The organism is Amycolatopsis sp. H20-H5, from assembly GCF_035828755.1.
Classification (GTDB): domain Bacteria; phylum Actinomycetota; class Actinomycetes; order Mycobacteriales; family Pseudonocardiaceae; genus Amycolatopsis.
In genome coordinates this window covers 746-46674 of record NZ_JAYMZS010000072.1, presented here as the reverse complement: position 1 = coordinate 46674, position 45929 = coordinate 746, and the positions used below count along the sequence as shown (strand labels likewise).

Here is a 45929-nt window from a genome sequence, read left to right as displayed (position 1 = left end):
GGCCCAGGCCGCCCACCAGGCTCACGAAACACCCACCGCGCTGTCGTATGCCACGTCGGAAAGAACCCCAAAACGGACACAAGAGCCACAAACGCAACGAACCAAACAGGTTAAACAACAAGCTGAGAGGGCGTCCGGAAACTGATGTCATGTCGTCCGGTTTGGCACCGAGGGCCGCGTGACTGACGGGGACCTTCACACGGTCTGTTCTGGTGAAGGGGACTTTTGCAAGGTTGAGTCGAGGGAAGTCCCCTTCAGTCGCGACCCCAGGTTTGCCGTGTGCCCTGATGGGAGCCTTCACGGCGTTTAACGCTGTCATGGTGGCCTTCAGGGCACGCGCGAAACGGTCATGGCGGTATGAAACGGGCGAATGGGTAGACTTTTCGTCCTTTGTGGAGGGTAAGCGGCTTCGAAGGACAGGCACCCGAGGCTTCCAGCGGCGGCTACTACGTCAGTTCTCAGCCGCGTTCTTAGCGATTACGCACTTGCCTGCGGAAGGAACCCGCGCCTATGCGCTGGGCAGGTGGCGGGTGATGATGCCGGTGAGGACGAGATCGATCCCGGCGAGGAACTGCTCGCGGTCGTCGTGTTCGCGCATCTGGTCGGCGACGGCCCGGGTGAACGGGTAGTCGCCGGGGTCGAGCTCTTTCCAGGCCTTCGCCGCGGCGTCGAGGAATTCGGCGCGGTTCGCGTCGGGTCCGAGGACGCCGGTGTTCGCGGTGTTCTGGCCCGCGGCGCCAAGGATGTAGTGCATCAACGCCGAGGTTGTGGTGAACCAGCTGTCCTCGGGGACGTCGAGCGCGCCGACCTGTCGGCCGATGCCTTCGAGGATCCGCAGCGTCACCGACTGCCAGGGGCTGCAGGACAGCTGTGTGGCGAGTTGGGTGGCGAGCCAGGGGTGTTCGCCGATCGCGTCGAACAGGCCGAGCGCGACGGCGCGGATCCCGTCCTGCGGTGAGCCCGGGGACTTGGCGGGCTCGACGGCCAGCGCGGCGGCGATGACGTCGTCGGTCGCGGCCGCGAGCAGCTCGTCCTTGTTCGCCACGTGCCAGTAGATCGCCCCGGGTCCGGTGGCGAGGCGCTCGGTCAGCGCCCGGAACGTCAGCCCGGCCTCGCCTGCCGCGTCGAGCAGCTCGACGGCGGCCTCGACGATCCGCTCCTTCGAGAGCGCCTCTGCGCGTCGCCGCGATCGGCGCGCCCGCGTTGCCATGCCGCCATCCTGGCACAGTGGAACAGTGCTCCAATCTGCGGACGACGACGTTCCAGGGATGGCCGTCCGGACCTCACCAGACACGGCCTAGCCGGGGATGGAGCGTTCGATGGTCGCCTCGATGCCGTCCAGGATGACGGTCATGCCGCTCGCGAACGTCTCCCTGGCTTCCCGCTCCAGGTACGGCACGGTTTCGTCCATGACCTCGAACGCGCGGTCACTGTCAAGCTTCACCACGTTCGGGAACCGCTCGGCGAAGTCCGGGGAGACCTCCTTGAGCAGGGCCGATCGGGCGTACCACCACTCGTCGTCGGTCACACCGGTCTCATCCGGGGCCTGGCGTGACTCCGCGACGACCTGCACAGCGCCGCGGACGAAACCGACGAGAGTGCCGACCAGCCGCCGCAGGATCTTCGACTCAAGACCCGTCTCGAAGAGGATCCGCAGGAGGTTGTCGAGCATGTCGTACTCGTGGGGCCCGAGCACCGGGCGCGCCTGGGACACCTGCAGCACCCACGGATGCCGCAGGTAGAACTCCCACTGGTCCTGCGCCCAGGCCCGTACGGCCGCCCGCCAGCCGCGCGCCAGGTCGTAGTCGCCGGGAAGCTCGGCCAGCGCGTGGTCGTGCATGAGGTCGATGAGCTCGCTCTTGCTGGGGACGTAGGTGTAGAGCGCCATGGCCGTCCGGCCGAGTCGTTCGCCGACCGCCCGCATTGACAGCCCTGGCATCCCGTCCTCGTCGGCCACCGCGATCGCGGCGTCGACGATCAGGTCGACGGTGAGCCCCGGCTTCGGGCCCGGACCCGTCCTGACCTCGCCGGATCCCGCCGCGCGCCACAGCAGAGCCATCGAACGAGCGGCGTCACCCTGCCCGGCGTAGACGACCACTTGCAACTCCTTACGGCATAAAGTAACTTGGCCGAATCAACTCTTTACGCCATAAGGTTATCAGGGGAAGGGCCACACGATGGAGGAACTGCCGATCCGGTACCTGCGGGTGACCGGCGTCCGGCGACTCGGCCCGCACCTGACGCGGGTCACGTTCGGCGGGGCGGACCTGGCCGGGTTCACCTGGACCGAACCCTGCCAGCAGGTGAAGCTCTACTTCCCCAAACCCGGCCAGGCAGCGCCGAAGCTGCCACCGCCGGACGCCGGCTTCCTGCGGTGGTACCAGGCGTTCAACGCCGTCCCGGAGCCCGAACAGCCCTGGACTCGCAGCTACACGCTGCGCGGCCAGAGCGCCGGGGCGAACACGATCGACATCGATTTCGTCGTCCACGACGGCGACGGCCACAGCGGTCCGGCGACACGCTGGGCGCGGCGAGCTCAGCCGGGCGACACGCTCGCGATGTTCGGCCCCTCGGCGATGTTCGCGCGGCCGACCCCGCTCGTCGCGTCGATCGCCGAGGCCGGTTGGGTGCTGCTGGCCGGGGAGGAGACCGCGCTTCCCGCGATCGGAGCGCTGCTCGAGTCCCTGCCGGAAGGCAGGCGGGCCCTGGCCTACCTCGAGGTGGCCGGGCCGTCCGACGAACAGCGATTCGACTCGCGCGGCGACGTCGAGGTCCACTGGCTGCACCGGGGAGAGGTGCCCGCGGGACACAGCGACATCCTGCTGGAAGCCGTGCGGGCGGCGGAGTTCCCGGCCGGGCAGGCGTTCGCCTGGATCGCCGGGGAGTCGAGCTCGGTACGGGCCCTGCGGCGCTACCTGATCCACAATCGCGGCCTGGACAAGAAGGCGATCGAGTTCACCGGGCACTGGCGGCTGGCGCTCACGCAGGACGACGCCCCGACGGCCGAGGATCTCGCCGAGGCCCAGGAACGGCTGGCCGCAGCGCAGGGCTGAGGTCAAGATCCGGAAGGTGTCCCGACTCGGCCCACTGTCTTGGTTTTGATGAGCGGCGCGTCCCGCGACAGCTCCCGGAACCCGACGCTGTAGTACAGCCCGCGCGCCCGGGGATGCCCCGGCGCACCCAGGCACGCGACCGTCATCTGAGTGGCCCCGGCCGCCCGCGCCAGCCGCATCCCGTGCAGCAGCATCGCCCTCCCCAACCCCTGACGCCGATAGCCCGGATGCGTCCCGACCGGCTCGAACTCGGCGGTCTTGTTCGCTTCGTCAAGCCACATGACCGTCGACGAAACCATCTTCGCGTCCGGCGCCTCCACCAGCAGGTGCAGGTCGCCGCGATACGTCGCCGTCTGCCGGACGCCCTGGTAGCTCTCGGCCGTGTAAGTCGAGGGAGCCCAGGCGTCCTGGTGGGCCTGGACCGCGGCCTCCGGCCCGGCCTCGTCGGCGGTGCGGAACCGGAATCCGGCAGGCAGCACCGGTTGTTCCACGTCAATGAGGTCCCGCTCGTTGAGCTGGGTCCAGGACCCGGTGTCGCCGAGCGAGGACGGGTCGGTCTCGTAGCCGCGCGCCGCCCATCGCTTCAAGGCGAACTCGTCGGCGGCACCCGGCAGCACCGTACGCTCGAGGCCCGCCGCCATACCGTCGTACCAGCCGATCACCTCGTCGACCAGCTCAGCGTGGCCGGGATGGACCTGATACGCCAGGTAGGCGCCGGTGACGTCGTTCACCGACCCGTCGCTCCGCCTCACCTGGTGCGGAAGCTGGGCCCAGCCCCACGCCACGAGATCCCCGCCGGAGAACCACAGCCGACGCGGCCAGCTCGCGCCGTCGCGGGCGTGCATCCTACCCCAGTTCCAGGCCAGCTCGCCGAACGACGCGTCACTGTTCACCAGGTCCGGGCGGGTGGCGGTGACACGCTGCGCCAGGCCCTGCATGAGCCGCACGTCCGCCGCGGTCACCAACTCGACGTTCGTCATAGTGCGCCACTGTGTCAGGGGGTCCGCAAAGCCGTCGAACCGTTTTCCGGGGCGGTCACCAGCACAACGCGCGAACCGCATCGTCTCCGACCATGCCCGATCGACGGGGTTGTGCCGCACTCCCCCACCGGGCTAGACACGTTCCATGACAGCACAGCCAACAGGTGAACGCGCCCTTCCGCCGATCACCGATCGACGGACCTGGCAGGCGAAGATCGACGAACTCCGGAGCAAGGAAAAGGCCCACACCAGGGCCGGGGACACACTGGCCGCCGAACGCCGCCGGCTGCCGATGATCGAAGTCGATCCGCGGACTCCGCTGATCGGAGCCGACGGCCCGGTGCCGCTGATCGACATCTTCGACGGCCGGTCCCAGTTGATCGCCTACTTCCAGATGTGGCACACCGGTAAGCCCGCGGCCGAGCAGTGCGAAGGCTGCACCTTCTCCACGACCCACATCACCGAATTGTCCTACCTGCACTCGCGGGACGTCAGCTACGCGACCTTCTGTGAAGGGCCATATGAGGAAAGCTCGCGCTATCGCGACTTCATGGGCTGGACGATTCCCTGGTACTCGGTGCCGCAGAACGCCGTGGACCGGCTGATCGCGAACCGGCACTTCGGCATCCTGGTCAGCTATCTCCGAGACGGTGACCAGATCTACGAGACCTACTGGACCACCGGGCGCGGCAACGAACCGATGGCACCGTCGTACGGACTGCTGGATCTGACCGTCCACGGCAGGAAGGAGTACTGGGAGGACTCGCCGGAAGGCTGGCCGCAGCACTGGGGTTCCCGAGGTGGCCAGTTCCAGCTGAACGGGCGCCCGGCCGCCCAGTGGTCTCGGCTCGAGGCCGGACGCGACGACGACCTCGGCACCTCGACCGGGTAAGCAGCCAAGAACCCGGCAGGAGCAGCGCGTACGGGACTCGAACCCGTGCCTCCGGAGTGAGAATCCGGTGTCCGTACCTGCTGGACGAACGCGCCTTGGGCTGGAACATCCCCCACGCACGGCCGCGGCGTCCCGCTTGCCGGGGGATGTTCCAGCAGTACCCCGACCAGGAATCGAACCTGGACTCCGGCGTTCGGAACACCGAGCTCTTTCCGTTGAGCTACCGGGGTGAAGTGAAGAATCGTTCTGCGGGCAGCCAGAACAGAGAAAGCCGCCCTGGCCGGTTTCCCGGCGGGCGGCTCCCTGCTGTGACGGTCTACCTCGTCACGGTGGGGAGCCCGAGCTGTGCCGCCACTGATTTTCCACGTGCACAACGCTTTCCAGGCCGATGAACGAGCGCGCGGCGGCGAACGCGGCGCTGTGTCGGCACTGCCTCTCGCTCATCCGCCTGCTCATCATGACTGGCCTTTCGGTCGGTGTGTGCGCTCATCATCCGCGACGAAGTCCGGCTTCGTCAATCCTGTTTCGCCGCCGGGCGGCGGACCGTTACGAGGAAACGTATTCCGGTCGCCTGGTTGAGGCCGAAGAAAAAGGGGGAAGCGCCGGACCGAGGCGCTTCCCCCCTGACTTATCCGATGACCGCCGGGCTACCGCGCGTTGCGCTCCTTGTTCGCCCGTGCGGACCGGGTGCAGACCTCACCGACGTCGACGGTCTGCCCGCGGTCGGCGTACACGTCGGCGACGCCCACGAGCTGGCCGCGCGGGGACGTGCAGGTCAGCTGGTACGCCTCCTTGGGGCCGTAGGTCGGCGGGATCGGCGACGCGAACGAGACGCCTCCGGTCCAGTCGTCCTGCTTCGCCGGGTCGGCCTGGGCGTAGTTGACCATGACCGCCTTGTAATCACCGGCGGGCGGGTCGAACAGCGTCGCGTGCTCCGAGGTGGTGCCCCCGTTGGCCGACGAGGTAACGAGGTTGCCCGCCGCGTCGTAGACGTAGAGGTCCCAGTCGGTGTCCGGGCTCGCCCAGGCCACGTCGACACTGAACTTCCCGTTGTCCACCTTCGGCAGCCCGTCGACGTGGAAGGTGAAGCTCTCCGACGTCTGGTCCACCGGGTAGTTGGTGTTCACCGCGGGGAAGCCCGCCGGGTTCGCGACGGCCACGCCCGGCTGCGCGGGCCCCTGCGGGTCGCGGCCGTACCGGCCCGCGACGTAGGGCCGGGTGGACGGGTTGACCGACCAGGCGAAACGGCCACCGGTGGTGGTCAGCTTCGAATCGAGCTGGTCGGTCACGTAGATCGGCGGTTTGGTCGAGCCGTCCGGCTGCAGGACGGGCGAGGTCGGGGTCTGGAACGTCTTGTGCAGCTTGAGTTCGTAGCCCTTCGGCGCAGAGCCGATCAGCGTCGAATGGGCTGCCGGGTCCGCCGCGTTCGCCAGCATGTCGAGGAAGCCCTGCCGGTTGCCGCCCTTGCCCGCGCCCGCCGCGGGGGCCAGCCCGGCGTACTCGGCCACCACCCCGGTCTGGAACGGCGGGTGGAACTCGACGTTGCCGATCTCGAAGGTGAAGCCCCAGCCGCCGGTCGCCCAGTACGACCAGTCCTCGGTGCTCCCGGTCGTGTCGTAGAGCGCCCAGGAAGGCTCGCTGACGTACCCGTTGCGGGACGCCATCTTGTCGCCGAGTGCCTTGTAGGCGGGCTCGTCGAGCGGCGGCCGCACGGCGGCGACGCCGGGCACGCGCAGCACCAGGTTGGAGAAGGTGTGCAGGGTGATCAGGTTCGTCACCTGACGGGCGGACACGATCGAGCGCACGTTCTGCGTCTCGGGCTCGGAGAACGGGCCCGCGCCGCGGAAGGTGTCATTGCGCCAGACCGTCGAAGCGCCGCCGCCGCCCCAGAAGCCGGCGTAGTTGCGGTTCGGGTCGGTGCCGCGCTCACGGCCGCCGGGGTTCGCCTTGCAGACGCCGGTGGCGAACGCCGCGGGCGAGTCGGCGACGTTGCAGTTCTTGCGCTTCATCTCGTAGTCGAACCGGCTGAAGTCGCCCTTCGGCTCGGCCTCGCGGGAGATCTCGAAACCGTCCGGGTTGACGATCGGCACGACGATGTTGCGGGTCTTGCCGACCAAGCCGCGGATGGCCGGGTCCTTGCGGTAGCCGTTGGTGAGCTCGTAGGCCCATTCCATCGCGTGCTCACCGGCGGGCCACTCGCGCGCGTGGTGCACACCCATGGTGAAGTCGACCGGCTTGCCGTCCTTGACGTTGGCGACGTCGGTCGCGATCTCGATCCCGACCACATCCCGGCCCTCCCAGGTGGGATAGGGCAGGGTGAACGCCGAGACCAGCCCGGGGTTCTTGCGGGCGAGCTCCTTGATCTCGTACTCGTAGTCATAGAGGTGCCGGTAGCTGGTGCGTCCGGACGGCAGCACCGAGGACGCGGTGGTGGCCGCGTACGCCTTGTCCGTCTTGGCGTTCTCGACGGACTTCGCCGACAGGTCGGCGGTCACGACGGAGGACTTGAACCCGCTGTCCGCCAGGGTCTTGCGGTCGGTGTCGTTCGCCACGACGACGTCGAGGCTGGTGGCGTCACCCTTCTCGGTCACGTCGAGACCGAGACCCAGCAGGCGGTCCTTGTCCTGCTTGGCCGGGGTCTGGACCCGGACCATCTGCGCCTTCTGCGCGGCGGCGGGGGTGCCCGTCGGCGTCCCCTGCGGGCTCAGCGCGAGGAAGTCGACGCCGAGCACGGCCGTGCGCGCGGGCCCGGCGTACCGGCACGCCTGCAGGACCAGCTTCTGGCCCTTCTTGACGAAGCTCTCCGCCATTTCGTGGGTCCGCAACGCCGCCGAGGCGGCGACCACGGCGCCCGTGTCCTTGTCGAACACGGCGATGTCCCAGTCGCCTTCCTGCCGCGTGTCCGAAGACGGCGCGAGCCTGGCCTGCACCAAGCCGTCCACAGTGGAGGTCAGTTCGCGGCGGTCCGTCCCGGCCGTGTTCTTCGGCAGGAGCGCGGCGAAACAGGACCGCGGGACGGACTGGTCGGTCCGCACCACGTTCTCCGCCGCGCCCGCGGTGGTCGCGCCGGGCAGCGTGATCAGCAGCCCCGCCAGTGCGACGGCCGACGCCGTCCAGCAGAGACCTCGTCGAGCCGGTGAATTCCCTGCACGTCTGTCTTTCGGCACATGCTCTCCCTTGCACCCAGACCGGTACCCGGAGCACCGGCAGCAAGACGATAACCGTCCGGCCCGCTCACCGGTATCGGCGAAAGTCGCATCTCTGCGGGGCGAATGGCGCTACGACGGACAATCACCAACCAGGTACCCCGTCCGGCGGATTGCGCCGATCGTCCGGTTCGCGCCAAAACACGCCGAGGTCACGCCGAACGGGCTCACAGCAGGGTGTCTCTCCACTGTGACCGGTCACAGTGGAGAGACACCCGCTTCGAGCACAGTCCGCTTTCAGGACATGATCGCCATCCCGCCGAAAATCACGACCAGCACGGCGCCGATGCCGAAGCCGACCAGCAGCGCGCCGCCCACCTTGGGCCGCAGCCGCACGGCCGCGTAGGCGAGGCCGAGGCACAACATCAGCCAGGCGCCGATGAAGGCGATGTTCGTCATCATGCCTGTGCTGAGGGCGAAGGCGCCCTTGGCGCCCCCGGCGACGACGAGGGCGAACCCGGCCGCCAGCGCCGGGTTCAGCCAGCGATCCTTCGTCTTGGCGGCCGCGGCGTGGTGCGGGTGGCTCTGCGTCATGATGACCTCCTGGTCGGGACCACTCCAGTTTCACACCGATCTGACGCGGCGACCCTTACCGCTGTGTTACGCGCTACCGGAACCGGCCCGGCACCTGTCAGCTCTCCTCATTCCTGGCTCGGCGCGTTCCTGGCTCGGAGCGCTGACACGACGGCCTGCCCGAGAGCGAGACCACCGTCGTTGGGCGGGACCACGCGATGGGTCAGCACCTCGAAGCCCTCTGCCCGCAACCGCTCCCGGCACAACCGGAGCAGCAGCACGTTCTGGAACACCCCGCCGGTCAGCCCGGCGAGCCGGATCCCGCTCACCGCGGTCGCGACCTCGGCGACGGCTTCGGCGACGGCTTCGTGGAAGGCCGCCGCCAGTACCGCGCGCGACATGCCCGCGCGCATCCCCGCGACGATCCCCGCGAGCACCGGAGCGGGGTCGAGCACGCCGCCGTCGACGGCGAACCGGAACCGCGGCCACCCGGACGCACTCGCGGCGGCGACTTCGAGCTCGATCGCGGCCTGGCCCTCGTAGCCGATCCGGTGCCGGATGCCGAGCAGCGACGCGACGGCGTCGAAGAGCCGCCCCATGCTGGTGCACGGCACACAGCCCGCGCCGGTGTCCATTTGCGACCGCAGCAGGCGAAGCTCGGCCGGGGTCGCGGCGGCCACCGGGGGCAGGTCGGCCGTCCACCCGATCCCCGCCGAACTCAGGTGGGACAACGCCATCCGCCACGGGTTGCGCACGGCCACGTCGCCACCGGCCAGTGCCACCGGCGCCAGGTGTCCCGCGCGGGTGAAAGGGGCGCTGGCGGCGTCGAGCAGCAGGATCTCCCCGCCCCAGATCGCGCCGTCCGTGCCGTAGCCGGTCCCGTCGAACGCGACGCCGACGATCGGCTCGTCCAGGCGACCGTGCTCGGCGAGCAGGGACACGACGTGCGCGTGGTGGTGCTGCACGAGGTCCAGCGGAAGCTCGCCCGCGTTCCGCTCGGCCCAGCGGCGGGTCTGGTAGGCGGGGTGGAGGTCGGCCGCGAGCCGTTCCGGGCCGGTCGACTGCATCCCGGTCAGCTGCGCGACCGAGCGTTCGAAGGCGGTCAAGGTCTCCAGCGTGCCCATGTCGCCGATGTGCGCCGAGCAGAACGCGCGCCGGTCTTCGGTGAGGCAGAAAGTGTTCTTCAGCTCCCCACCCACCGCGAGCACCGAGGGCACGCTCCGGCCGAGCTCCACGGGCAGCGGGGCGTACCCGCGCGAACGGCGGATCGGCAGCTCGCGGCCGTCCACCACCCGGACCACCGAATCGTCGCAGGGCACGTGGATCGGCCGGTCGTGGTTCAGCACCGCGCCTGCCAGCGCCGGGAGCCGGGCGGCCGCGTCCTCGTCGGTGAAGCAGATCGGCTCGTCCGAGCGGTTGGCGCTGGTCAGCACGAGGACTTCCGGCGCTTCCGGGCCGTCGAACAGCAAGTGGTGCAGGGGCGAATAGGGCAGCATGACACCGAGCCAGGGACTGCCGGGCGCCACCCCGTCGACTACCGGGGCACCGTCGAGCCGGGCCAGCAGCACCACGGGGCGCGCGGGCGAGATCAGCACGGACTCCTCGGCCGCGTCGATCCCGGCCAGCCGCCTGGCCACCTCCAGATCCCGGGCCATCACGGCGAACGGCTTGTCACCTCGGCGTTTCCGCTCCCGCAGGGCCGCGGCGGCGTCCTCGCTGTCCGCCGCACAGGCCAGGTGGTAGCCACCGATGCCCTTGATCGCGACGACCCGCCCGTCGGCCAGCGCGCGTTGGGCGGCCGCCAGCGCCGCGTCGGTGCCGGTCACCCGCGCACCACCGGGCGTCGCCTCGAACCACAGCACCGGGCCGCAGTCCGGGCAGGCCACCGGCTGCGCGTGGAACCGGCGGTCGGCCGGGTCCCCGTACTCGGCCGCGCACCGCGGGCACAGCGGAAAGCCCGCCATCGTCGTCGCCGGGCGGTCGTAGGGCAGCCCGCGGATGATCGTGAACCGCGGACCGCAGTTCGTGCAGGTGATGAACGGGTGCCGGTACCGCCGGTCCGCCGGTTCGAACAGCTCGCGGACGCAGTCGGCGCACACGGCGATGTCCGGCGGGATCGGGGTGCGCGCTCCCCCACCGCCGCGGCTCTCGGCGATGCGGAAGCCCTCGTCCGGCGCGGGCGGGATCTCCTCGGTGCGCACGTCGGCGATCCGCGCCAGCGGCGGGGCCTCGGCCACCAGCCGCCGCGCGAACTCGTCCAACGCCTCCGGCGGTCCCTGGACTTCGAGGAACACCGACGAGGAATCGTTTCCCACCAGCCCGGTCAGGCCGAGTTCGGTGGCGATCCGGTAAACGAACGGTCGGAAACCGACGCCCTGGACGACACCGGTGACGATCGACCGGCGACGGTGCGCGACGAGGACCCGTGACATTCGGTCCCGCCCCCGGCTCAGTGCCTCGGTGAGCTGGCGACGAGCTGACCGTGCACAGCCATGGGGGCCTCCCGCGTAGTCGGACTCGATCACCCTGTGCCAGCTCACAGGATAGGCACTTTCGGCGCACGCCGCCTCACCGCCGTTCTCAGCCCGCCTTCCTGATCACCTCGTACAGGCTGGTCCGGTTGTCCAGGCCGTGCCCGGCGGCGATCGCGCGGTCGTAGTGCGTTTTCACCGGGAAGAGCGGACACGCGGTTCAGTTCCGCCCTCGACGCCCTCCGCGCCGAGCGCGCGTATTTAGCCCGATCAGACTAGTCTCTTTTATGCACTTAAGTACCTTTTATCCCGCTTTGCGAGCGATGGTTTGGTTAATAACAAACCTTCGTCGGTGGTGCGTCACTCGCCGAAGCGGAATCGTCACGCGGTGCCCCACCCGTGGTAGGTGCCCCTCACGCAAGTCTTCTCTCCCAAGATGACCGGAGGATTTTGATGACTTCCCGGAAGAAGCTCGCCGGTTTCACCGCGTTCGCGACCGCCGCACTGGCCTGCGCGCTCTGCGTCCCCTCGGCCAACGCCGTCGCGATGTCGGCCGAGGCCTCGTTCACCCTCGCCCAGAATACCGCCATGACGCAGGCCGATCAGGTCACCGACGCCCTCGGCGCCGCGTCCGGCGGCTACTATCTCGACAACGGCAAAGCCGTCGTCAACGTCCTCGACGACGCGGGCGCGCGGAAGGTCGAAGCCGCCGGTCTCACCGCGAAGAGAGTCACGCACAGCTTCGCCGCACTGACCGGCGTCAAGGACGCGATGGACGGCGTGCGCAACGTCCCGCAGACCACCTGGGGCATCGACACCTCCACGAACCAGGTCGTGGTGACCGTCTACTCGGCGGCCTCCAAGGCGACCGCGGACAAGGTCGTCGCCGCGGCCAAACAGCACGGTGACAGCGCCCGCGTCGAGTACAAGACCGGCAAGCTGGAGCTCTACATCGCCGACGGCGACGCCATCCAGAACAGCCAGGGCCGCTGCTCGCTCGGCTTCAACGTCAAGCGCGGCAGTACCCCGTACCTGCTCACGGCCGGGCACTGCACCAACCTCGGCGGCACGTGGCGCGGCGGCGACGTCAGCGGCGCACGGGTCGTGCAGAGCGACTGCCCGGGAGCCGACTCCGGCCTGCTCACCCGCCCGAACGGCACCGGCCCCGGCCGGATCAACACCGGCCAGGCGATCACCAGCGCGGCGGCCCCCAGGGTCGGCGAGCGCATGTCGAAGCAGGGCTCGACCACCGGCGGTGGCACCGGCCAGGTGACCTCGGTCGACCAGTCGGTCAACTTCGACGTCGGCGTGCTCAACCACGAGTTCGGCACCACGGCCCACACCGACCACGGTGACTCCGGCGGCCCGGCGTACGACGGCTCCAAGGGCCTCGGCACGCTGTCCGGCGGCGACACCCGCACCAGCTACTTCTACCCGCTCACCCGTGAGCTCTCGGCGTACGGCCTGACCCTGGCCTGACGCCTTTCCCTGATCGCGGCGTCGTCTTCCCCCAGGGACGGCGCCGCGATCGCGTCAGCCCGGCGCGGTTCAGCGCTCGGCGGCCAGCAGAGCGCGCTTGTCGGGCTTGCCGCTGGGCAGGGTCGGCACCGTGGTCACGACGGTGAGCGTCGCCGGGACCGACGCCGCGCCGAGCTCCCGCTCCACCAGCGTGCGCAGCGCCGCGGCATCCGGCTCGCGACCCTCGGCGCCGACGACGAACGCGTGCGCCGCCTCCCCGGTGCGCTCGTCCGGCGCGCCGACGACGTAGGCCTGGTCGACGTCGGGATGCGAGGCCAGCACCTGCTCGATCGCCCCGGCGTAGTGGATGATCGCGTTGACGATGATGACGTCGCGGGTGCGGCCGGTGAGGTGGACGTAACCACGCTCGTCCACCCGCCCGAGGTCCCTGGTGCGGACCCAGCCGTCGCTCAGCACGGCCGCGGTCTCCGCCTCGTCGCGCCAGTAGCGCGTCACCGAATGCGGTGTGCGCACCCAGATCTCCCCGCCGGTGCCGTCCGGCACGACGTTCCCGGTGTCGTCGCGCAGTTCGAGGCCGATCTGCTCACCGGGCCGCCCGACCGTGCCGAGGGCGTCCGGCCACCGCGCGACCTCACCCGCGGTCAGCACCGTCAGCATGCCGGTTTCGGTCTGCCCGTAGGCGTGGTGCATCGCGGGGCCGACGCGCTCGAACGCCTCCGCCAGGCGGTGCGGCGCGAGCGGTGAGCCGGCGACCAGGAGCATCCGCAGGCCGCTCAGGTCGTGGTCTTCGGTGCGGAGCAGGTCGAGCACCTGATGCAGCCGCGGCACCGTCATCAGCGCGGCGGTGATCCGCAGGCGCGTGAGCACCGCGGGAAAGTCCGGCAACGCCTCCGGGATCACCGCGGTGCCCCCGGAAAGCAGGCACAGCCCCAGATGTTCCAGCATCACCGCGCTGCTGAGCGTGCCGAACAACAGGAAACGCCGGTGTGCGCGCGAAAGCTCTCTCAGCTGCCCACCCCAGGGCGCCGAAGGCCAGGACCATTGCGCGGTCACGGCCGCGTAGTCGAACGCGGCCCCCTTGGGCGCACCGGTGCTGCCGCTGGTGAACACCACCGCCGCCAAGTCGCCCGGGTGACCGGCGGCGACCGGGTTTTCGTGGTCCCGCAGCAGCTCCGGTCCGACGCGCAGCACCTTCGCCCGGGTGGCGGCGGCGATCAGCTCGGGCGCCGCGGTGTCGTCGACCACCAGCGCGTCGACCTCGCCGACGACGTAGGGCAGCTGGGCCCTGGTGAGACCTGGCCGGACCCCGACGAACCGGCAGCCGAGCGTCTGGGCGGCGATCTGGACGGCGAACCCCTCCGGGGTCACCGCGGTGGCCACCGCGACCCCGTCACCCGGGCCGAGCCCGGCCGCCCGGAGGCCCGCGGCGAAACGCCCGATCAGCTCCAGGACCTCGGCTCTGGTCACCACCCGTGAACCGTGCTCGAAGGCCGCGACGCCGGGATCACGGCGGAAAGCGTCGAGCAGTACCTGAGGGAACACCCCGTGCGTCGCGTCGTCCACCTGATCCCCATTTCCCACTGACGGTCACCCAATGACTACCAGCCGGATCTCGGGAGAATCTCAGAGCGCGCCCCTGAAGGCCACCTTCACGGCGTAAAACGCCGTGAAGGTGGCCTTCAGGGGCATTCGGACAAGACTCAGCGGACGGCTTTTGCCGCCTTCGCCGCGGCGAAGTAGGCGCTGGCGTTCGGCAGGTACGAGAACACCGCACCGGCGACGGCGGCGATCTCGCCGATGTAGGCCAGCCAGGTCCCGCCCGCTCCGAACAGCAGCGAGAGCAGGGCGAGCGCGGCGAGGACGGTCAGCACGATCCGCGCCCAGTTGCGACCGGCCTTGAGCTTGAAGGCGAACAGCAGGTACAGCCCGGCGAAGATCACCGCGAAGACCAGCGCCAGCACGGAGAGAATGGTGGCCAGCTGGTCGATCTGCGCGTCGGTGAGCGCGCCGCCCTGGTTGTTGGTCGCGCGCATCTGGTCGGCGAGATCGCTCTGGGTGCCCAGCGCGAGGATGCCACCCACCAGCCCGATGACGGCGGCGACGACGTATCCCCAGAAGGAGACCGTGATCTCGGTCGGCGGCACGGGACCGGTCTGTGCGTACTGGCCTTCGTTGAGCGGCGGAGGCGGCGGGTAGTAGGGCTGCCCCGGGTCCGGTGTGTTGGTCATGTGAAGAAATTTAGCCCCCGGCGCGGGCAAACGCATAACGGAAAAAACGACCTTCCGGAATCCGCACGTCCCGGCGGCGTCAGCTGAAGTCGGCCACGTGGTCGATGGCCCACTGGGTGAAAGGTGCGGGCCGGGCACGGCGCCGATCAGCTCAGCCTGGTGCCGCTGGGACAACGACCCAGGCCTGCTGTCCAGCGTCGTCTTCCCGCGGCGCATCGCGGTGCTCCCGCGGCCACCGGGATCGAGAGCGCGCCGGTGGTGCGCCGGGTGAAGAACGCCGCGAGCCTGCCCTACACCGGCGAGTCCAGGACCCGCACCGCGTAGGGCGCCACGGCGCCGCCGCGCAGGGTCTCGGCGTCCATTGTGGACGCCTGAAGCCCGGTGGCGCCGAGCCGCGCGGCGACGGTCGCGCCGGGCTCGTCGACCCGGTCCGCGCGGCCGGTGACGAAGGCCCACTCGTGCTCGTCGGAACCGTAGTAGAGCACCGTCGGGAACACCTCGTGGAACCGGCGCCACGACGCGGCGAGCGTCTCGTTGCGCCACAGGGTCGGGCAGCCCGCCTGACAGGTCACCACGCCGCCCTCGGCGAGCAGCCCGGCGCAGCGGGACAGGAAATCCTTGCCGTACAACCGGTTGTGCTGCGCCTCGGGGTCGTCGTTCTCGTCGGGCAGGTCGATCACGATCACGTCGTAGGTGTCCCCGGCCCGTGCGGCGCCGGCCAGGAACTCCCAGCCGTCGCGGTAGTGCATCCGCACCGGGCCCTCGCCCGTTTCCGCTCGCGCGAGCTCGGCGGCGGTGTAGCCGTAGGGCAGGTGCTCGGCGCAGGCCCGCACGGTCTTCTCGTCGATGTCCACGTGGTCGACGAGCTCGGCCCCCGCCGCCAGCGCGAGCTCGCAGACGACGCCCTCGCTCGACCCGATCACCAGCACCCGCCGGACCCGCTCGGCGAGCAGCATCGCGGGCACCATCAGCGCCTCGTGGTAGACCAGCTGGCTCGCCTCGGTGCTCTGCCGCTCGTCGTCGCAGAACAGCGAGACGCCCTGGGCGGTCCGGCCGATCAGGACGTGCTGGAACTCGGTGCGGGTCTCGAACAGGACCTCGTCGACCACCCAGACCCTGGCCAGGCCGGGGCCCATGGGCTCGGTGATCCGCACGGGGCCGGGCATCAGTGTTCTCCTCGCAGGACGGTGGACAGCTGGATCGAGCCCGCGCCGAGCGCTTCGGCGAGCAGGTGGACGGCGTGTTCCGGGTCGGCGCGGTCGCCGCAGGTGAACACGTCGACGAACACCGCGCCCAGCTCGGGGTAGGTGTGCAGGGAAGCGTGGGACTCGGCGAGCAGCGCCACGACCGTGACACCCTGCGGCGCGAACCGGTGGGCCGCGACCTCACAGACGGTCGCGCCCGCCTCGGTGACGGCGGCCGCCAGGATCTCGCGCAGCCGCTCGGAATCGTCGAGCAGCGCGGGTGCGATCCCGGCGAGCTCCGCCAGGACGTGCCGCCCGGCGAAGCGGCCGATCAGCCCCGCGGTCCGGGGTTCAGCCCGCATCGCCGAACCTCCCGACGCAGTAGGTCGCGAGCGGCTCGATGCCGTTGAAGGCGACCGAGGCGTAGCTCGCGGTGTACGCGCCCGTCCCCGGCAGGTCGAATCGGTCGCCTGCCCGCAGCGACAGCGGCATCTCGTAGCGGGTCCGTTGGTAGAGCACGTCGTCACCATCGCAGGTCGGTCCGGCGAGGATCACCGGCCCCCCGGGTCCCCCACGGCCCGCCACCGGTTCGAAGCGGTACGCGATCGCCTCGTTCTCGGTCTCCGCCAGTCCGTTGTAGCGGCCCACGTCGAGATACACCCACCGGCACGGATCCACCGCGGACTTGCGGGACACGAGCACGACCTCGGTCCGGATGAGCCCGGCGTCCGCGACGATCGCGCGGCCGGGTTCGAGCGTCAGCTCGGGATGGCCGCCGGGGAACCGCGCGTCCAGCGCGGCGGTGATCCGGGCCGCGTAGTGGCCGAGCGAGGGCACGGCTGTGCGGTACTCAGTGGCGAAGCCGCCGCCGAGGTTGAGCCGGTCCAGGACGACGCCGCCCGCCTCCGCTTCGGCGAACAGCTTCGCCGCGGTCTCGACACCGATCTCCCAGGCCGTCGCGTCGGGCTGCTGGGAGCCGACGTGGAACGCCACGCCCGGCCGGAGTCCGTGCGCCGCCGCGCGGTGCACCAGCTCGAGCGCGAGCGCCGGTTCGCAGCCGAACTTGCGGCCGAACGGCGTCGCCGAGTCCGGTGCGTTGAGCAGGACCCTGATGGAGACGGCCGAGCCGGGCGCGTACCGGGCGAGGTTGTCGACGTCGCTCTCGGCGTCGGAGGTGAACTCGCGGACGCCACGGGCATAGGCGAACTCGATGTCGGCGGCCTTCTTGATCGTGTTGCCGTAGGCCAGCATCCCGGGATCGGCCCCGCGCCCGAGGCAGAGCGCGATCTCCGCCCGCCCCGCGACGTCGAAACCGATTCCCGCTGCGACCAGGGCATCCAGTACCGCCGGAGCGGGGTTGGCCTTCACCGCGTACCGGATCCGCGCGCCGGGGAACGCGGCGGTCAGCTCCGTCGCGGCCCGCGCGACCAGGTCGGTGTCGACGACGAGGCAGGGGGTCGGCGGATCGTGTTCGTCGAGGAACCGGCGGATCCCGGCCAAGCTGTCAGGCACCGGCCCAGCGTGTCAGGCGGGCGCCGGGCCGGGCAATGTCGACCCCACTCACGCCGACCCCCTCACGTCGTCGGCCTACCGAGGACGCACGCGGTCAGCGGAACCGGCCGCATGGCTGATCGGCGTCGGCCGCACGGCTGATCCGGCGGGCCGGTCGGCGGCCGAAACTGGGAGTACGGAACGAACACCGATCATCAGGAGGACACCATGTCGATCATCGAAACCCTCGGCGCGGCACTCGGCCTGTTCCTGCTCGTGCTGATGGCCGCCGGACAGGTGCTCGTCGAGCTGAACGACCGGCTCCCGGTCCGCCGCGAACGCCGCCCGCGGCCCCGGCACGCCGCGCGGAAGGTCCTTTCGCCCAGCTTGAGCTCGTGAGCGCTCAGTCCGGGGAACGCAGTCTCGTGGCCCGGAAGACACTGTCGGTCACCGTCAGTTCCTCCCCCGCCGGGCCGGTGACGATCCGCTCGCGCACCGCACAGGTCTCGACGAGCCAGTGCCAGGGATCCGGCGGCAGCGACGACGTGACCTCCTCCGGGGCGAACAGCATCTCGGCCGGACGAAGATGGCCGGACGGGCTGACCGGGTCGCTCGGATGGTGCCCGACGACGACCAGCGACCCACCGGGCACGACCGCCGCGGCGATCCGGTGGATCACCGCGCTCCACTCATCTTTGAGCAACGGCAGGAACTGTGCCGACACCAGTTCGTAGGACTCCGGCGGTTCCCAGCCCGACAGATCGCCGTGCACCCAGTCGACGCCGTCGGCGATCCCCTGGTCGAGTCCGTGCCGCGCGGCACGTTCCAGCGCCACCGGCGAGACGTCCACCGCGGTGACCCGCCAGCCCGCCCGCGCCAGCCACACGGCGTCGCCGCCCTCCCCGCAGCCCAGGTCCAGCGCGCGTCCCGGCGGCAACCCCGCCGTCTCGGTGACCAGGCAGGCGTTGACCTTCCCGCTCCACGACGCGGTGCGCTCCCGGTAACGGGAATCCCACAGTTCCTGTTGCGAGGCGTCCTCGCGATAGTGCCCGTGCATGGCCTGAGTCTGGCCGCTACCGGACTCCGGCGGCAAACCTTCGTGCCGTTTCGGCACGACGCTCACACCAGCGCGTGCCTGCCGCGGTTCTGTTCGCCCGCGCTCTGGTCGAGCAGCCTGCCCGCCACCCGGCCGATCGCGGCGTCGAGTTCTGGCCCGGCGCCCCAGTCCTCCAGCCGTTCGGTCAGCCAGCTCTTCCAGGCCGCGACGACCTTCTCGAACTCCGTCCGGCCGAGGCCGGTGAGCGTCCACTTCCCGGCCGAGTACCGGAGGTGACCGGTCAGCTCCAGCCGGGCGAACGCCGGTTCGAGCACCGGCGCGGGCACGCCGAAGTGCTCGCCGATGGCCGTCAGCGTCGCCGGTTCACCGCGGCGCTCGCGCAGGTACACCTGCACCAGGCACCAGACACCGCCGTGGTCGAGCTCCGAGCCGGACCGGCCGACGATCGCCGGCGCGACCTTCTTGCGCTCACGGAAGAACAGCGTCGCGATGGCCCGCTCGAGCTCCCGGTCCTGGTCCCTCGCCTCGGGCATGCCGAAGCCGTCGCCGATGTCCGGCGCGCCCGCTTTCGACGTATCCCGCAGCGGGACCTCCTTGAGGAACAACGCCAGCAGCAGCGCGACCAGCCCGACCGGCGCGGCCGCGAGGAACACCGTCTGCAGCGACTCGCTGTACGCGTTGATGACGCCCCGCGAGATCGACTCCGGGAGCTGGTGCAGCAGAGCGGGCACCTGCGTCACCCTGGGATCGACGCCGGGGGGCAGCGGATTCGCGGCCAGCGCGGTGGCCAGGTTCGACGAGAGCTGGCTGGCGTAGATGGTCCCGAAGATGGCCGCGCCGAACGCGCTGCCGATCGACCGGAAGAAGGTGACGCCCGAGGTCGCGACGCCGAGATCGGCGTAGTCGGCGGTGTTCTGCACGGCGATGACGAGCACCTGCATGCCCAGCCCGATGCCGAGCCCCAGCACCGCCATGTACAGCGAGGCCTCCCAGAACCCGGTGTTCGCGTCCAGTTTGGACAGCAGGTACAGCCCGAGCGTCATCCCGATCGCGCCGAGGACCGGGAAGATCTTGTACCGGCCGGTCTTGCTGACCAGGTTGCCCGACACGATCGAGGCGACCAGCAGCGCGAGCACCATGGGCAGCAGCCGGATCCCGGACGTCGTCGCCGTGGTGCCCTGCACGTACTGCATGTACGTCGGCAGGTACGACAACGCGCCGAGCATCGCGAAGCCGACGACGAAGCTCATCAGCCCGCCGACGGTGAAGACCGGGTTGCGGAACAGTCGCATCGGCAGCATCGGTTCCTTCGCCCGCAGCTCCACCAGTACGAACAACCCGATCAGCACGACCGAGCCTGCCGCCATACCGATGATCGTCGGCGAGCCCCACGCGTACTGCGTGCCGCCCCAGCTGGTGACCAGGATCAGGCCGGTGGAAGCGAGACCGATCAGCAGGATGCCGAGATAGTCGACCACTGGTTTGAGCGCGGCGCGGGCGTTCGGCATCGAGGCCGCCGCCACGATGAGCACGACCACGACCAGCGGGATGTTGACGTAGAACGCCCAGCGCCAGGACAGGTGGTCGACGAACAGGCCGCCGAGCATCGGCCCGGCGACGGTGACCACCCCGAAGACCGACCCGAGGATGCCCTGGTACTTGCCCCGTTCGCGCAGCGGGACGACGTCGGCGATCAGCGCGGACGCGGTCACCATCAGGCCGCCTGCGCCGAGGCCCTGGACCGCACGCCACGCGATCAGCCACAGCATGCTGTCGGCGAACCCGCAGAAGAAGGAGCCGACGCCGAAGATGATCACCGACAGCTGGAACATCAGCTTCCGGCCGAACAGGTCGCCGAACTTGCCGATGACCACGGTCATGATCGTCTCGGCGAGCAGGTAGGACGTGACCACCCACGAAAGATGCCCGGCACCGCCCAGGTCGCCGACGATGGTCGGCAGCGCGGTGCCGACGATGGTCTGGTCGAGCGCGGCCAGCAGCATGCCGAGCAGCACCGCGCCGAACACGGCGTTGATCTTCTTCCGGCTGAGCTGGACCGGTGCCGCGTCCGCGTCACCCCGCTCGATCGTGGCGGTAGCCGTCATCGCGTCCTCTTCCTCGTCCGGCCACCTGCCCTGGCCTGGTGCCCACTGCGGAAAGCAGACCTCCCCCACCCGCATCCGGCATCCGGAAATCGGGTACTACTTTCCGTGACCGCACTCCAAAGCCCCTGAAGGCCACCTTCACGGCGTAAAACGCGGTGAAGGTGGCCTTCAGGGGCAGTCGGTGATGACGCGGGTGCCCGCGCCGAGTAGGCCGCCAGGACGTTCGTCGCCACGTCGTGGGTCAGGTACGCCGTCCGGCCCGCCACCGCGATGTCGCCCACGTACGGGTCACGGTCGCGCTTGGCGCCGTCGTGCAGGACGAGCTTGCCCTCCAGGGTGGGCGAAGCGGCGTTGCGCGGGTCGACGTCGGCGGCGCGGAACCTGTCCGTGACCAGCTCGTTGGTGTACGACGCGTCGTACCAGTACTTGTTGAGCCGCTCGTCCGAGGACAGGAAGCTGCCCCGGAAGGTCTTCGGGGTGCCAAGAAACGCGGTGAAGTCGAGGCTGACATTCCGCAGCGTGACCTCGCCGAACGGGTTCGCCTCCGGCGCGTCGCCCGGCGGCGCGTCGAGCGTGATCTTCAGGTAGCGGAACCCGTGCAGGCCGTCGGCGCACACCTTCGTCCCGTACTGGCAGCTCCGCGTGTCCGTCCACTTCGCTCCCCCGGACGGCACGGCGTACTGATCGGTCCCGACCCCCGAACGGGTGTAGTCGGAGACGTCCGTCAAGTACTGCGTCGACTCCGAGAACGCCAGCCGCACCCCGGGACGGTTGCCCTTCGACCCGGCGAAGTCGACCTTCGGGTAGCCGACCACGACCTGGCCGAAGTCCAGCGTGACACTCGGTGGCTGCTCGACCGGCACCAGTCCCGGCCAGACCTCGTTGATCCGGGTGTAGTTCCCCTTGCCCGTCGCCTGGTTCCTCGACACCGAGATCCTGACCTGGCCGGTGGTCACCGGCGCGGCGAACGGCACGGCCCGCTGGACGGCGGTGTTGCCGGTGACCGAACCCGCCCGCTGCCAGGCGCTCCCGTCCCAGGTGTCGACGATGAAGTCCGGCGGCACACCGTCCGCATTGGACAGCACGGTGACGCCGGGCAGCGGCACCGGCTGGGCCGAGGTGATCGTCAGCACCGCCGGATAGGTGTCCGGCTGGGCGTCGTTCCAGAACGTCGCCGGGTTCTGGTCGATGGCGTTGCCCGGCACGTACGTGCGAGCCTGGCCGTTGTCGGTGTTCGGGTCGTGGAACGAGGACGCCGCCACGGTGGTGCCCGGCGGCCAGGCCGGTTTCGGCGCGGGCGCCGTCCGGGTGAGCGTCGTGGTGCGGCCGTTGAGCAGGCCTTGCGGGTCGGTGACGCCGCCGGTACTGGTGAGCGACCGCACCGGCGCGACCTCGCGATGTGGGGGCGCGGCCACGTACTGGCGCCAGTTCTGGGACAGGTTCACCCCGCGCGGCCCGGCCTGGGCGGGCGCGGCGAGCGCCGCGGTCACCGCCAAGGCCGTCACACACGTGATCAGGGACCGGTTGCGGGCGGCACGCATCGAAACTCCGTTCGGGGACCAAGGAGTGAAACGTTACAAACCGGACAACGATTTCAGGAGCGAGAGATCAGGCGCCCCACCCCGCCTGTTCGCCGCCGACGCGCTCGGCGACAATCCGCTCGCGATAGCCCGAGCGGGCGTACGCCGCGACCGGGTCGGGGTCGAGCCCCTGCTCGGTACGCAGCTCGGCCAGCAGCGGCCGGATGTCGGAGTTGTAGGCGTCCATCAGCACGGCGTGCGCGCCCAGCACGTCACCGGCTTCCTGCGCGACGGCGAGCGCCACCTGGTCGACCAGCAGCGCCTTGGCCGTCGCCTCCTGCACATTCATCACCGAGCGGATCTGCGCGGGGATCTTTTCCTCGATGTTGTGGCACTGGTCCAGCATGAACGCCACCCCGGCCGACTCGGCGAAACCGCCGCCCGCCCGCACCTCGTGCAGGATCCGGAACAGCTGGAAGGGGTCGGCCGCGCCGGCCATCAGGTCGTCGTCGGCATAGAACCGCGAGTTGAAGTCGAACCCGCCGAGCTTGCCCGCCCGCAGCAGGAACGCGACGATGAACTCGATGTTCGTGCCCGGCGCGTGGTGCCCGGTGTCGACCACCACCTGCGCCTTCTCCCCCAGCTGCAGGCAATGCGCGAAAGCGGTGCCCCAGTCCGGAACGTCCATCGTGTAGAACGCGGGCTCGAACAGCTTGTACTCCAGCAGGATCCGCTGCCCGTCACCGAGCCGTTCGTACACAGTGGACAGTGCTTCGGCCAGCCTGTCCTGCCGCGCGCGGATGTCGTCCTGGCCGGGGTAGTTCGTGCCGTCGGAGAACCAGAGCTTGAGGTCCCGCGAGCCGGTGGCGTCCATGACGTCGACGCAGTCGAGCAGATGCGCCACCGCCTTGCGCCGCACCGCGGCGTCCGGGTTGGTGACGCTGCCGAGCCGGTAGTCGTCGTCCTGGAACACGTTGGCGTTGATCGCGCCGGGCAGCACGCCGAGGGCGACGGCGTGCTTCGCGAGCGCGGCGTAGTCCTCGACCCGGTCCCACGGGATGTGCAGTGAGACCTTCGGCGCCACCCCGGTGAACCGGTGCACGCAGGCGGCGTCGGCGATCTTCTCCCACGGGTCACGCGGCACCCCCTGCTGGGCGAACACCTTGAAGCGCGTCCCCGAATTGCCGAACGCCCAGGACGGCAGTTCGATTCGCTGGGTGCGCAGGCCGGTCAGCACGCGGTCCCTGGCGTCAGGCGAAAGGGTGGTCATACGGGCCTCCGGCAGGCTCAGAAGTTGTACTGGTCGATGTTGCCCGCGGTGAACACCGTCGGCGGGCCGAGCACGACCTCCGCTTTCGCGCCGACTGTGTACGGGCCGAGCGGACCGGCGGTGAACTTCTCGCCCTCCTTGCCGGTGATCTGCCCCGAGGCCAGCGCGGCGGCCGCGTAGCCGGACAGCTCACCGAGCTTCGCCGGGTCCCACAGCGCGAACTGCTTGACGGTGCCGTCCTTGACGAACTGCCGCATCTGGTTCGGCGTGCCGAGCCCGGTGATCGCGACCTTGCCCTTGTAGTTCGACGTGCTGACGTACCGCGACGCGGCCGCGATGCCCACCGTCGTCGGCGAGACGATCGCCTTGAGGTTCGGGTAGGACTGCAGCAGGCCCTGGGTCTCCTGGAACGACTTCTGGTCGTCGTCGTTGCCGTAGACCGTGGTCACCAGCTTGAGCCCGACGTACTGGGGCTTCGCGAGCTCGGTCTTGAACACCTCGATCCAGGCGTTCTGGTTGGTCGCGTTCGGCGTCGCCGACAGGATCGCGATCTCGCCGCTGCCACCGGCGGCCTCGGCGGTCATCTTGGCCAGCGTCTCGCCGACCCCGGCGGTGGTCGCCTGGTTGATGAACAGGTCGCGGCAGCCGGGGCTGGTGTCGGAGTCGAACGAGACGACCTTGATCCCGCCCTGGCGTGCCTGGTTCAGCGCCGGGCACACCGCGTTCGGGTCGTTGGCCGCGATCACGATGGCGTTCTGCTGCTGCTGGACGAGGGTGTTGATGTAGCTGACCTGCGAGCTGGCGCTGGCCTCGCTCGGGCCGACCAGCTTGTACTCGCCCTTGACCGCCTCGACGGCCTTCTTCCCGCCGCCGACCTCGATGTCGGAGTACGGGTTGTTGAGCTGTTTGGGCAGGTAGGCGATCTTCAGCCCGGATTTGATGGCCGCGTTCGGGTCGGCGGCCGCGGTGTTCGACGGTGCCGCGCCCGCCGAGTTGGCGCTGTCACGGGTGGTGCCGGAGCAGGCGGACACGACGAGCAGGGCGGCGACTCCCGTCGTCGCCAGGAAACCGCGGGAGATGCGGTGCATGGGCTGGTCCTCTCTGGAGGGGCGGGGCTGGGGTCAGGGCTTGAGGGCGTGCGCGCGGTCACGGCGTTGCCGGGCGGCGCGCGCCCGCTGGAGCAGGTTCGGGACGACCACGGAGACGATGAGCAGACCGCCGGTGACGATGGTCAGCGTGTCGGCGGAGACGTCGGCGAGCCGCAGGCCGTTGCTCAACGTCCCGAGCAGCAGCACCGCGGCCACGACCCCGCCCATCGAGCCGCGGCCGCCGAAGATCGAGACGCCGCCGAGCAGCACGGCGGCCACGACGGACAGCTCGAGCCCCGTGCCGTTGTCACCGCGGGCGCTCGCGTAACGCAGGGTCCAGTAGATCCCGGCGAGCGCGGAGATCACGCCGGTGGCGACGAAGAGCAGCAGTTTCGTCCGCCGCACCGACACCCCGCTGAACCGCGCGGCCTCGGCGTTGGCGCCCATCGCGAACAGCGTCCGGCCGAACGCGGTGTAGTGCAGCAGCACCGCGAACAGGACGACGAGCACCAGCAAAGGCAGCAGTACCAGCGGAATCGGCGTGCCCGGGAGGTCCGCCGTCGCGGCGCGCGTCCACTCCGCCGGGAAGTCCGCGACAGCCTGGTCACCGAGCAGGACGGTCGCAAGCCCGCGATACAACGCCAGCGTGCCGATGGTGACGGCCAGCGACGGCAGCCCCAGCACGGTGACGAAGAAGCCGTTGACCAGGCCCAGCACCACACCCGCCACCAGGCACAGCACCACCGAGAGCTCGATGGTGAACCCGCTGAGCCACAGCTTCCCCATCAGCGCGCTGGACAGGCCGAGCGTGCTGGCCACCGACAGGTCGATCTCGCCCGTGACCACCACCAGGGTCAGCGGCAGGGCGATCACGCCGATCGCGACGACGTCGAGCAGCAGGAAGCTCAGGTTCCGGCCCCCGGCGAACCCGTCGACGGTGAAGGAGAAGACCGCCGCCGCCAGGATCAGGGCCGTCACCACGGCCGACGCCCACGACGGCGCGAACCGACGTCGTCCCGAGTCCACTTCGGACGGTTCGGCCGCCACCGGCGGATCGTCGAGGGTCACCACGTCACGCTCCACGGGTCGCTCCTCCTCGGAGCCGGGCCACCACCCGGACCGCGAGCAGGCGGTCCAGTCCGATGGCGGTGAGGATCAGCACGCCGACGACGGCCTGCTGCCAGAACGGGTCGATGCGCAGGACCGCGAGCGCGCTGCCGATCACGGTGAGCAGCAACGCGCCGAGCGCGGCGCCCCAGACCGTGCCGCTGCCGCCGAAGATCGCGACCCCGCCGATCACCGCGGAAGCCACCACGGTGAGCTCGAGCCCGCTGCCCGCGGTGGCGTCGATCGTGCCGAACCTGGCCGCGTAGAGCACACCCGCGAGCCCGGCCAGCGCGCCGTTGAGGATGAACGCGGTGAGCACCCGGCGGCCCACCTGGACACCGGAAAGCCTTGCCGCTTCACTGTTCGAGCCGATCGCGTACAGCTCACGGCCGCTGCGGTAGGAGCGCAGCAGCCAGGCACCGGCGGCCACCACCACGAGCGCCACGAGCGCGAGGACCGGCACGCCCAGGACCGTCGCCGTGCCCAGTCGCAGGAACGACCCGGGAAGGTCGGTGGCGTTGATCTGGCCGCCACCGGCCCACGTGTAGTCGAAGCCGCGAAACATGTAGAGGGTGCCGAGCGTGACGACCAGCGCGGGCACTTTGGCGGCGGCCACGAGCGCGCCATTGAGGAAGCCGCAGACAGCGCCCGCGGCCACCCCCGCCAGCACAGCGACGAACACAGGAAGGCCCGGCGCGGCGAGGAAGAGCTTGCCGACACCGAACGACACCAGCCCGACGACCGAGCCGACGGACAGGTCGACGTTCTTGGTGATGATCACCAGCGTCTGCCCGACCGCGAGGATGACCAGCACCGCCGCACCGAGCAGGAGGTCCCGCAGGCTCTGCGCGTCCAGGAACCGCGGGTTGTCCACGGCGGTCACCGCGATCAGCACGAGCAGCGCCAGCACCAGCCCGGCTTCACGGACGCGCAGCAGCCGCGAACTCGCCACGGCACGGGGATCCGGCCGGATCTCAGTCCTGGTCGTCACGGCGCGACCTCCTGACGGCTGCCGGTCGCGGCGAACATCACCGAGGCTTCGTCGGCCTCGGCCCGCGGGATTTCGGCGGCGAGCCTGCCTTCGTGCATCACCAGCACCCGGTCGGCCATGCCGAGCACCTCCGGCAGTTCCGAGGACACCATCAGGATCGCGATCCCCTCTCCGGCCAGCCGCGAGAGCAGGCGATGCACCTCCGCCTTGGTCCCGACGTCGATGCCGCGGGTCGGCTCGTCGACGATCAGCACCTTCGGCGCGGTCGCCAGCCATTTGGCCAGCACCACCTTCTGCTGGTTCCCGCCGGACAGCGTGGACACCGCGTCGGACAGCGCGCCCGCCTTGAGCCGCAGGACACCAGCCCATTCGCGGGCCAGCGCGTGCTCGGCGCGCCGAGTCAGCAAGCCACCCCTTGACAACGCGCGGCGGCGGGTGAGCGCCGCGTTGGCCTCGACGGACAGGTCCATCACCAGGCCCTGGTGCCGCCGGTCCTCGGGCACCAGCGCCAGCCCGGCCGCGATCGCCGCCGCCGGATCACCACCCCGCAACCGTTTCCCGGCGACCGTCACCTCGCCCTCGTCGTAGCGGTCGACGCCGAACACCGCGCGCACGACCTCGCTGCGCCCGGCGCCGACGAGCCCGGCGAGCGCCACGATCTCGCCGCCGCGGACGTCGAACGTGATGTCCGAGAACACCCCGGTGCTGGTCAGCCCGCGAACGCTCAGCAGCTTTTCGCGGCGCTCGGCATCCTCCTTGGGGAACAGGCTGGTGACGTCACGGCCGATCATCCGGCGGACGACCTTCTCGACGGTGAGGTCCGCGGCGAGGTCGGTGGAGACGTGCCGTCCGTCCCGCATCACCGTGATCCGTTCGCACAGCGAGAAGACCTCGTCGAAGCGGTGCGAGATGAACAGCACCGCGGCGCCCGCGTCCCGTAGTGAGCGCGCGACCGAGAACAGCCGCTCCACCTCGACGCCCGACAAGGCGGCGGTGGGCTCGTCCATCACCAGGACCTTGGCGTCGAACGACAGCGCCTTGGCGATCTCGACCAGCTGCTGGTCCGCGATGGACAGTCCGCGCGCGGGCCGGTCGGGGTCGATCGCGACGCCCAGTTTCGCGAACAGGTCGACGACCGACCGGCGCATGGCAGCGTGGTCGATCCGGCCGAGACCGCGCAACGGCTGGCGGCCCATGAAGATGTTCTCGGTGACCGAAAGATCGGGGAACAGCGTGGGTTCCTGGTAGATGACCGCGATCCCGGCTTGGCGCGCCTCGGCGGGCGAGCCGAGCTCGACCACCCGGCCGTCGAGCAGGACGTGCCCGGAGTCCGCGCGCAACGCCCCGGCCAGGATCTTGATCATGGTGGACTTGCCGGCGCCGTTCTCCCCGACCAGCGCGTGCGCCTCACCGGCTTCCAGACTCAACTGAGCCCCGGTCAGCGCGGCTACCGCACCGAACGCCTTGGCGATGTCACGCATTTCCAGCACCGGCGCCACAGCGTCGCCTCCAGCGTTCTGAAACGTTTCATTTTGGCGTACGTAAGCTAGTGGGCCAGCTCACACGCTGTCAAGGGACGATTCCCTGACCTTCGCCAATCGCTCCCCGCCGCACCGTATAGACCGTTATACATCTCACTCCACGCGCGCCTGTCCTTCGAAGCCGCTTACCCTCCACAAAAGACGAAAGTCTGCCCACTCGCCCGCTTTACACCGCCACGACCGTTCCATGCGTGCCCATTAGGCCACCATGACAGCGTTAAACGCCGTGAAGGCTCCCATCAGGGCACACGGCAAGCCGACATGACGTCAGTTTCCGGATGCCTTCTCAGAGTTCGCCGAGGGCGCTGATCGGGGATTCGACGCAGTCCGCCACGAAGCGCAGGAAGCCGCCCGCGGTGCCGCCGTCGCAGACGCGGTGGTCGAAGGCGAGCGTCAGCTCGGTCACCTTGCGCACGGCCAGTTCACCGCCGACCACCCAGGGCCGGTCGATGATGCGCCCGATGCCGAGGATCGCCGCCTCGGGGTGGTTGATGATCGCGGCGGACCCGTCGACGCCGAACACGCCGTAGTTGTTGACCGTGAACGTGCCGCCGGTGAGCCCGGCCGGGGTCAGTTTGCCGTCGCGGGCGGCGGCGGTCCGGTCGGCGATCGCCGCGGACAACTCACGGGTGGACAGCGAGTCCGCGCCGTTGACCACGGGCACCATCAAGCCGCGGTCGGTCTGCGCCGCGAAACCGAGATGGATGTCCCGCAGCACCACGATCGCGTCCGGCTCGACGCGCGAGTTCAGCTCCGGGAACCGGCGCAGGCCCGCGACGACGAAGCGGGACACCAGCGCCAGCAGGCTGACCGGCCGATCCGGCTGCCGCGCGTTCAGCTCCTTCCGCGCCTCGAGCAAAGCCGTCGCGTCGACGTCCACCCACACCGTCGCTTCGGGAATCTCACGGCGTGACGTCGCGAGCTTGTCCGCGACGGTCTTGCGCACGCCGCGCAGCGGAATCCGTCGGTCACCCTCGGTTTCCTGTCGCGGCAACGGTTTCGGCTCGGTCAGGGCGGTGATCGCCGCGTCGACGTCGCAGCGCCGGACGAGGCCTTGCGGGCCGGTGCCCGCGAGGCTCCGGAGGTCGACGCCGTGATCCACGGCGAGTTTGCGGACCAGCGGCGAGATCACGCCAGGGGCCCTGGCCGGTGGCCGGGTGACCGGCTCCCGTGTGCGCTTCGTCCGGCGGGTGCGGCGGGTGGTCGGCGCCGTGCCGTACCCGATCAGGACATTGCCACTCCCCTTGCCACTCCCCTCGCCACTCCCCTCCGCCGCGACGGGGACAGCGACGCCGGGTTCGTTGAAGCCCACCGCGGGCTCGCCGACGGTCAGCAGCGGCGCGCCGACCGCCAGGGTCTCCCCCGCTTTGCCGTGCAGCACCGTGACCACACCGGCGAACGGCGCCGGGACCTCCACCGCTGCCTTCGCGGTCTCCACCTCGACGACGACCTGGTCGACGGTGATCGTGTCGCCGACGGCCACGTGCCAGCCGACGATCTCCGCCTCGGTCAGTCCTTCACCGAGGTCGGGCAGCAGGAACTCAGGCATACTGTCCCTCCCGCACGGGCTGGTCGTCCCACTGCAGGCGGCCGATGGTGTCGAGGATGCGGTCGACGCTCGGCAGGTGGTGCCGCTCGAGCTTCGGCGGCGGGTACGGGGTGTCGAACCCGGTCACCCGCAGCACCGGGGCGTGCAGGTGGTGGAAGCAGCGCTCGGTCACCCTGGCGACGACCTCGGCGCCGTAGCCGCCGAAACCGGACGCCTCGTGCACCACGACGGCGCGTCCGGTGCGGCGCACCGACTCGGTCACGGTGTCGTCGTCGAACGGGCTCAGGCTGCGCAGATCGACCACCTCGACATCCCAGCCCTCGGCCGTCGCCGCTTCGGCGGTTTCCAGCGCGGTCGCGACCATCGGGCCGTAGGCGATCAGCGAGACGTCCTTGCCGGGACGCCGGATCACCGCGCGGTCCATCGCCGCGCCCGACCGCGTGTAGTTCACCTGGCCCTTCGACCAGTAACGGCACTTCGGCTCGAGGAAGACGACCGGGTCAGGACAGTCGATCGAGTCGCGCAGCAGGTCGTAGGCGTCCTGCGGGGTGCCGGGTGTGACGACGCGGAGCCCGGGCGTGTGCGTGTAGTAGGCCTCGCTGGAATCGCAGTGGTGCTCGACGCCGCCGATGCCCCCGGCGTAGGGAACGCGGATCACCATCGGCAGCGACAACGCGCCGCGCGTGCGGTTGCGCAGCTTCGCCACGTGCGAGGTGATCTGCTCGAACGCCGGGTAGGCGAAGGCGTCGAACTGCATCTCGACGACCGGCCGGAACCCGCCCATCGCCATGCCGACGGCGAAGCCCACGATGCCGGACTCGGCGAGCGGGGTGTCGAAGCAGCGGTCCTCGCCGAAGTCGGCGGTGAGCCCGTCGGTGACGCGGAAGACGCCGCCGAGCGCGCCGACGTCCTCGCCGAAGACCAGCACGCGCTCGTCGTCCTTCACCGCGTCGCGCAGGGCCGCGTTCAATGCCTGCGCCATGGTCGTTTCCGGCATGTCACGCCTCCTGGGTGTCGAGTTCGGCGGCGAGGAACGAGCGCTGCTCGGCCAGCTGCCGTGTCGGTTCGGCGTAGACGTGCTCGAACAGCGACAGCGGATCGGGCGAGACGTCCTCGTTCAGCTGGCCGCGCACACCGGCCGCGAAGGTCTCCGCTTCGGCCTTGAAGCCCTCGATGTCGTTATCGGACAACGCGTTCCTGTCCCGGAGATAGGTCTCCAGGCGGGCCACCGGGTCGGCCGCGCGCCAGCGCTCGACCTCAGCGCTGTCGCGGTACCGGGTGGCGTCGTCGGCGTTGGTGTGCGCGTCCATCCGGTAGGTGTGCGCCTCGACCAGGAACGGGCCACGGCCACTGCGCGCGTGCTCGACGGCGGCGTCGAGCACCGCGAGCACGGCCACCGCGTCGTTGCCGTCCACCTGCTCGGAGCGGACACCGTAGCCGACGCCCTTGTAGGCCAGCGCGGGCGCCGCGCTCTGCTTGGCCAGCGGCACCGAGATCGCGTACTGGTTGTTCTGGACGAAGAACACCACCGGCGCGGAGAACACGGCGGCGAAGTTGAGCGCCTCGTGGAAGTCGCCCTCGCTGGTGCCACCGTCGCCGATCAGCGCCATCGTCACGGTGTCCTCACCGCGGCGGCTCATGGCGTGGGCCAGGCCGGTGGCGTGCAGGGTCTGGGTCGCCAGCGGGGTGCACTGCGGCGCGACCCGGGCGGCCGCCGGGTCGTAGCCGCAGTGCGCGTCGCCGCGCAGCAGGGTCAGCACCTCGCCGGGGTCGAGGCCGCGCGCGACGAGCGCCATCGAGTCCCGGTAGGTCGGGAACAGCCAGTCGGCGTCGCGCAGCGCGAGCACGCACGCGATCTGGCAGGCCTCCTGGCCGGTGCTGGACGGGTACACGGCAAGCCTGCCCTGTTTCGTCAGCGCTGTGGCTTGCGTGTCGAACCGGCGGCCCAGCACCATCAGCCGGTACGCCTCGCGCAGCCGGTCGAGGCCGGGCGCCTGGTGACCGGACGCCTGGTCGACGGCCGTGCCGTCCTTCGCCACGAACCGCACCGGGCGGTCCGAAGGGAGCAGGTCACGCGCTTCCACCGTCATGGCCGAGCCCACCTTCCGCGAGACATATGATGCGAGAATCGTGGATCTGACCGGCCCGATGTACAAGCAATCGGCGAAATGAGCGACACATTGACTTCAGGGAACGATTCAGCCGACCAAACGTCCGGCACCGCCTCGCTCCCGGCCGGGTCGCCGGGACGAACGGTCGCCCCCCTCGACGAGGTCGACCGGGCGATCATCGGCGAACTGTCCGAGGACGGCCGGATGTCGATCCGGTCGCTGGCCGACAAACTGCACATCTCCCGGACCAACGCCTACGCCCGGATCGAGCGGCTCCTCGCCGAGCACGTGATCACCGGCTTCGGCCTGCGCGTCGACGCGCGGCTGGCCGGGCTCGGCACGAGCGCGTACATCATGGTCACCGTCGAGCAGACGTCCTGGCGCGCGATGGCGGCCGGGCTCCGCAAGATCCCCTACGTCGACCACGTCGCGCTGGTCGGCGGCGACTTCGACATCCTGCTGCTCGTCCGCACCCCCGACAACGCCACCCTGCGCGACGTCGTGCTGGAGCGCCTGCAGGCCATCGAAGGCGTCCGCTCCACCCGCACCTGGCTCATCTTCGAGGAGCTCGACGGCATCGGCCCGCCCTGGCTCTCCTGAACTCTCCCGCTGAGAACGCGTCTGAGAACTGTCGCAGCAGCCGCCGCTCGAAGCCTCGGGCACCTGTCCTTCGAAGCCGCTTACCCTCCACAAAGGACGGAAAGTCCACCCATTCGCCCGTTTCATACCGCCATGACCGTTTCATGCGTGCCCCTGAAGGCCACCATGACAGCGTTAAACGCCGTGAAGGCTCCCATCAGGGCACACGGCAAACCTGGGGTGGCGACTGCAGGGGACTTTCTCTCGACTCAACCTTGCAAAAGTCCCCTTCACCAGAACTGACCGCGTGACAGTCCCCGTCAGGCACCCGGCCCTAGGCACCAAACTGGACGACATGACATCAGTTCCGGACGCCTTCTCAGACAGGGGCGCAGTCAGAGCCAGGCAGGCCGGGAAGAGCGGCGCGGGACGAGGACGTCGCGGTAGCGGCCGGGGGTGGCCGACATCCGGACCTGGTCGGTGACACCCTGGTAGGCGCCCAGCGGGGTCTCGGCGGTGAACGTCTCCGGTGCGGGGTAGGCGTGCTACTCCCCCGTCCCCGCGATCTCCTTCCCGTACCCGAGGTCGAACACGCCCAAGCTCAGGATCCACAGCGCGGCCCTGGTCCGCGACACGTGCACGCGCGGCTTGCTCTGGCGAGAGCCCGATCCTGGCGAGGTAGCCGGGACGCCGGTTCGCGTAGAACACGTCTGCCCCGCCCAGTAGCACCTGGATCCGCTGCGCGCCTCCGGTTTCGTAAGGGTCCACAGTGGACGCACCGGTGCCGACGTTCGCGGTCAGGTAGGTGCTGTCGTGCTCGAGCTCGTTGGGCCGCCACAGGTTCAGCACGTCCGCGCCGTGCAGCGCGATCACGTGCCCCATGCACAGCGGCCCGCACCCCGCTCAACGGCTGGTCGGCACCGGCGGGCAGCGGCTCCGGGTCGCTGTCGGCGACCTTGGTGACCTCGATCAGCGGGAGACCGGCCAGCACGTCGTGGAACTGCGGCCCGGCCAGCAGTTCCGCCGTGGTCCGCAGCATCGGCATGACCACCCCGGCGGCCTCGCCCGCTTCCTCGAGGTCCGCCGCCTTCCACCGCGAGACGGCGACGGCTTCGGCGTCGTCCGGCACGCCCAGCAGCTTCCGCGCGGCGACCTTGATCTTCGGGTACGGGTTGAGCGGCATCACCCAGTGGTCGTCCGCCGTGCGGTAGAAGCCGAACCCGAAAGCCGAGCTCGGATTGGCGGGCGACGAGCCGGGATAGCCGTTCAGCAGCTCCCATTTCCGGCCGTAGAAGGGGCACAGCCGGTGCGGTGCGAGCCGCAGGTCCATCGCGATGTCCTGGCCGTCGCCCCCTCGCGCGCGCCACAGCTTGGCCATGGCGACCGACTTCGCGGTCAGCGCGATCCCGGCGGCGCCACGGAAGGTGATGTCGCCGCCGCTGTCCGCCGGGCTCAGGCCGATCCCCGCGAGCACCTCGCCGAGCTCCGCGTGCGGGTCGAAACCGTCGCCCGTCGCGGAATCGGCGATCGCCTTCGCGATGCGGTCAGACAGGGACAGGACCGGCCTCCTTGCTGGTGAGCGGCTTATCGAGCGCGCTACGCCCTCGACGTCAGGGGCCGGGGCGCACGAAGAGAAGGGCCGCTGCGCGCGCGTCGGAATGATCACCAAGATCATGCCGGGCGACCGTATGTCCGATGTGGACGGTTCAGCCCGTCGAACCCGGCCGGCCGGGGCCGGATGGGTGGTCTTGGTCCCTTTTTCCGGACAAATCAGGGAAGTCGGGCGGATACTGGAGGTTCACGTGACATTGATTCCCGAGGAGGGGGCAGTCGTGCGCAGGCTCTTCGACGAAGCCGACCGGTTCCGGCGCCGGCTGCGTCCCGCTGGCAACCCGATAGCCCAGGTCTGGGATCGGATCGAAGCCGTGCTCCTGCTGGTGCTCGTGGGCGGCGGGCTCCTCGCCGTGCCGTTCGCCGCGGTCACGGGCACGACCAGCTACCGCACCGAGCTGGCCGACGCGCACCACGGTCACCAGCCCGCGACGGCCATCACCCTGGCCGAGGCGCCGAGGCCAGTCGTGAGCAGTGACGGCGCCGGTCCGGTCGACGGGCTCACCGTCGCGGCGAGGTGGACCGATGCCCGGGGCCTATCCCATCGCGGTGACGTCCTGGCCGCGCCGGGCAGCCCGGCTGGCACGGCCGTGCGGATCTGGCTCGACGCCAAGGGTGCGTCAACGCTGGCGCCCGTCACCCCGGTCGGGGCCGTCTTCGAGAGCCTGTTCCTGGCAGGCTGGGTCTGGTTCGTTCCCACCGCGGTGCTCCTGCTCGGCTACCGGCTCGGACGCCGTCTGCTCGACCGCCGCCGCGCCGCGGACTGGGACCGCGCCTGGGCGGAGTACGCCGGGCAGCGTTCGCAGCCCTGACCGGCGTTCAGCGGACCGCAAGCCACTGCTGGTAGGCCGGGCTCTGCTCGATGTCGAGCCGGTACGCGGCCGCCGCCTCGGCGATCAGCGGCTCGGGACGCGCGCCGAAAGCGCCGTCGGCGTGCCACGCGATGTGGTGGCGCATCCACAGCGGATCACCCGCCAGCGGCCGGATCACGATCCCCGGTGACGGGGGAAACGTGACCTGGCACGGGGAGATAGCCCGCCCCGCCACGATGAGGTGCTGCAGCGGGCGGAGTTCCGCGACGCGGTGCGCCACGCGAGGCCGGAACCCTGCACGGGCACACGCCGTTTCGAAGCACTCGGGCCAGCCCGCGCCGTCGGAAGGGCCGAGCACCCACTGCTCGTCCGCCAGGTCGGCCAGCTCGATCCCCGGCCCGGCCAGCGCGGGATGGCCGGCGGGCAGCGCCACGAACACCGGCACGGTGGCCAGCCACCGCAATGAAACCCCGCGCGGCGCGACGAGGTCGTACCCCGGGTAGTCCGCGACGACAGCGGCGTCGAGCCGCCCGGCCGCCAGCAGGTCCAGCAGTCGCCGGGGCGAGAAGTGGGTCGTCACCGAAACCTCGTCGGCCCCGCTGAGCCGGCCGGCCAGCTCGATCACCATCGATCCGCCGATGCCGCCCAGCGCGACCGGACGGGCCGATCCGTCCGCCAGCCAGCTCGCCGCGTGGCGGTGCAGCGCGTCCGAGGCGGCGAGCACCGTGCGGGCCCGGGTGAGGACGCATTCGCCGAACGCGGTGGGCGTCACCCCTTCGCGCCCGCGCGAGAACAGGCGGCTGCCCAGCGCCCGCTCGATCCGCTGCAGGGTCGCGGTCAGCGCCGGCTGGCTGGTGCCGGTCGTCGTGGCCGCCCTGGTGATGCTGCCGGCGTCGGCGATGGCGCACACCACGCGCAGATGCCGCAACTCGACGTCCATCACGCCGAGGTTATGGCCGGTTGAGGTGTCCCGGAAGCCGCTGAAAGTCGGGATCGTGCTTGTACTCCCCCTTCCCGTCCCCGCAAGGAGTACGCATGCCACACGCACGTCTCGCGACGGCGGTGCTCGGCGCTCTCGCCGCCGCGCTGCTGCCCGCCGCGGCACCGGCCACCGCGACGCCCGGTTTCACCACGGCCATGGAGGTCTTCAGCCCCGACGGCAGCATCCACCGGGTGCCGGTCACCAGACCGGTGTCGGACATCGCACGGGCGCCGCAGAGCGCGCTCGCGCCGGGCGACGTGACGCCGATCGAGGTCAACGGCCCCAGCGCGAGCCGGTTCGACCTGGTTTTCGTCGGCGACGGCTACACCTCGGACCAGCTCGGCACCTACGCGCAGAACGTCCGCACCAGCGTGGCGGCGCTGTTCGCGGTCGAGCCCTACAAGAGTTACCGGGGCCAGTTCAACATCTGGCAGGTCGACGTCGCCTCCGCCGAGTCCGGTGTGGACAACGACCCGGCACTCGGGGTGAATCGGAAAACGGCACTGGACTCGTATTTCTGGTGCGGCGGCATAGAACGGCTGCTGTGCGTCAACGAGACCAAGGCCAACCAGTACGCCGCCGCGGCCCCGGACGTCGACCAGGTCATCGTGCTGGCCAACACCACCAAGTACGGCGGGGCGGGCGGCTCGGTGGCGACCTCTTCCGGCGGCAACGCCCAGGCCAGCCAGATCGTCATCCACGAGCTCGGGCACTCCATCGGCGGCCTCGCCGACGAGTACGACTACGGCACCTGCGATCCCGCCCAGCCGGAGGAGCCCAACGCCACCACCTACACCGCGGACCAGATGCGGACCCGGCGGGCCAAATGGTACGACTGGCTCGGCCAGCCGTCACCCGACGGCGGCACGGTCGGCGCCTACGCGGGCGCTCGCTACTGCACCAGCGGCATGTACCGCCCTAGCCAGAACTCCGTCATGCGGACGCTCGGGCAGGAGTTCAACCCGCCCAGCACGGAGGCGATGATCGCCGGTTTCTACCGCGAGGCCGACACCATCGACTCCGCCACCACAGCGGGCGACGGCTCACTCAGGGTCGCCGTCGCGAAGGTCCCGGGGCCGAAGACCATCACCTGGTCGGTGGACGATCGGCGGATTCCTTCCGGTGGCACCGCTCTCGACGTCCGGGCGCCGCACCTGGCGCCGGGCGCGCACACCGTCGCGGTGACGGTCACCGACGACAGCGACCGGGTCCGCGACAAGACGTTGCGAGCGGCGTTGAGCGACACCCGTGTCTGGCACGTGGACGCCTGAGCTCCCGACCCAACTGAAAGCCGGCTATCACTCGTTACAGTGGGGTATGCCCGAAAAACCGGCGCCGCGACTGCGCGCCGACGCCGCCCGCAACTCCCGGCGCATCGTGGAAGCCGCCCACGCGGCCTTCCGCCGCGACGGCCTCGACGTCCAGCTCGACGAGGTCGCCGCGGCGGCCGGGGTCAGTGTCGCCACGCTGTACCGCCGGTTCGCGAACAAGGAAGAGCTGGTCAAGGCGGTTCTCGAACGGCAGTTCGGCGAGTTCGTGGCCCCCGCGATCGAGCGGGCCCTGGCCGAGCGGGACCCGCGGCAGGCGGTGATCATCGCGCTGGAGGCGGCGCTGTCGGTGGCCTCGCAGGAGCACTGCACCCTCGCCGCCGCGAGCGACGCGGGAGCGATGACACTGGACCTCGCCGGGCGGTTCTTCGAGCCGCTCGGCGAGCTGATCCGGCGTGGTCAGGAAACGGGGGTCTTCCGCGCGGACCTGACCCCGGACGACACCCCGCGGCTGATCCTGATGGTCCTCGGGACGGTGACGTCCTTCCGGCCCGGCGAGGACGGCTGGCGGCGGTATCTGGGCGTCCTGCTCGACGGGCTCTCCCCGGAGGGCGCCAGCCCGCTGCCCCCGGTGACGCCGATCCGGGACCGCCACGCGCCGTTCGGCTCCTGCTGAACGGCGCGCGCCGGTCCCGCGAGGGACATCAGGCGTCGCGGCGCTTGAGGAATACCGCGGCCGCGCCGAGCAGCACCACGATGTAGCCCGCGAACACCGCCAGCCCGGCCCACGGCGACAGCAGGTTCGCGCCGGGCGCGGCCTGTGCGGTCATGAAGGCCTGCACGGCCGTCGACGGCAGGTACGGGCCCACGGCCGTCCCGACGCTGTCGGGCAGCAGCTGGATCAGGCCCGGCAGCAACAGGGTCACCCCGAACAGGGTCGAGATCGCGCCCGCGGTGGTCCGCAGCAACGCGCCCAGCGCGAGGCCGAGCAGGCCGACCCCGGTCAGGTCGACCGCGGAGCCGAGAACGGCCCGCAGCACCCCGGGATCACCCAGCGACGCCGTCGCCGCGCCCCCGCTGGACAGCACCGCCTGGCCACCGAAGAACGCCAGGAACGAGGCCACGGCCATCACCGCGAAGGTGACCACGGCGAACACGATCACCTTGCCCCACAACACCGGAAGCCGGCGCGGGACCGCCGCCAGCGACGAGCGGATCATCCCGGTGGAGTACTCGGTCGCGGTGATCAGCACCCCCAGGGAGCCGATGATCAGCTGGGCCAGCATGGCGCCGCCGAGGCTGATCGCGGTCGGGTCCTGCCCGCCCGCCGGGCGGCCGCCGCCGTCGGGGGCCGCCAGCTGGCCGCTCCGGAAGGCGGAGAGCAGGACGCCGAGACCGACCAGGAGCACCGCGGCCGCGCCGAGGGTGATCAGGGTGGAGCGCAGCGAGCGGAACTTGATCCACTCGGACTTGATCACCCGTGCCTGGGTGACCTTGAGCTCGGGGGCCAGCGGGCGGACGGGGACAGGATCGAGTTTGCCGAGCACGGTGGTGGTCATCAGGATCCCTTCGCGGCGGACACGAGCTCGGACGAGGCGTGGTACTCGACGGCGTCCTTGGTCAGCTCCATGAACGCCTCCTCCAGCGAGGCCTGCCTGCTGGTCAGCTCATGCACCGCGATCCCGGCGGCGAGCGCCCGGTCGCCGATCTGCGCGGGCGTCAGCCCGGTCACCTCCAGCACGCCACGTTCGGTGCTGGCGATGCTCACCCCGTCGTCGACGAGGACGTCACGCAGCCGCGAGGCCTGCGGAGAACGCACGAGGACGCTGTTCAGTGAGGCACTGGCGGTGAAGTCGGCGACCGAGACGTCGGCGATGAGCTTGCCGCGGCCGATCACGATCAGGTGTTGCGCGGTCAGTGCCATCTCGCTCATCAGGTGCGAGGAGACGAACACCGTGCGGCCCTCGGCGGCGAGCCCCCTGAGCAGGTTCCGGATCCAGAGCACGCCCTCGGGGTCGAGCCCGTTGACCGGCTCGTCGAGGATCAGCGTCTGGGGGTCGCCGAGCAGCGCCGAAGCGATCCCGAGCCGCTGCCCCATGCCAAGGGAGAACCCGCCCGCCCGTTTGCGGGCGACCTCGGTCAGCCCGACGAGCTCGATCACCTCGTGCACACGGCGGCGCGAGATGCCGGTGGTGGCGGCCATCGCGAGCAGGTGGTTGTACGCCGACCGACCGGTGTGCACCGCCTTCGCCTCCAGCAGCGCGCCCATGGAGTGCAGGGGTGCGGGGTGCTCGGCGTACGGGCGCCCGTCGAGCAGTACCCGGCCCGACGTCGGGGCGTCGAGGCCCGCGATCATCCGCATGGTGGTCGACTTGCCCGCCCCGTTGGGGCCGAGGAAACCGGTGACGATCCCTGGGTGGACGGTGAAGGTCAGCGAGTCGACGGCGACCTTGTCCCCGTAGCGCTTGCTCAGTTCGGTTGCTTCGATCATGCGGTTGACAATGCTCCCCGGCCCCTCGTCCGCGCGTCGTCGCGGTGCAGGCATTCCGGCGTGCGGCGAACGCGGTACACGACACCGGTTCCCTGGCCCACGTACTACGGACGCAGTACGTGATATCTACCGTGTACTCACGATTCGGCAGGGGCGCGCCGAGCCGTACTGTGAGGTCATGACCGGCTGGACATCCCTGCGCCACGCTGTTCGCCGTCATCCGTGCGCCGCCGACCTCGTCTTCGCGGTCGTCGTCTTCCTCATCACGCTCGCCGCGTCGATCGCCCCGGAGCACGGCCGCGACTACGTGGCCAACGGGCCGAGCATCACGGTCGGCGTCCTGATCTGCGGCGCGCTGGCGGTCCGGCGCCGCTGGCCCGTGCCGGTGCTCGCGGTGGCCACCGCGGGCACCATCGTGGCCATCACCTTCACCGACGCGAGGACGCCGTACACCGCGGTGGTCGCGGTCGCCGCCTACACCGTCGCCAAGTACCTGGACCGGCGCACCGCGTGGACGGCGGGCCTGCTCGTCAGCGCGGTGCTGCTCGTCTCGGCGATCAGCGCCACCACCGATCCCTGGTCGAATCCCCGCAACCTGGGTTTCGTGGCGTGGGTCGCCATGGCGACCGCGGTCGGCGACGCGGTGCGCAGCCGCCGCGCGTACGTGGCCACGATCGAGGAACGCGCCCGCCACGCGGAACAGACCCGCGAGGAGGAAGCCGGACGGCAGGTCGCCGAGGAACGCCTGCGCATCGCGCGCGAGCTGCACGACGTCGTGGCGCACCACATCGCGCTGATCAACGTCCAGGCCGGGGTGGCCACGCACCTGCTGCGCGCCCAGCCGGACGCCGCCGAGGAGGCGCTCGCGCACGTCCGGCTCGCCAGCCGCACCGCGCTGAGCGAACTCGGCACCCTGCTCGGCGTGCTCCGCCAGTCGGGCGACGCGGCCGCGCCCACCGAACCCGCGCCCGGCCTGGACCGGCTCGACACCCTGGTCGACAGCTTCGTGCGGGCCGGCCTGCGGATCGAGCTCACCACCTCCGGCAAGGTGCGGCCCACCACGTCCGCGGTGGACCTCGCGGCGTACCGGATCATCCAGGAGTCCCTCACCAACGTGCAGAAACACAGCGGCGGGTCGGGCGCCACCGTGCGGCTGGAGCACCGGGCCGACGCCCTGCACATCGAGGTCAGCAACCACCGCTTCGCCAAGGACGGCCCGCCCGCGACGCCGCCGGGAGGGCATGGGCTCGTCGGCATGAGGGAGCGGGCGGTCTCCGTGGGCGGCACACTGCGTGCGGGAGCCCGGCCCGATGGGCGCTTCCAGGTCACCGCCGTGCTGCCCCGACCGGAAGAAGGCTGACGATGTCCGTGATCAGGGTGCTGCTCGCCGACGACCAGGCGCTCATCCGCGCCGGTTTCCGCGTGCTGCTGGACTCCTCGCCCGAGCTCGAGGTGGTCGGCGAGGCCGCGAACGGGCGCGAAGCCGTCGCCCTCGCCCGGTCGACGCGCGCCGACGTGGTGCTGATGGACATCCGCATGCCGGACCTGGACGGGCTGGCGGCCACCAGGGCGATCACCGCCGACGAGGACCTCGCCGGGGTGAAGGTGCTGATCCTGACCACCTTCGAGATCGACGAGTACGTCTTCGAAGCGCTGCGCGCCGGGGCCAGCGGGTTCCTCGGCAAGGGCGTCGAGCCGGCGCACCTGATCCAGGCTATCCAGGTCATCGCCGCCGGGGACTCGCTGCTGTCCCCCGTCGCCACCAGCGGGCTCATCGCACGGTTCCTCGCCGAACCCGAGCGCGCCGCGCCGCCCGCGCCCCCGGCGCTCGACGTGCTGACCGCACGCGAGCGGGAGATCGTGACGCTGGTCGCGACCGGGCTGTCCAACGACGACATCGCCGAGAAACTGTTCGTGTCCCCGCTGACGGCGAAGACGCACGTGAACCGGGCGATGATGAAACTCGGCGCGCGGGATCGGGCCCAGCTGGTCGTCGTCGCGTTCCAGACCGGGCTCGTCCGTCCACAAGGGACGGTCTGACGGCGGTCAGTCCCCTGCCATCCGCCGCAGCAGCCAGGCCAGCGCCAGCGGATAGCGGTATTCGATCGCCCGGTGCGTGCCGTCGAACAGCTCGAAGTACACCCGCTCGTCCGCGACCCCGGCGGCCGCGATCACCCGCCGGAACGCCTGCGCGCCGAGGTCGAGGTAGTACTGGTCCCGGTTCCCGGCGTCGATCCAGATCGCGCGCATCGAGCGCAGCGCGTCGGCGTGGTGCGGCTGCCCGGCCATCACCACGGGATCGTGGGCGAGCCACCGCTCCCAGGCCGCCGGGACCGTGGCCCCGAACTCGTCGAACGGCAGCCGCACGGTGCCGTCCGGATCCGCGGAGTAAGCGGCCGAATAGCCGTAGAATTCGAGCAGAGGGCCGTCGCTCTCCCGCGACATCGGGATGCGGGACCGGAAATCGGCCAGGAAGTCGGTGACGCTGCCGCCGTATTCGTCCAGCAGCAACCGCGCGACCATCGGGAACTCAGGCCGGTACGCGGCGTCGAACAGCGCGTCGCCCGCGTGGGTGGCGAAGGCGCCGAACAGCTCGGGGCGGCGCATCGGCGTGATCATCGCGCCGTACCCGCCGCTGGACTTGCCGGTGATCGCCCGGTGGTCGCGGTCGGCCAGCGTCCGGTAGCGCTCGTCGACCCAGGGCACGACCTCGTCGCAGAGGTAGGAGTGGTAGTTCCCGGTGCCCGGCGAGTCGACGAACTGGCTCCCGCCGAGCGAGGTCCACGCGTCGACATAGACCACGATCCCCGGCGGGGCCTCCCCCCTGGCGAACATCGCGTCGGCGAGCTCGGGGAACGGCTGGCGGAACGGCGTCCGGTTGCGCCACATCCCGAGGTGCCCGGTGTAGCCCTGGAGCACGTAGACGACCGGGTAGCGGCGGCCGGGATCGTCGCCGTACCCGGGCGGGAGGTACACCCAGATCGGCCGCACGTGCGGATCACCGAGCGGGTTGCCCCGCAGGACGGTGCTTGTCAGGTCGTGTTCTTCAAGGACACCGGCGAATTCCGTGGACCAGGGCAGCATCCCTCGTGTCTACCGCACCCGGCGGCCGCGCGCCGCATCGGCGCTACCGTGACAGCCATGACGAGGAACGTGCCGTTCACCGGCGAGGAGAAGGACAGCCTCTGGACGAGTCTGGACCGGCACCGCGATGTCGCACTGTGGAAGCTGGCGGGGCTGACCGACGAGCAGCTGCGCAGGCCGATGACCCCGTCGGGGCTCAGCCTGCTCGGCCTCGTCAAGCACCTCGCGGCCTACGAGTACGAGTGGTTCTGCCAGACGTTCGGGCGGGAGACCGAACCGCTGCCGTTCGACGAGAACGCGCCGGACGCGGAGATGCGGATCGGGCCGGACGAGTCCACCGCGGACGTGCTGGCGTTCTACGCGAGGGCGCGCGCGGCGGCCGACGCGGTGATCGGCGAGCTGAACCTCGAGCACCGGACGACCGCCTGGTTCGGTGCGGAGGTGACGCTGCGCTGGGTGCTGATCCACCTGGTCGAGGAGACCGCGCGGCACACGGGTCATCTCGACATCCTGCGCGAACTGCTCGACGGCGCGACCGGTGACCATCCCGGTTGACCGCCCCGGAAACGGCCTAGGCCGTGCCTGGTAAATCTGTTCGATGGGCTTCGTGATCCAGGTGGTTCCTGGCAGTGCGGCGGGATCGCCCTCGTACCGGGTCGTACTCGGGCGCATCCCGCCGCGTCGTCAGGGGCCGCCTGGGCGCGAAGACCGCGAACTTGATCTGCCAGACACGGCCTAGTGTCGGACGTGCAGGTCCGCGACGGCGGCGGGCGCGTCGGTGAGGCTGAAGCGCTGACGGAGGCGTGAGTAGAAGTTCGCCGGGCGGACGCGCACCAGCCGCACCGGCCAGTCCGCCGCGTACACCCCGACCCAGTCGCCGGGGTCCAGCACGCCGCGCAGCTGGCCGTCCACGCTCACCGCGACCTGGCCGGAGCCGTCGAGAACCCGGACCGCGACCTCCTCGTCGGGCGAGAGCACGAGGCTGCGGTCGAACACCATGTGCGGCGCGACCGGGGTGAACACCAGCGCCCGCATCCGCGGCGAGAGCACCGGCCCGCCCGCGGCGAAGCTGTATGCCGTGGAGCCGGTCGGGCTGGCGGCGATGAGCGCGTCGGCCGAATAGGCCGCGAACTGCTCGCCGTCGATGTACACGCCGAGACTCGCCTGCCTGTCCCGCGCGAGCTTCTCGAACACGATGTCGTTCACCGCGGTGACGTCCAGTTCGACGCCGGACTCCACGCCGACCCCGGTGAACGGCCTCGGCGAGGGCGGCGGCAGCAACGGACCACGGCCGTAGCAGAGCATGTCCTGCATGTCGGGCGGGATCTCCAGTGGCCGCGAGGCGCGCATGGTGAGCACCTGGCGTTCCTCGATCACCGCGCGCCCGGACTCGAAGGCGTCCAGCGCCTCGGTGATCTCGCCCGGTTCGACCTCGGTCAGGAAACCGACCCGGCCCGAGTTGACCCCGAGCACCGGCACGCGGTCGACCGCGGCGAACCGCGCCCCGCGCAGGAAGGTGCCGTCGCCACCGATCGTGACCACCAGGTCGGGATGGCCGCTGGCACTGACCTCGTCCACGGCGGCCCGGCGCAGGCCGAGTCGCGAATCGGTCTCCCAGACGTCGACGTCCCGGACGGCGATGTCGCGCTCGGCCGCCCAGCGGCGGACCACACCGGCGCCCTCGACCGCGGCGGCGCGGCCCTGATGGACGACGAGCCCGATCCGGCGGCAGGGCATGGTGCGGGCCTTCCTTTCGGCACACGGAAACCTCGTCGCCAAGGTAGCCGATACCGAGCGGCTCAGCGTTTGTGGATCCGCCGATCGTAGGAAACCGCGTAGATCGTGCTTCGGGCGGCGAGCACGGGGTCGGCCGACACCTCGATGCCCTCGGGCAGCTGGGTGGGGTCGAACACCTGGTCCGCCCAGTGCTCCTGGTCGGCCGCCTCGCCGGTGATCGACAGGTGACCCGCGGTGATCTCGGTCCGGTCGGCGGGCCACACCTGGGTGGAGTCGTCGGTGTTGTCGCCCTCCTCACCGAGCTGGATCACCAGCGTGAAGCCGGCGGGGCCCGCCTTGAGCCGCTCGGCGAGTTCCTCGGCCAGGTGGGTGGCCGACCAGCCGGCACCCTCTTCCGGGGTGATGTTCACGTTCCCGGCGTCCGGTACCCAGCGGTACTTCACCGCGCACGCTTCCCCGGCGGCGTTGCGCCAAAAGAACGCGTGGATCGCCCAGTAGGTGGCGCTCGCGTAGCTGACCGGGGTCGGGATCACGGCCGCGGCGGCGAGGCCGGGACCCGCCGTGGGGTGGGCGCCCGCGTAGGCCCGCACGTTCTGGAGGTCGGGCTTGCCGGTGACCGGGTCAGGCTGGGCGGCTTGGATCAGCTCGCGGAACTGCTCCGGCGTCGAGGCGACGAACCGGTCGAGGTTCACCCCGATGAGGTCGGTGGTGCCGCCGTCTGGGAGGTGGAACTTGGTGGCGAACCCGCGGACCGCGCGATCGGCGTCCCGCAGGTGCGGGTTGGTGTCGGTGTGCGAGAACCGCACCGTCGCGGGAACCGGGGTGGACTGCAGGTGCGGCGCTGTGGTGAGCGCGGCGGCCTCGCCGGACGGGGTGAAGGTCGCGTCGTAGCAGACCCCGCGGGCGTGGGCTCGGCGGTAGCCCGCGTACGTGCCCTTGAGATGCTCGATGTCGTCCACAATGGTGGCGGAGATTTGGGATTTGGCCAGTTCGGAGGTCATTTTTCGAACTTAACATCGGGAGTGTGGGAAAAGAGGCAGAGATCGTTCCTGATCATTTCCTGGCATGTCCTCTTTGGACGACTCGCCGGAGGTGCGGCCACCATCGCGAGTACAGAATCCCGTTCACCGGGGCAAGGCGGCCGCCGGTCCGGTACGAACTCGTCCACAAAGGAGGCGAGGTCTCGAAAGGTCAGTGGCCGCCATCCTGACCCAGCGCGCGCCGCAGCGCGTCCCGGGTGGTGGTGTTGGCCGACCGGGTCAGCGACCGGCGGAGAACCGGCTCGTCGACGTGCTCCACGCGGATCAGCGAGGGTACGACGAACACGGACAAGCCGTCGCCCGCCTTCCCCACCCGGAGCTGACCATTGGCGACGTCCTGGGAATCCAGCCAGCTCAACGGCACCGCGAGAACCTCGGGTTCGTCACCGCCGGCCGCGTTCCGCACCGAGACGAGCACGCAGGTGCCCGCGTCGGCGCGCGAGCGGCTTCTCGCGACGAGCATGACGTTGTGCCGGTGGTCCTGGAAGG

The 45929-nt window shown here is 70.5% G+C and carries 43 protein-coding genes and 2 tRNA genes; 13 read left to right on the top strand and 32 right to left on the bottom strand.

The window, feature by feature from the left end; translation table 11 throughout:
* Positions 1 to 508: 508 nt before the first annotated feature.
* Complete coding sequence (locus QMK34_RS31110; RefSeq protein ID WP_326418106.1) at positions 509 to 1210, bottom strand: TetR/AcrR family transcriptional regulator; 702 nt, start codon at positions 1208 to 1210, stop codon at positions 509 to 511.
* Positions 1211 to 1297: 87 nt separating this feature from the next.
* The gene (locus QMK34_RS31105) at positions 1298 to 2098 is read right to left on the bottom strand and encodes a TetR/AcrR family transcriptional regulator (protein WP_326418105.1); all 801 of its coding nucleotides are present in this window, start codon (positions 2096 to 2098) and stop codon (positions 1298 to 1300) included.
* Positions 2099 to 2177: 79 nt separating this feature from the next.
* On the opposite strand from QMK34_RS31105, the gene QMK34_RS31100 reads away from it, so the two are divergent.
* On the top strand, positions 2178 to 3053 hold the full coding sequence (locus QMK34_RS31100; protein WP_326418104.1) for a siderophore-interacting protein: 876 nt from the start codon (positions 2178 to 2180) through the stop codon (positions 3051 to 3053).
* A gap of 2 nt (positions 3054 to 3055) precedes the next feature.
* Here the strand turns inward: QMK34_RS31100 and QMK34_RS31095 are convergent, their stop codons facing one another.
* Complete coding sequence (locus QMK34_RS31095; protein ID WP_326418103.1) at positions 3056 to 4033, bottom strand: GNAT family N-acetyltransferase; 978 nt, start codon at positions 4031 to 4033, stop codon at positions 3056 to 3058.
* Between the two features lie 145 nt (positions 4034 to 4178).
* On the opposite strand from QMK34_RS31095, the gene QMK34_RS31090 reads away from it, so the two are divergent.
* Complete coding sequence (locus QMK34_RS31090) at positions 4179 to 4925, top strand: DUF899 family protein (RefSeq protein ID WP_326418101.1); 747 nt, start codon at positions 4179 to 4181, stop codon at positions 4923 to 4925.
* A 22-nt stretch (positions 4926 to 4947) separates the two neighbouring features.
* Here the strand turns inward: QMK34_RS31090 and QMK34_RS31085 are convergent.
* The 5 genes from QMK34_RS31085 to hypF form a co-directional block, all read right to left on the bottom strand.
* Positions 4948 to 5020, bottom strand: a tRNA-Glu gene (locus QMK34_RS31085).
* Between the two features lie 63 nt (positions 5021 to 5083).
* Positions 5084 to 5155: transfer RNA gene (locus tag QMK34_RS31080), tRNA-Arg, on the bottom strand.
* A 417-nt stretch (positions 5156 to 5572) separates the two neighbouring features.
* A complete protein-coding gene (locus QMK34_RS31075; protein WP_326418110.1) occupies positions 5573 to 8020 on the bottom strand; it encodes a M14 family zinc carboxypeptidase in 2448 nt (815 codons plus the stop codon).
* Between the two features lie 348 nt (positions 8021 to 8368).
* The gene (locus tag QMK34_RS31070; protein WP_326418100.1) at positions 8369 to 8665 is read right to left on the bottom strand and encodes a hypothetical protein; all 297 of its coding nucleotides are present in this window, start codon (positions 8663 to 8665) and stop codon (positions 8369 to 8371) included.
* Positions 8666 to 8772: 107 nt separating this feature from the next.
* Complete coding sequence (gene hypF, locus QMK34_RS31065; RefSeq protein ID WP_326418099.1) at positions 8773 to 11076, bottom strand: carbamoyltransferase HypF; 2304 nt, start codon at positions 11074 to 11076, stop codon at positions 8773 to 8775.
* A gap of 492 nt (positions 11077 to 11568) precedes the next feature.
* Here hypF and QMK34_RS31060 point away from each other — a divergent pair, with 492 nt between their 5' ends.
* Positions 11569 to 12594: a S1 family peptidase gene (locus QMK34_RS31060; RefSeq protein WP_326418098.1), complete on the top strand. Its 1026-nt coding sequence runs from the start codon at positions 11569 to 11571 to the stop codon at positions 12592 to 12594.
* Between the two features lie 69 nt (positions 12595 to 12663).
* Here the strand turns inward: QMK34_RS31060 and QMK34_RS31055 are convergent, their stop codons facing one another.
* Both QMK34_RS31055 and QMK34_RS31050 read right to left on the bottom strand, forming a co-directional pair.
* Positions 12664 to 14157, bottom strand: a complete 1494-nt coding sequence (locus tag QMK34_RS31055) for a class I adenylate-forming enzyme family protein (RefSeq protein WP_326418097.1) — start codon at positions 14155 to 14157, stop codon at positions 12664 to 12666.
* A 137-nt stretch (positions 14158 to 14294) separates the two neighbouring features.
* On the bottom strand, positions 14295 to 14822 hold the full coding sequence (locus tag QMK34_RS31050; protein WP_326418096.1) for a hypothetical protein: 528 nt from the start codon (positions 14820 to 14822) through the stop codon (positions 14295 to 14297).
* A 123-nt stretch (positions 14823 to 14945) separates the two neighbouring features.
* Here QMK34_RS31050 and QMK34_RS31045 point away from each other — a divergent pair, with 123 nt between their 5' ends.
* Positions 14946 to 15146 (top strand): hypothetical protein, encoded by a 201-nt coding sequence (locus tag QMK34_RS31045; RefSeq protein ID WP_326418095.1) that lies wholly within the window; start codon positions 14946 to 14948, stop codon positions 15144 to 15146.
* Here QMK34_RS31045 and QMK34_RS31040 read toward each other — a convergent pair.
* Genes QMK34_RS31040 through QMK34_RS31030 form a run of 3 tightly spaced genes read right to left on the bottom strand, consistent with a single transcriptional unit; the run spans position 15113 to position 17518 of the window.
* A complete protein-coding gene (locus tag QMK34_RS31040) occupies positions 15113 to 15988 on the bottom strand; it encodes a spermidine synthase (protein ID WP_326418094.1) in 876 nt (291 codons plus the stop codon). The genes QMK34_RS31045 and QMK34_RS31040 overlap by 34 nt on opposite strands.
* Positions 15988 to 16368: an adenosylmethionine decarboxylase gene (speD, locus tag QMK34_RS31035; RefSeq protein WP_326418093.1), complete on the bottom strand. Its 381-nt coding sequence runs from the start codon at positions 16366 to 16368 to the stop codon at positions 15988 to 15990. The genes QMK34_RS31040 and speD overlap by 1 nt, the downstream gene beginning before the upstream one ends.
* Positions 16358 to 17518 (bottom strand): type III PLP-dependent enzyme, encoded by a 1161-nt coding sequence (locus tag QMK34_RS31030; RefSeq protein ID WP_326418092.1) that lies wholly within the window; start codon positions 17516 to 17518, stop codon positions 16358 to 16360. The genes speD and QMK34_RS31030 overlap by 11 nt, the downstream gene beginning before the upstream one ends.
* A 207-nt stretch (positions 17519 to 17725) precedes the next feature.
* Here QMK34_RS31030 and QMK34_RS31025 point away from each other — a divergent pair, with 207 nt between their 5' ends.
* Positions 17726 to 17896 (top strand): hypothetical protein, encoded by a 171-nt coding sequence (locus QMK34_RS31025; protein WP_326418091.1) that lies wholly within the window; start codon positions 17726 to 17728, stop codon positions 17894 to 17896.
* 4 nt (positions 17897 to 17900) lie between these two features.
* Here the strand turns inward: QMK34_RS31025 and QMK34_RS31020 are convergent, their stop codons facing one another.
* The 11 genes from QMK34_RS31020 to pdhA all read right to left on the bottom strand — a co-directional run bounded on the left by QMK34_RS31020 (position 17901) and on the right by pdhA (position 31815).
* Positions 17901 to 18554: a class I SAM-dependent methyltransferase gene (locus QMK34_RS31020; RefSeq protein ID WP_326418090.1), complete on the bottom strand. Its 654-nt coding sequence runs from the start codon at positions 18552 to 18554 to the stop codon at positions 17901 to 17903.
* Between the two features lie 62 nt (positions 18555 to 18616).
* Positions 18617 to 20659, bottom strand: coding sequence for an MDR family MFS transporter (locus QMK34_RS31015; RefSeq protein ID WP_326418089.1), 2043 nt, complete (start codon positions 20657 to 20659; stop codon positions 18617 to 18619).
* A complete protein-coding gene (locus QMK34_RS31010; protein ID WP_326418087.1) occupies positions 20656 to 22200 on the bottom strand; it encodes a discoidin domain-containing protein in 1545 nt (514 codons plus the stop codon). Before QMK34_RS31010 ends, QMK34_RS31015 begins: the two co-directional genes overlap by 4 nt.
* A gap of 67 nt (positions 22201 to 22267) precedes the next feature.
* Positions 22268 to 23449, bottom strand: a complete 1182-nt coding sequence (gene rhaI, locus QMK34_RS31005) for an L-rhamnose isomerase (RefSeq protein WP_326418086.1) — start codon at positions 23447 to 23449, stop codon at positions 22268 to 22270.
* A gap of 17 nt (positions 23450 to 23466) precedes the next feature.
* Entirely contained in the window at positions 23467 to 24537 is a 1071-nt protein-coding gene (gene rhaS, locus QMK34_RS31000) for a rhamnose ABC transporter substrate-binding protein (protein WP_326418085.1), read from the bottom strand.
* A gap of 33 nt (positions 24538 to 24570) precedes the next feature.
* Complete coding sequence (locus tag QMK34_RS30995) at positions 24571 to 25620, bottom strand: ABC transporter permease (RefSeq protein ID WP_442785250.1); 1050 nt, start codon at positions 25618 to 25620, stop codon at positions 24571 to 24573.
* Positions 25610 to 26635 carry an ABC transporter permease gene (locus tag QMK34_RS30990; protein WP_326418084.1) on the bottom strand — a complete coding sequence of 342 codons (1026 nt, stop codon included), beginning with the start codon at positions 26633 to 26635 and terminating at the stop codon, positions 25610 to 25612. Before QMK34_RS30990 ends, QMK34_RS30995 begins: the two co-directional genes overlap by 11 nt.
* Positions 26632 to 28116, bottom strand: coding sequence for a sugar ABC transporter ATP-binding protein (locus tag QMK34_RS30985; protein ID WP_326418083.1), 1485 nt, complete (start codon positions 28114 to 28116; stop codon positions 26632 to 26634). Before QMK34_RS30985 ends, QMK34_RS30990 begins: the two co-directional genes overlap by 4 nt.
* Positions 28117 to 28462: 346 nt before the next feature.
* On the bottom strand, positions 28463 to 29725 hold the full coding sequence (locus tag QMK34_RS30980) for a dihydrolipoamide acetyltransferase family protein (RefSeq protein ID WP_326418082.1): 1263 nt from the start codon (positions 29723 to 29725) through the stop codon (positions 28463 to 28465).
* Positions 29718 to 30722 carry an alpha-ketoacid dehydrogenase subunit beta gene (locus tag QMK34_RS30975; protein WP_326418081.1) on the bottom strand — a complete coding sequence of 335 codons (1005 nt, stop codon included), beginning with the start codon at positions 30720 to 30722 and terminating at the stop codon, positions 29718 to 29720. The genes QMK34_RS30980 and QMK34_RS30975 overlap by 8 nt, the downstream gene beginning before the upstream one ends.
* A 1-nt stretch (position 30723) precedes the next feature.
* On the bottom strand, positions 30724 to 31815 hold the full coding sequence (gene pdhA, locus QMK34_RS30970) for a pyruvate dehydrogenase (acetyl-transferring) E1 component subunit alpha (RefSeq protein WP_326418080.1): 1092 nt from the start codon (positions 31813 to 31815) through the stop codon (positions 30724 to 30726).
* A gap of 78 nt (positions 31816 to 31893) precedes the next feature.
* Between pdhA and QMK34_RS30965 the strand changes: the two genes are divergently transcribed.
* Positions 31894 to 32436, top strand: a complete 543-nt coding sequence (locus QMK34_RS30965; protein ID WP_326418079.1) for an Lrp/AsnC family transcriptional regulator — start codon at positions 31894 to 31896, stop codon at positions 32434 to 32436.
* Between the two features lie 174 nt (positions 32437 to 32610).
* On the opposite strand, the gene QMK34_RS30960 is transcribed toward QMK34_RS30965, so the two are convergent.
* Entirely contained in the window at positions 32611 to 33297 is a 687-nt protein-coding gene (locus QMK34_RS30960; protein WP_326418078.1) for a CoA transferase, read from the bottom strand.
* A gap of 77 nt (positions 33298 to 33374) precedes the next feature.
* Between QMK34_RS30960 and QMK34_RS30955 the strand changes: the two genes are divergently transcribed.
* Positions 33375 to 33626: a hypothetical protein gene (locus QMK34_RS30955; RefSeq protein ID WP_326418076.1), complete on the top strand. Its 252-nt coding sequence runs from the start codon at positions 33375 to 33377 to the stop codon at positions 33624 to 33626.
* 621 nt (positions 33627 to 34247) lie between these two features.
* The gene (locus QMK34_RS30950) at positions 34248 to 34838 is read left to right on the top strand and encodes an Rv1733c family protein (RefSeq protein WP_326418074.1); all 591 of its coding nucleotides are present in this window, start codon (positions 34248 to 34250) and stop codon (positions 34836 to 34838) included.
* 7 nt (positions 34839 to 34845) lie between these two features.
* Here QMK34_RS30950 and QMK34_RS30945 read toward each other — a convergent pair whose 3' ends face one another.
* Entirely contained in the window at positions 34846 to 35778 is a 933-nt protein-coding gene (locus tag QMK34_RS30945; RefSeq protein ID WP_326418072.1) for a LysR family transcriptional regulator, read from the bottom strand.
* Positions 35779 to 35873: 95 nt separating this feature from the next.
* Between QMK34_RS30945 and QMK34_RS30940 the strand changes: the two genes are divergently transcribed.
* Both QMK34_RS30940 and QMK34_RS30935 read left to right on the top strand, forming a co-directional pair.
* A complete protein-coding gene (locus QMK34_RS30940; protein WP_326418070.1) occupies positions 35874 to 37091 on the top strand; it encodes a M64 family metallopeptidase in 1218 nt (405 codons plus the stop codon).
* 46 nt (positions 37092 to 37137) lie between these two features.
* Positions 37138 to 37764, top strand: coding sequence for a TetR/AcrR family transcriptional regulator (locus QMK34_RS30935; RefSeq protein ID WP_326418068.1), 627 nt, complete (start codon positions 37138 to 37140; stop codon positions 37762 to 37764).
* A 28-nt stretch (positions 37765 to 37792) separates the two neighbouring features.
* Here the strand turns inward: QMK34_RS30935 and QMK34_RS30930 are convergent, their stop codons facing one another.
* On the bottom strand, positions 37793 to 38647 hold the full coding sequence (locus QMK34_RS30930; protein ID WP_326418066.1) for an ABC transporter permease subunit: 855 nt from the start codon (positions 38645 to 38647) through the stop codon (positions 37793 to 37795).
* A complete protein-coding gene (locus tag QMK34_RS30925) occupies positions 38647 to 39579 on the bottom strand; it encodes an ABC transporter ATP-binding protein (RefSeq protein ID WP_326418064.1) in 933 nt (310 codons plus the stop codon). The genes QMK34_RS30930 and QMK34_RS30925 overlap by 1 nt, the downstream gene beginning before the upstream one ends.
* 178 nt (positions 39580 to 39757) lie before the next feature.
* Between QMK34_RS30925 and QMK34_RS30920 the strand changes: the two genes are divergently transcribed.
* Together QMK34_RS30920 and QMK34_RS30915 are read left to right on the top strand one after the other, a co-directional pair.
* Positions 39758 to 40939: a sensor histidine kinase gene (locus QMK34_RS30920; protein ID WP_326418062.1), complete on the top strand. Its 1182-nt coding sequence runs from the start codon at positions 39758 to 39760 to the stop codon at positions 40937 to 40939.
* A gap of 2 nt (positions 40940 to 40941) precedes the next feature.
* A complete protein-coding gene (locus QMK34_RS30915) occupies positions 40942 to 41619 on the top strand; it encodes a response regulator transcription factor (protein ID WP_326418061.1) in 678 nt (225 codons plus the stop codon).
* A gap of 6 nt (positions 41620 to 41625) precedes the next feature.
* Here the strand turns inward: QMK34_RS30915 and QMK34_RS30910 are convergent, their stop codons facing one another.
* Positions 41626 to 42663 carry an alpha/beta hydrolase gene (locus QMK34_RS30910; RefSeq protein WP_326418060.1) on the bottom strand — a complete coding sequence of 346 codons (1038 nt, stop codon included), beginning with the start codon at positions 42661 to 42663 and terminating at the stop codon, positions 41626 to 41628.
* Between the two features lie 57 nt (positions 42664 to 42720).
* Here QMK34_RS30910 and QMK34_RS30905 point away from each other — a divergent pair, with 57 nt between their 5' ends.
* On the top strand, positions 42721 to 43218 hold the full coding sequence (locus tag QMK34_RS30905) for a DinB family protein (RefSeq protein WP_326418059.1): 498 nt from the start codon (positions 42721 to 42723) through the stop codon (positions 43216 to 43218).
* A 180-nt stretch (positions 43219 to 43398) separates the two neighbouring features.
* On the opposite strand, the gene QMK34_RS30900 is transcribed toward QMK34_RS30905, so the two are convergent.
* From QMK34_RS30900 to QMK34_RS30890, 3 genes are all read right to left on the bottom strand, one after another.
* Positions 43399 to 44400, bottom strand: coding sequence for an NAD(+)/NADH kinase (locus QMK34_RS30900; protein WP_326418058.1), 1002 nt, complete (start codon positions 44398 to 44400; stop codon positions 43399 to 43401).
* Between the two features lie 62 nt (positions 44401 to 44462).
* Complete coding sequence (locus QMK34_RS30895) at positions 44463 to 45401, bottom strand: catalase family peroxidase (protein ID WP_326418057.1); 939 nt, start codon at positions 45399 to 45401, stop codon at positions 44463 to 44465.
* 190 nt (positions 45402 to 45591) lie between these two features.
* Positions 45592 to 45929: hypothetical protein (locus tag QMK34_RS30890; RefSeq protein WP_326418056.1), on the bottom strand; the 338-nt coding region annotated here is incomplete at its 5' end.

Excerpts from the sequence above, each read along its gene's own strand:
- QMK34_RS31110 (WP_326418106.1), bottom strand. The coding sequence starts at position 1,210 with ATGGCAACGCGGGCGCGCCGATCGCGGCGACGCGCAGAGGCGCTCTCG.
- QMK34_RS31100 (WP_326418104.1), top strand. The coding sequence starts at position 2,178 with ATGGAGGAACTGCCGATCCGGTACCTGCGGGTGACCGGCGTCCGGCGA.
- QMK34_RS31095 (WP_326418103.1), bottom strand. The coding sequence starts at position 4,033 with ATGACGAACGTCGAGTTGGTGACCGCGGCGGACGTGCGGCTCATGCAG.
- QMK34_RS31090 (WP_326418101.1), top strand. The coding sequence starts at position 4,179 with ATGACAGCACAGCCAACAGGTGAACGCGCCCTTCCGCCGATCACCGAT.
- QMK34_RS31070 (WP_326418100.1), bottom strand. The coding sequence starts at position 8,665 with ATGACGCAGAGCCACCCGCACCACGCCGCGGCCGCCAAGACGAAGGAT.
- hypF (WP_326418099.1), bottom strand. The coding sequence starts at position 11,076 with ATGTCACGGGTCCTCGTCGCGCACCGTCGCCGGTCGATCGTCACCGGT.
- QMK34_RS31060 (WP_326418098.1), top strand. The coding sequence starts at position 11,569 with ATGACTTCCCGGAAGAAGCTCGCCGGTTTCACCGCGTTCGCGACCGCC.
- QMK34_RS31050 (WP_326418096.1), bottom strand. The coding sequence starts at position 14,822 with ATGACCAACACACCGGACCCGGGGCAGCCCTACTACCCGCCGCCTCCG.
- QMK34_RS31040 (WP_326418094.1), bottom strand. The coding sequence starts at position 15,988 with ATGCCCGGCCCCGTGCGGATCACCGAGCCCATGGGCCCCGGCCTGGCC.
- speD (WP_326418093.1), bottom strand. The coding sequence starts at position 16,368 with ATGCGGGCTGAACCCCGGACCGCGGGGCTGATCGGCCGCTTCGCCGGG.
- QMK34_RS31025 (WP_326418091.1), top strand. The coding sequence starts at position 17,726 with ATGTCGATCATCGAAACCCTCGGCGCGGCACTCGGCCTGTTCCTGCTC.
- QMK34_RS31020 (WP_326418090.1), bottom strand. The coding sequence starts at position 18,554 with ATGCACGGGCACTATCGCGAGGACGCCTCGCAACAGGAACTGTGGGAT.
- QMK34_RS31015 (WP_326418089.1), bottom strand. The coding sequence starts at position 20,659 with ATGACGGCTACCGCCACGATCGAGCGGGGTGACGCGGACGCGGCACCG.
- QMK34_RS31010 (WP_326418087.1), bottom strand. The coding sequence starts at position 22,200 with ATGCGTGCCGCCCGCAACCGGTCCCTGATCACGTGTGTGACGGCCTTG.
- rhaI (WP_326418086.1), bottom strand. The coding sequence starts at position 23,449 with ATGACCACCCTTTCGCCTGACGCCAGGGACCGCGTGCTGACCGGCCTG.
- rhaS (WP_326418085.1), bottom strand. The coding sequence starts at position 24,537 with ATGCACCGCATCTCCCGCGGTTTCCTGGCGACGACGGGAGTCGCCGCC.
- QMK34_RS30985 (WP_326418083.1), bottom strand. The coding sequence starts at position 28,116 with ATGCGTGACATCGCCAAGGCGTTCGGTGCGGTAGCCGCGCTGACCGGG.
- QMK34_RS30980 (WP_326418082.1), bottom strand. The coding sequence starts at position 29,725 with ATGCCTGAGTTCCTGCTGCCCGACCTCGGTGAAGGACTGACCGAGGCG.
- QMK34_RS30975 (WP_326418081.1), bottom strand. The coding sequence starts at position 30,722 with ATGCCGGAAACGACCATGGCGCAGGCATTGAACGCGGCCCTGCGCGAC.
- pdhA (WP_326418080.1), bottom strand. The coding sequence starts at position 31,815 with ATGACGGTGGAAGCGCGTGACCTGCTCCCTTCGGACCGCCCGGTGCGG.
- QMK34_RS30965 (WP_326418079.1), top strand. The coding sequence starts at position 31,894 with ATGAGCGACACATTGACTTCAGGGAACGATTCAGCCGACCAAACGTCC.
- QMK34_RS30960 (WP_326418078.1), bottom strand. The coding sequence starts at position 33,297 with ATGGGGCACGTGATCGCGCTGCACGGCGCGGACGTGCTGAACCTGTGG.
- QMK34_RS30945 (WP_326418072.1), bottom strand. The coding sequence starts at position 35,778 with ATGGACGTCGAGTTGCGGCATCTGCGCGTGGTGTGCGCCATCGCCGAC.
- QMK34_RS30940 (WP_326418070.1), top strand. The coding sequence starts at position 35,874 with ATGCCACACGCACGTCTCGCGACGGCGGTGCTCGGCGCTCTCGCCGCC.
- QMK34_RS30935 (WP_326418068.1), top strand. The coding sequence starts at position 37,138 with ATGCCCGAAAAACCGGCGCCGCGACTGCGCGCCGACGCCGCCCGCAAC.
- QMK34_RS30930 (WP_326418066.1), bottom strand. The coding sequence starts at position 38,647 with ATGACCACCACCGTGCTCGGCAAACTCGATCCTGTCCCCGTCCGCCCG.
- QMK34_RS30925 (WP_326418064.1), bottom strand. The coding sequence starts at position 39,579 with ATGATCGAAGCAACCGAACTGAGCAAGCGCTACGGGGACAAGGTCGCC.
- QMK34_RS30920 (WP_326418062.1), top strand. The coding sequence starts at position 39,758 with ATGACCGGCTGGACATCCCTGCGCCACGCTGTTCGCCGTCATCCGTGC.
- QMK34_RS30915 (WP_326418061.1), top strand. The coding sequence starts at position 40,942 with ATGTCCGTGATCAGGGTGCTGCTCGCCGACGACCAGGCGCTCATCCGC.
- QMK34_RS30910 (WP_326418060.1), bottom strand. The coding sequence starts at position 42,663 with ATGCTGCCCTGGTCCACGGAATTCGCCGGTGTCCTTGAAGAACACGAC.
- QMK34_RS30905 (WP_326418059.1), top strand. The coding sequence starts at position 42,721 with ATGACGAGGAACGTGCCGTTCACCGGCGAGGAGAAGGACAGCCTCTGG.
- QMK34_RS30900 (WP_326418058.1), bottom strand. The coding sequence starts at position 44,400 with ATGCCCTGCCGCCGGATCGGGCTCGTCGTCCATCAGGGCCGCGCCGCC.
- QMK34_RS30895 (WP_326418057.1), bottom strand. The coding sequence starts at position 45,401 with ATGACCTCCGAACTGGCCAAATCCCAAATCTCCGCCACCATTGTGGAC.